Raw genomic sequence first — 49,746 nt, 5'->3', positions numbered from 1 at the left:
GGCGCAAGTCGAGAGCAGCCTTGCAACTTTGCTGCAGGACATTGCGGTTGCGACCTTCCGTGCCTGCCAGTGCCGGGACTACGCCCGCGTCGACCTCCGGATCGACCGCTCCGGTCAGCCCTTTGTCCTGGAGATCAACTCGATGCCGGGGCTGAGTATGTGCGGCACTTACGCCTTGGCCGCTATGACTGCCGGACATAGCTACTCGAGCTTGATCAATCGCATTCTCGATCTCGCTCACACGCGATCCTTCGGAATCGGCATCCCCTAGGCTGAGTCACCAGAGCCAGATATGAGTCCCCATAGGGCAAGGCCGAGATGGCTATGGCATCGGGATTTCCTGCCGCAGGCTTGGGCGGAGCATCACCGGTAGCCTGCGCTCGTGTAGGTTTGCCGAATGTTGTTGATGTCGTCTTAGGTGAAGAGGAGGACAGTTTCGCTTAATTCGGTTGCGATAGCCGTCGTAGGTGCTCAGTCCTCTCGAGCATCTCGGCAACGTATTTGAGAGTGGTCGATCGGCTCAACAACCGGACAGGCTTCGGGACAGTCTTGCCCGCTCGCTCCGCATCCATTCCCATGGCGCCTCTGCGATCGCCGGGTGCCTCGCGCGGGCGGCCAGCTCCGCGAGGATTATCGCGTGCGCACTGGCAAGATCATCAGGAAGCTGATCGGCTCATCGGCCATGACGAATATTCGCTCCTCCGTGCAACGACTTTGCTCATCCCGCCGAGTCGCGCTCCAGGTTATTTGCGGCATGCGCCAGTTGAGCGGGCGTGATCACCAGGGTGCCGTCGGCCACGTGGCCAAATAAAACGTCCATTTCGTAAAAAGGCAGGCCCACTGGCCGTCATGCCAGATCACCTTGATCAGCCCTCCCTGACGCCCGAGCAAGTGGCCGCTGTGCGGATCGCGCTTCAAGATCTTCTGCACCATCAATGCAAGGCCGGGGAAGCCCTTGAGCACATCCGTATAGCCAGTGGCAAGCCATCCGGCCGAGCGCCTCGCTATCGATGTCACCCTCGACCTGCAGCCGACGGGCGCCGCCAAGCTCGATCGTCACCGTGCTGCTCTTTTTGCGCCGTCGCGGTATCGGTGGTTGCTGCACAGGCGGCTGCGCCGCAGGCCGCTCCTCGACGACTTCCACTGCACGAGCAGTGGCACTGATGGCGCCGAGATCTGGCAAAGCTCTTTGCGCCACCGGAAAAGCTGGCTCCCATGAATGCCGGCCGATCGAGCGATCTCGGAAACTCTGGCCCCAGCTATCTGAAAACGCGATGGGACGGTCCAGAACATTATATTGGCTAACTCAATGCCAAGTGGCGCATAATCGCGCACCGAGTGGCCCTCTAGAATACATTGAGCGAAGCGAAGTGCAGATCAGAGACGTCCTGCTCGCGCCCGGAAATGGCGCGTTCTTCTATGACGACCAAGCCGCCATCGGCGCCGGAGCAATCCAAGACGGTTTCATCTATGTTGGCAGACCGATGACGACGGGGTTCACCTCCATTCGCGTTCCGGCATCTTCGCTCAGCGTGGGGCTTGTCCTCAGCGACGATACAGTTGTCTGGGGCGATATGATGAGCGTCCAATACTCTGGTGCGGGCGGGCGCGATCCGTTGTTTGAAGCCGCTCAAACCGCGGATTTGACGTCAGGCGTTGTGGCGCCCCGGCTGCTCGACGTCGATGCGTCTCGTTTCGTTGATGCCTGTGCAAAGGTTTTCGAGCCCTTTGAACATAAGCGGCTGCCTCTCGCGCTTGAGTATGGCGTCAGCCAGGCGCTGCTCCGCGCCGCGGCCCATCTCCACCACAGTACGATGGCAGAGGTAATATGTAATGAATTCGATCTGCCGCTGCCGACGTGCGCGGTCCCGATTTACTGCCAAAGCGGCGATGCTCGCGAAATCAACGTTGACAAGATGATTCTGAAGGGTGTGGATGTTCTCCCCCACGGCCTGATCAATTCACGGCAGAAATTCGGGGTGGGCGGCCAGACCTTCATGGAGCTTGTGAAGTGGGTTGCAAAGCGCACGCGCCAAATCGGCCGCCAGGGTTACGATCCGGTGCTGCATTTCGATGTGTACGGCTGGATAGGACTAGAAATTGGCTTGGACCCGCAACGGATCGCCGACTTTATCTGCGGGGTCGCCGATACCGTTCCGGGTGTCACGCTTAACGTTGAGTGCCCCGCGGATTTTGGTTCCACGCAAGCGCAAATTGATAACTACGCCCGGATAGTATCGATTCTGGATGACCGGGGATCCAGCGCTCGGATTGTCGTGGACGAGAGGTGCAACACGCTCGAGGATATTCGGCTCTTTGCCGAAGCGAGGGCCGCGCATCTTGTCCAGATCAAGACGCCCGATGTCGGTTCATTGGCTGACACGGCACATGCCGTGCTCCTGTGCAAGGAGAACAAGGTAGGCGCGTACGTTGGAGGAAGCTGTACCGAGACAGATCTCTCTGCCCAAGCTTCTGTCCACATATCGGTGGCGACCCAGGCAGACATGATGCTTGCGAAGCCTGGAATGGGTGTCGACGAGGCATTCTCAATAGTTGGGAACGAACAAAATCGGTTGCTGGCTATGCTGAACCGTCGTCGAATTCAAAACGAAAACGTTGGATGAAAACACGGTGTCGCATGCAGAAGTCTCTTGAGGGGATCACCGTCGTTGCCGTGGAGCAGGCGGTTGCTGCGCCTTACGCTTCGTCTCGCCTTGCTGATGCCGGCGCCCGGGTGATCAAGATCGAGAGGCCCGAAGGGGATTTTGCCAGAAATTACGACAAGTTGGTGCGGGGTCAGAGCGCTTACTTCGTCTGGCTCAACCGGGGTAAGGAGTCAGTCTGTCTGGACCTGAGATCTGAGGCGGATCGTGCCGTCCTGGATACGCTCATTGCCGGTGCCGACGTTTTGATCCAAAATCTAAAGCCGGGCAGTATCGAAAAATTGGGTTTCGGGTCTGCGGATCTGCGTCGACGTTTTCCGCGGCTGATCACCTGCGATATCTCTGGTTTCGGGGAGCAGGGGCCGTATTCCCACTTGAAGGCTTATGATCTCATCGTCCAGGCCGAAACTGGTCTGTGTGCGATCACCGGGACGCAACAGGGACCCGCCCGTGTGGGTGTGTCGGTTTGCGACATCTCGGCAGGCATGACAGCGCACAGTGCCATTCTTCAGGCGCTGTATCACCGCGAGGTCACCGGCGACGGGACCAGCATTCAGGTGTCACTGTTCGATGCCGTCGCCGACTGGATGAACGTGCCGGTTCTTCAAAACGAATACGGCGGCTATCACACGGTTCGCGCGGGCGTAAAACACCCGTCGCTCGCGCCGTATGGCGCCTATCGCTGTGCCGACGGCAAAGAGGTCATCTTTTCGGTTCAGAATGACCGTGAATGGGTGAATTTCTGCGAGAAGTTCCTGAAGCAGCCGGGGCTTATACGCACACCTGGTTTCGCCGATAATATGGAGCGCCTCGGTCACCGTGCGCAACTTGATGAGATCATCGAACAGCGGTTTTCCGAACTGTTATGCCACGAAGCAATGCAGGAGCTTGAGGCGGCCGGGTTGGCATATGGCCGACTGAACGAAGTCGCGGATGTTTCAAAGCACCCACACATTCGCAAGGTGCAGGTCGGAACACCCGAAGGAACCATCGAGGCGATAGCGCCGGCGGCGATCTTCAACTCTGAGCGCCCTTTGCTGCGCCCCGTTCCGGCTCTTGGAGCTCATACCGAGGCTGTCCGCGAGGAGGTTCTGGGACGTTTGCGCGAACGAGCTGCGTCAGCGTGAGCGCGCGCCTTGTCGGGAAGGGGGCGCGGTTGCGACCCACAGAGTGCATGCCTACTCCTAACCCTTTCCAGTCCCACGGCCGCCCAGCCAGCTCACTGACACAGCCCGCGCTAAAACCGGCACCAGAGGCGACTTCATGAAGGGCACCATTCCGGCCGTTGAAAGCCCGATGTCCATTCGCCGATGGAGATCTCTGCTCTTCGTTCCTTCTCATGTTCCGCGTTTTGTGGAGGCGGCTCATGAGCGCGGGGCAGATGGCATCATACTCGACCTAGAGGACTCCGTTCCCCAGGATCAAAAAGGTGAGTCACGGCGCCAGCTTGGTGCATCCGTGGCAAAGGTGGGCCGCAGGGGCGCTTCTGTTTTAGTTCGCGTGAATCGCGGTTTGCGAGCCTTGGCGGCCGATCTCGACGCAGCCGTGATGGCGGGCGTTGATGCACTTGTTCTTCCGAAAGTGGATTCGGCAGCGTGGGTAGCTGAGATCGCGAATGCGGTATCGGAACTCGAACGAGAAAGAAATCTTCCGTTGGGATGTATCCGGTTTCTTGCCCAAATCGAGACCCCAGGTGCCTTGCAAGAGCTATCGGCCATTGCCTCGTCACATCCCAGGATGGTCGCAATGGCCCTTGGCCCTGAAGACTTTAGTGCCGCTGTTGGCGGCGCCCCAGAACTTGATCTTCTCTTGACGCCAAACCTTTCTGTTCTTTTTGCCGCCCGTGCGGCGGGGTTGCTCCCGCTGGGCTTCATAGGAAGCATTGGCGCGTTCTCTGACACTCACAAACTTCGTGAGGCTGCGGAGCGTGCACGGCGGCTCGGCTTTGCCGGAGCTTTGGCGATCCATCCAAACCAGGTTGCCATATTCAATGACGCTTTTTCGCCAAGCCCACAGGAACTCGAATGGGCCCGTCGTGTCCTCGCGGCGGAGAAAGATGCGACGGCGCAGGGCATAGGCGCGTTCGCCCTGGACGGAAGGATGGTCGATCCACCGGTTATCCAAAGGGCCCGAGATATCATCGCCACGGATCCGGGCGCCGGGTTGGGCGTCTGAGGCCTCAGAGGTTGGTTACCAAACTGGAGCGACCCTACGGCTAGGAGTTATGCAACTCGGCACAATTATTGCTGTCGCGCCATCGCATTTCGAGATAGATTAAACTAATTGCAGTCCGCTCTCGGATGGGTACTCGTGGAAATCAGGCAGTTAAGATACTTCGTCGGTGTGGTCGAAGCAGGCAGTTTCACGAAGGCCGCTGGCTTCCTTAATGTTGCCCAGAGTGCGCTGAGCCTGCATGTGCGTCAACTGGAGGAAGCCTTCGGCACTCAACTGCTGATACGCGACAGGACCGGTGTGAGCGTGACGGCGTCAGGAGCCAAACTGCTCGAACGCGCTCGGGCGATTCTTAAAGAAATTCGACTTACCGAGGTGGAATTGACCAACACAGCTGCTTCCCCCGCCGGGGAGGTGACGATTGGCATTCCGTCTGGAGCTGCCCGCGTCCTGAGCGGCCCCCTGCTTGAGTCGGTGAGAAACGAACTGCCCAGGGTCTCCCTCAAGATGGTCGAGGGTATGACGGGACCGCTGGAGGAGTGGATGGCTGCTGGACGCTTCAATCTGGCGGTACTCTACCGCACTGCGGATAGCGTAGGCCGAATGACGGTGATAGCGCGCGAAAACCTTTGTCTGGTGGTACCGTCGGGTGAGCCGCCATTCGAAGATGCGATATCTCTGGCCGACCTGCATGCATTCCCCCTGGCGGTTCCCATGCGCAATAACAATGTCAGGCGTTCGGTGGCTGACGTCGTCGCACAGCACGGTTGCGCGCTGGACGTCAGGTTTGAAGTGGACTCGCTTTCAACGATCATCAACATGGTCGTAGAGGGGAAAGCGCATTCTATTCTCGCCGCGTCTGCGGTTCAGAAAGAAGCCTCTCAGGGTCTGGTCCGTACGGTCAAGATCGTGGATCCGGTGATTACCCGCTCCGTTGTGCTTGCTGTAAACCCGAAAGATGAGCGTTCCGCCGCCGTGTCCGCAGTCCGCACGCTCATTCCGAAGGTCGCTCGAGAATTGATTGAAATCCGGAGCTGGGCAGCGGTGGCGCCTGAGGCGACCTGACAAACTAACCTTTAAAGCTGGGCATGATCTTTTGCGGCCATTAGGACCAGCCCGATCTGGATTCCAGATGGATTTCGGCAATATTCGATATTTGACCCGCCGCGACCATCGCGATGAAACTGGCTCAAGCGAGTTCAGCAGTTTCGATATCGAAACTGCGCTCGTATGCAAGAATTCAGTCAAGTGGAGCCCGCGATGTCCGACGCCAAGAGTTACGAGCTCTTCATTAATGGCAAATGGCGAGCCGGTGGTAGCCGAGCCACTTTGCCGGTGATCAACCCGGCGACGGAGAAGGTATTTGCCTCAGTGGCCTCGGCTACGGTTTCAGACTTGGATGAAGCTCTTGCTTCGGCAGAACGCAGCCGCAAGGCGTGGTCCTCACGACCCGCCAAAGAGCGTGGCGAGATACTCGTCTCTGCCGCCAGCATTCTGGCAGAGAAAGCTGGCGCCGCAGCCAGGGACCTGTCGTCCGAACAGGGAAAGACGATTGCCGAAGCAACAGGAGAGTACGCGCGCGCAGTCGAAACGCTGGAATGGAATGGCCGGCATGCCGATGAGTTGTCGACCCCGATTCCGTTGGGTCCGAACAGGATGATCGTGCCGGAGGCCCTCGGTGTCGTCGCTGCCTTTACGCCGTGGAACTATCCAGCCGTTCTCATCGCCCGCAAGCTCGCCCCCGCGCTGGCGGCAGGCTGCCCGGTGATCCTCAAAGGGGCCGAAGAGACGCCAAGCGTGGCTGTCCATATCGTGGAATCTTTGCGTCAAGCAGGGATACCGGAAGGCGTGGTCAACCTGGTGTTCGGTGTTCCTGTGCATATATCACGGCATCTGCTCAGTTCGCCAATTGTCAAAGTCTTGACGTTCACGGGGTCGACCGCTGTTGGGAAACAGCTGGCCACACTGGCCGCGAATAATCTGCAGCGCTGCATCCTTGAGCTCGGTGGACATTCCCCGGTTATTGTGTGCGAAGATGCCGACCTGGCAACGGCGATACCGGCTATTTCGGAATACAAATTCGAGTGCGCGGGCCAGAGTTGTAATGCGCCCAGCAGGATTCTTGTCGCCCGATCCCGCTATGAGGAATTCCTGTTCCGGATGACGGAGGCGGTCCGAAAAATCAGGATCGGTCCACCGGATGACCCTGCAACGCAGATGGGTCCCATGGCAAACGCGCGGCGAATCGAGGCCATGCAACGCCTGACCAAAGATGCGGTAGAGGGCGGCGCCCAAATCGAGACCGGTGGCACCCCCCTTGACCGACCGGGGTTTTACTGGCCGCCAACCATCCTGACTGGCGTACCGAAGGAAGCGAGAGTGCTTCATGAAGAGCCGTTCGGACCAATTCTCAGCGTGGCTCCTTTCGATACGATCGAAGAGGCGATCGATGAAGCCAACGCCACGGAGTACGGTCTGGCCGCCTACTTGTTTACTGGCGCGGCCGATACGCAACAGAGGCTTGTGGGCGGTCTTTCTGCGGGCGCTGTTAGTGTGAATTACCTGAAAGGGGTTTCCGCTGATGCCCCTTATGGAGGAGTCAAGCAAAGCGGCTATGGATATGAAGGCGGCGAGCAGGGGGTGCGAAGCTTCCAGATTCTGAAAATGGTGAATGGCCTCGGGTCATTTGGATAAAATCCGGTGGGAAATAGAACACGGACCATCGCTGGCAAGGACATCACAAGAAGCGTCGCCGACGCTCTTCAGTACATCTCGTACTATCATCCTCCAGATTATATCCGGTCTCTTTCTCACGCATACACGCGAGAACAGAGCCCGTCGGCGAAGAATGCCATAGGTCAGATTCTGCTGAACTCCCGCATGGCGGCCTTTGGGCGGCGCCCGATTTGTCAGGACACCGGAGTTGTGGTTGTCTTCGCAAAGGTCGGCATGGATGCCCGCATTAAGTCAACGGCCAGTTTCGCTGATCTTGTGAATGAGGGCGTACGTCAAGCCTATCTCGATCCGGACAATCCCCTTCGGGCATCGATCGTTGCGGATCCCCTCGCCAGACGGGTCAACACCCGCGACAACACGCCGGCAGTTGTCCATGTCGACCTGGTGCAAGGTAACCAGATTGAGGTCACCATCGCCGCAAAAGGCGGCGGGTCGGAGAACAAGGCACGTTTTACCACCCTCAATCCCAGCGCCTCCGTTTCCGACTGGGTGGTCAATACCGTTTCGACCCTTGGCAGCGGGTGGTGTCCACCTGGACTGATCTCTGTCGGCATCGGTGGTAGCGCTGAAAAGGCGATGCTGCTGGCCAAGGAGGCCATGAACGAGCCCATCGATATGGCGGAACTGATCGCAAGGGGGGCGTCAAGCGCAGAGGAGGGGCTGCGGATTGAGCTTTATGAGCGGATCAACGCGCTTGGTATCGGCGCCCAAGGCCTTGGTGGTCTGACGACAGTCGTTGACGTCAAGGTTGCGACCTATCCTACTCATGCAGCGTCCAAGCCTGTGGCGCTCATCCCGCAATGCGCCGCCAACCGGCACCTGAAGTTTACTTTGGACGGCTCTGGACCCATCAGCCTCCAGCCGCCCGATTTGCGCGAATGGCCCGACATCGGAGCCGACGAATTGAACCCAGCCGGCGTCCGGCGGGTCAATTTAGATACGCTGACGAAGGAAGAGACGGCATCGTGGCGCTGCGGTGAAACGCTCCTGCTGTCTGGAAAGATGCTGACGGGCCGTGACGCTGCCCACAAGCGAATGGTCGAACTGATCGATGCCGGCAAGCCGCTTCCAGTCGATCTGCGGGGACGCGTGATCTACTACGTCGGTCCCGTCCGGGCAGCGAGAAATGAGATCGTTGGACCCGCCGGTCCAACAACCTCCAGCCGCTTGGACGATTTTACGGACAAGGTGCTCGCCGAAACCGGCCTTTTCGCGATGGTGGGCAAAGCGGAGAGGGGACCGGCGGCCATCGCCTCGATTGTAAGACACAAAACGCCATACCTTGCTGCAGTGGGTGGCGCTGCGTACCTGATCTCAAAATCGATTAAGGCGGCGCGGATCGTTGCCTTTGAAGACCTGGGCATGGAAGCCATCTATGAATTCGATGTGCAGGACATGCCTGTTATCATGGCCGTCGATGTTGAGGGAAACTCCATTCACAATTCCGGGCCTCTTGAGTGGCGTAAGCGTATGGCGGCCGACAGCATCGCACGCAACATTGGCGTTTGAGTCTTTCCGTTGGGCGATTTCGGCCAGACTCCAGCGTCAAATTGCCGTGAGACGAGCGGCATTTGCGGTGCCTTGCGCCTCCGCGAGCCGGACGAGCAAGGCCTTCAATTCACCCCAATAGCTGAATGTGCCACTGAATACTGCATTGAGTATGCCGTCCACGCGATCGAGGCTCGAATGCTGTCGCACGTCTATCAAGTACGGCAGCGGAGATTCAAGAAAATGGGGTATCTATTTATTAGGAGGTCTTCGCCGCCGCCGACTATTCTCTCCAGCGGCATCATTGCCCCGTTAGGCGTCGGGGCGATAGCCAAAGTACTTCTGCAGCTTTTCTCAGCGGATCGCTCTCCCTCAGCTGATTGTCGTACCCCATTCTGGCACATTTCGGACCGAGAACGGATGCGTTCCACTACTACATTCGGTCATTCAAGATGGATAGAATTGATCGGCGCACAAGGCGCTGTCATCGCTGCTTGAGAGCAACAGGTTATGAAGTCGAAACCCGACCCCGTGCAACTCGACAGTTGGGACGTCCGGATTCTCTCCGAGATTCAGGCAGACGGTCGGATTTCAAAAAGTGAGCTTGCAAAACGAGTTCATCTTTCGGCGTCGGCCTGTTCGGAGCGGCTCCGAGCACTCAAGGCCGCAGGGATTATTGAGGGATTCTATGCGCGACTGAGTCCTGCCCTCATTGGCGGCATGATCTTTGTGATGGTAGAAGTCGTGCTGGATCGCCATCGTCTTGAGGACCAACGACACTTCGAAACTGCAATCCAAGAGATCCCGGAAATCCTGGACTGCTGGGCAATTGGGGGGCGCGTCGATTATCTGATGCGGGTCGCATCTCCTTCTATGGCCGCCTATCAGGATTTCATGGAGGGACTGCTGCAGGCAGGCTTGGGCATTGATCAATACTATAGCCTTGTCGTCACGAAACCAGTGAAGTCCAATTCACCGATACCTTTGTCCGCACTGAGGCAACGGTGAAACCGAAAGTTTAAGTTTCAACGGCGTTTGGCGCGGATCCCGTAGATTCGTCGGCAAAAGGCGCCCATTCCGACGAAACTCAAGGGACATTTGCGGTATACTAATTGCTGGAAAAAGGTGGCCGAGCGCTATCCGCCAGTTGATGGCGAGGAAGGACGATGCGCTTGAGCAATCTGGAACCGATCATTCCAGGAGACGGATCGAAGCAGCCATCGGACGCACTTGCCCAGCACGGTTACGGCGAGAAGCCAAACCGGATCGTGCCTGGTTGAGGAGGCGTCCATATCTAAGATGCGAAGTGCCGAAAAATGCCTCTACCGCTACTTCAAGGGGGGAACTTTCGCCCTGGATTGGCGATCAGTGGCGATTGAGCTTAGTCGCGGTCAGCGCATCCGTGTAGGGGGCGAAATCTACAGCGAGGGTTTGGCAAGCCGACGGATAGCGGGAGTGCAAGCTGGCCCGCTCGGCCTTGACGACCAACCGGGCCCTCGACGCCTGCGGACATTCGGAGATCGCTCCATCGCGTTTTTACGTCCTAAGTTCGTTGCTGATCGAGATTAGGAGATCGTCTGTCCTGTTTGACATTGCTGGTCTCCGCAGCCTTCTAAGTGAGGAGCATGGCTGTGCCGGGGGCGCGTAGGTGGGTGACAAGGCCGGTCACTCCTGCCAGCCGACGTGGTCTTTGAGAAGGTGGAGGTTGCGCTACCCGGCTGGAGAGCATGGTGCCAGTTTTCACAAGACAAGGGTCGCTTAATCGAATGGGCGTCAAGTTCATAGATTGCGAACAGATCATGGGGGGATTTGAATAGTGCTACTGACCGAGGCAGAGCTGAAAAGAGTTGCGAATGCCAGTCGAGGACATAGAGCCGCATCGATCGTTCTAAAGGAAGAGACGGCCGCAGCTACAGCCAGATCGTCATTCGACGTTTTTCTGTCACATTCTTTCAAGGACGCAGAGATCATTCTCGGTGTGAAGCGAATTTTCGAGGAGCTTGGGTTCACTGCTTACGTAGATTGGGTCGAAGATTCACAACTGGACCGCACAAAGGTCTCCTCGGCCACCGCCGAGTTGCTGCGAACCCGTATGAGGCAGTCAAAGACGCTTATCTATGTGCATTCAAACAATTCTCCAGGATCCAGATGGATGCCTTGGGAGCTTGGCTTTTTCGATGGGTTTCGGACCGCGGTAGCGGTTCTGCCCGTGGCAAAAAATTCTTCGGAAACATTCTCCGGGCAAGAATTTTTGGGCCTATACCCTTACATTGATGGGACAGGACCTGCATTCCTGTTTATGAACAGAGGGACCGCGCCTCGCTCAAGAATAGGCTCTGTAAGCTCGACTGCTAACCTCACGTTTGCCAAATCCTGGCTTAAAGAATTTACCGCCACAAAATAGACTGGTGTGCTTCAAAAATGAAATATCCTGGACTCTATAATAGCGCCGACGTGGCATCCAACGAGCAGCAGGCGACGTTTCTGCGCCTGATCCGGGCAGAGTACGTTCTTCTTTTTTTAGCGTCGGTGCTCTCTTTGGACTTGTCGTCATCAAAAGCCTATTTCGGTGTCTATGCTGCGGTATTTCTTTGCTCAATGGGAGTCCTCATTTTCCGGTCGGTCACAAAGCCCGAGCAGGTCTGGTATCAGGCTCGAGCTCTGGCAGAGTCGGTGAAGACATTGACTTGGCGCTTCGCGATGCGAGCACAGCCGTTCGATGACGCGCGCGCGGCTGACGCCAGAGCTGATTTTCGAAAGCTCATGGAAGATATCCTTGATAGCAATCGTCACCTTGGTAGCGCGTTGAGCGGCACCGATTCAGCATCGCCCCAAACAACGGACGAGATGATGTCGATAAGGGACTCCCCGCGAAAAGAACGAAAAGACCTATATCTGCAGAGACGAATCTGCGACCAACGGAAGTGGTACGAGAAGAAGGCGCGCTCGAACAAGAGGTCCGCGAAAGTCTGGATGGGCCTTGGTATTTTTGCATACGCTCTGGGATTCTCGTTCATCGTAGTACGCATCGCTGACCCCGCGATGCCAGGCTGGCCGACCGAGCCGCTAATTGTCATCGCCGCCTCCCTTATCGGGTGGACCCAGATCAAGAAATTTAACGAATTGGCATCGGCTTACACGTTGACAGCTCACGAGATCGGCTTGACTGCCGACCTTATTACGGACGCCAACTCGGATGAGGCATTCTCCGCCGCGGTGAACGAAGCCGAACTGGCTTTCTCACGGGAGCACACCCAGTGGGTTGCTCGTCAAAACAACTAAGAGACAACAATGGCATACAGCGATCCGACCTATGTAATATTTGACGGCGATGAAGACGCTTGGGCATACCGCTTTATGAAAGGGTGGAACGCCAGCGAGAATGTGAGTTTTGAATTCGCGAACGCTCACGATCTGGACAATATGACGGGCCGAGCACAGGACGAAGATTATGTTAAACGCAATCTTCGCAACAGAATGAATGGATCGAGCCAGGTACTTGTCCTGATCGGTGAGAAGACGAAAAACCTTTTTCGCTTCGTGCGCTGGGAAATGGAATTGGCTCTTGATCTAGGTCTGCCGATAATCGCAGCAAACCTTAACGGCTCGCGGCAACAAGATGTGAGCTGTCCGCCTATCATCAGGGACAAATGTGTTGTGCACGTGCCGTTCAAGATGAAGGCCATCAAGCACGCGCTAGCCAATTGGCCGAGCGAATTTCATCGGCTTTCAAACGCTCAGCGTGGCGATGGCGCCAGGAGCTATGGCGAAAGCACCTATCGCGATCTCGGCTTATAATCGCCCACCTAAAAGCACTTAGCCGCCAAAACATCCTCGCCATCCGCTGGCGGCGACTAGCCTTAGCAACGACCGCCAGCCTGTTCCGAGCTTGCCGAGCGATGATAAGAAGACGTCCGATTTGCTGAGTTTGGCAGAAAGCTGCAGGTCATGTGCAACCTATTTGAGGAGCCCCGCTCGAAGCGTCGGATCGTCAGGCACGATCACGTCGCGCGAGGGCGCTGGTTTCGCGAGGAAAAGGAGCGGCTGTTCGACGTTGAGGCTTGATCCAGCGTTTCGAGACTGCACGAGCGGCGAGCATTGATGGAGGCAGCTTTTCAGGCCGCGCAATTCTGTCGGCTGCCCCCTCCTGCGAGCCGCAGCTCGGCTCGCCCTGCGCTGCAACCACGAATCTGCGATCGCAAGAAAGGCAACACGCTGACCGATAGAACTTGGCGGCGCTGGTCGGCTGCGAATCAAGATGTCGATGGCAAGGAGCTCTCGCCGCGCGTCTTTGCCGGGCCGAACCTTCTGGCTCTCGTCCAGCCGCTTGTTGATGGCCGAGATCGACGAGGCCGAGAACTCATGGCCGCACAGCTCTTCGGTGATCGCCTTGACCTTCCGGGTCGACACGCCCTGCACATACATCTCCGCAAGCGTCGCCACCAAGGCCCGCTCGGAACGCTGGTAACGCTCGAAAAGTTCGGTCGAGAAGCGGCCCGCCCGGTCCTGCGGAACCCGCAGCTCAAGCTTGCCGACCCGGGTGACAAGCGTGCGGCCATAGTAACCCGAGCGATAGCCGAGACGCTCCGGCGTGCGCTCGCTCTTCGAAGCACCCAGCGCCTCGTCCATCTCGGCCTCGAGCACCTCCTGCATCACCGCGCGGATCACCTCGTGCAATCCATCCGGATTCGAAAGCAGAATGTCTTTGACGGCAGCGCTGGCGGTCTTACTTTCTGTCTTGGTCATGGTGGCGTTCCTTCCAGGGAATCGGTGACGTTGAACATCACCAGCCTGCCATGACCGCCCTCTCTCAGCGAATTTGCAGAACCCTCAGCACACTACCCAATATCGCCCGCTAATCGGGCACTATGGTGGGCGCATGCGCGTCGTAAGCTGTTCGTGTTTGCAGGACGCGCCCCCGACCCTCGGCTAAGGCGAAGGTGACGCCTTAGTTTTCACGGCAATTCGGGCCGATCCCGCGAATTCCACGGCCAATAACCTGCATTCCCGAGAAACTCGAGGGACGTTTCCGGTATGCTATTTGCTAAACAGGTGGCTGGCCGAGTGCCCTCCGCCAATTTATCGCGAGGAGAGGGACATGCGCTTGAGCAATCTGGGAACCGAGCAACTCCGGGAGAAGGATAGAAGCTTCGTCTTCCATCCTTCTACGCATTTGGCCAAGCACAGCCGAGGCGAAACGCCAAATAGGATTATGGCCGGTGCGGAAGGCGTCTATATCTGGGACACCGAAGGCCGAAGGAGCCTCGACGGTTTCGGAGGACTCTACTGCGTCAACATGGGATATGGATGCACGGAGATCGCCGAGGCCATTGCCAGGCAAGCACACGAATTGCCGTTCGCGCACGTCTATGCCAGCCAAGGTACGGAGCCGGTCGCCCTGTTGGCAGAGGCCGTGGTCGAGTATTTCGGTCAGAACATGCGAAGGGTCTATTTCGGCCTCTCCGGTTCCGATGCCAACGAAACCAACATCAAGCTGGTCTGGTACTATAATAACATTCTTGGCCGGCCCGAAAAGAAAAAGATCATCTCGCGAAATCGCGGCTATCACGGGTCTGGATTGGTCACGGGTAGCCTAACTGGCCTTCCCTTCTTTCACAATTTCTTCGACCTGCCTCTGGATTTGGTGCGCCATACAACCACGCCGCACTATTACCGCCAGGCGCGTGTCGAGGAGAGCGAGGAAGCGTTCTCCCGGCGCTGTGCCGATGAGCTTGAAGCCTTGATCCTGGCCGAAGGACCGGAAACGGTTGCAGCTTTTATCGGAGAGCCGGTACTTGGGACAGGAGGTATTGTGCCGCCCCCCAAAGGGTACTGGACGTCCATTCAAGCGGTGCTCGACAAATACGATATCCTTCTAATCGCGGATGAAGTGGTCTGTGGCTTCGCGCGAACCGGCGAGAAGTTCGGTTCCCACCTGTATAACATGCGTCCGGATTTCGTGACCATCGCAAAGGGTTTGAGTTCCGCCTACCTCCCCATCTCCGGGTCAATCATTGGCGACCGTGTCTGGTCGGTTTTGGAACAAGGAACTGAGAAGCACGGCGCACTCGGCCACGGCTGGACATATTCGGGGCACACGCTTTGTGCCGCAGCCGCGCTCGCCAATATTCGACTGCTTAAAGAAAAAAATATTCTGGAGCATGTCCGCGATGTTGGACCGTATTGGCAAGACCGGATGAAGGCCGAGCTGGCGGGACATCCCATCGTTGGTGAAGTTCGCGGAGTGGGTATCCTGTCGGCCGTAGAGATGATGCGGGACCCAAAACAAAGGATACCATTCGAACCCGACCTTCAGGTCGGGGTGCGCACTGCAGCTGCTCTGTTTGAGAATGGTGTCATCGGACGGGCCATGCCGCATGGCGACATCCTCGGTTATGCCCCCCCCCTGATCATTACCCGAAAAGAGATCGACATCATTGTCGACGCGACGGTAAAGTCGGTCGATACCACCTATCGCGCGCTGAAGGCCGAGGGTGCCGTATGATTTTGCGATCGCGAAGGAGCGAGTCCGGAGGCAGGCATGTCCCTGCGCGCTACTGCGCCGAGCAGACCCAAAACTGTTGAATTCCAGATATCTGATCTTGAGCATGCTCCGGGCTATTTCAGTCACGATTTGTAACCGAATCAGATCTGCCGCCGCTGTCCTGTTGCCCAACGACCAGGACCTCTGTGCGGCGCGCCCTGCGGGTGTACCTCCCCGCCGGCAGGGCGCCCTTTTTGACCCACGTAATCAGTATCATTATGGCCCGTGCGGAATCGAGGGTCTGGTAAAGGTCATCTGCACGTTCCGATGCAGATTGAGCTTAGACGTGCCCTTTACATCATTGCAGCGGGCCACGGTCGCCGGTTCCAAAGTGCGGCAATGCCGATGATTATCTTCCTTCACATCACAAAGAGCAGAATAATCATTGCGGTGAATTTTATCACGTCAGGTATATAAAAGGACGATACTCACACGCCACCCCGTTCACAAGGAAAGGCATTTTAATATTGTTGAGACGATTTGCCTATCAAAGAAAAGAAAGCATCGCAACACTTCTTTGCGGATCACGGCGCCCCGGGTGGGGGATGAGCGGCTATCCGAATTGTTATGCTAATGCCGACCCAAATTCCTGCAAAAGCTGGGGTCAATGATGGCTTTTGGTCAGCGCAGGATGATTTCTCCTGGTTTGGTCGGTGCAGGGGCGGTCATGATTTAATGCATGGAGATTCTCTGATTGAGCTGTTGAGATCATGAGGCGTCTGCCAGACGCCCATCGGGTGAGCCCAGCATGATTGGGATGACCGACGAAGATCGAAAGTGTGGCAGCATTCTGGAGCCCGGTCAGCCCAGCGACGCCCGCGGATTCAATCACGTTTGTCGGGACATACACGACGCAGCCGGAAGGCGTGCAGAAAGAGGAAGAATCGAGCGCGACGATGACGAGGGACATGCCACTTGTTTTCGAGACATTCCTAGAAAGACTGTCACAGAGTGTCGATGAGGCAGATTTCCGGGATGCCATGGCTGAGGCGGCCGGACGACTTGACCTAATCTTCTTTGCCTACCTCTCCTTGCCAGCACGGCCTTCCGGCAAACCGAGGCTAATTTCAAACTATCCACCCCGCTGGACCAGACAGTATCTGGAAAATCAGTATGAGAAACTCGATCCTGTGGTCTTGCGTGCTCGAAATGGCGGCTGCCCGTTTCACTGGGGATCGAATTTCGGAGGCGATAAAATGTCGCCGGCTCAACAGCAGCTATTCGATGAGGCGGCTCAATTCAGCATCTGCTGCGGTTTGACGATCCCAATTGTCGATCTCCGCGGCCGCATCGCTGCGGTTACTTTTGCCGCCGATGAGCCTCGTCCAGTATTTCTTCGGGTCGCTGAGCGGTACGAACAAGCTCTTCAACTGATGGCGGCCTGCTTTCATCGTTGCGTTCGCCGCAAATTGCCGAGCGATCGAACAGTGGATGGGATTTCGCTGACATCCCGCGAATATGAGTGCCTGAGGTGGGCAGCGCGGGGTAATTCAGCCTGGGTGACCGGCCGCATCTTGGGTATCAAGCCACGCACGATCGCTTTTCATTTGGACAATGCCAAGAAGAAGCTAGGCGTGCGAACCCAAAATCAGGCTATAGCCCTTTTGGGGTCCGAAGGGTCCTCAATTCTCTGAGAAGCTTTCTGATCCCCTTGTGCTCGGGCCATTCGATCGCACGCCTTGTATCGAGCGTTGACTGGATGCCAAGATCTTCTGTTCCGCCGGCTCGGGCGATGCAGCCGTATTCTTCCAGTCCGCGCCGGTGCTCATAGTCTATGGGTGCTCGAGCGGGTGTTTCGTCGCTGACGAGCTAGTCGTGCGGTTATATAGTTTCCGAGGATGGCCCGCTTGCATACCTGCCTGCCGGTAATCTCTAAACCCTTAACTTAGGGCGATGGCTGTCGGTTATGCGGCTTGAAAGCGAAGAGGTGGACCCTTCGTCGAGCGCCGGCACGATATGGAGTGCTGCTCCGGGCTAATACCCATCCAGACAGAGCGGAACCTTCTATCACGTCAGACGCTCGGTTGCCAAACCCGATTTCCTGGGAACTTAATTGTGCTCGCCACTGGGGCCATTTTGCCGGGGCTGTAGTGCAGGTCCCGATCAGCCTGACCGTGGCTGCCACAGGAACTGCCTGCTTCTATGACCGAGCACTGCGAATTTGTCAGCTGGCGAACAATTCCTTGTAGCCGCTCGTCACCATCCAGTTCGCACGGTCGAGATGACTACGAAGCGCCTTCCTGGCGCGCTCCGGTTCAAGTGCCGGATCAATGCCGAGGATCAGTTGGGCCATTTCCTCTTCGGGCGCCTCATCGGCTGAGGCGTCCAGGAGCCTCATATAGATGGTAAAGTGCGCCCTGTCGTAGGAGGTAAGACGGTCAGACCAAGGGACTTCGTCGAGCAGTGTTGAGCTTTGAGTCCTATCTGTTCCCGGTGATCGATTCATGTCTGCCGCGAACCTCGCATGTTGATCGCTGGATGCAAGGCAGAATATCCCAAAATGGGATAATCCGAAACGGGGATTAGTCGCTGAGCCGGTCTCTACCTGACCGGTTCACCTAAATGCCCAAATCTCTTCGATCTCCCCGCCACCAGCGGTTTCTGGCCCAGTTGATCTCACTGCGCAATGTCAAAGGGCTGACGCAGGCGCAGGTGGCTGAGAAGCTTGGTCGTCCGCAATCTTTCGTGGCGAAATATGAGGGTGGCGAGCGGCGTCTCGATATCATTGAGTTTCTCGACGTAACTGCGGCCCTCGATGCTGATCCGTGTGAGATTCTGTTGAGCCTGCGCACGTAGTGGGCGCCCGCGCCCTCACCGCGCGTGCCGTGTGCCGGTGGATTGATCCCCGCTTTTCTTGGCTCTGGCGTCTCGACCATTCCGCTGCGCCTCCTAGCGCGTCGTTAGACTCTCGCAATTCTCTCTGTTTGTGCCTTTCCCAGCAGGTGGCGCCGTATCCTTCTAGGCCCGCCGCGGCGTCCCGCAACCCTTAGCCAGCTGTGAGCTTTCAGTAGGTCGTCCATCCGGTCCTCCGGATGCGGTGCGGCTCAGACGGCGCGCCCCTTCCTGTCATGACTCGCCGCCGCACCGCTTCCTGGGAAGCAGCCATTGGCGAGCGGAGGACAAAACGATGAGACCAGCGAAGCGCAGGGCCATCCGCGCCGACTGGAAGTCCTCGCGATCATCTTGGAGCGGCATTCGCGCTGTGGTGATGCGTCGATGCATGGTGGTTGCGCTACTTCGTTGCTTGAAGCGAAGCGACCGCACCGCCCATTTCGTCAATTGGCGAACAAATCCTTGTAGCCGCTCGTCACCACCCAGTTTGCACGGTCGAGATGACTGCGAAGAACGTTCCGTGCGCGCTCCGGTTCGCGTGCCGGATCAATGCCGAGGATCACATGGGCCATTTCCTCTTCAGTGGCGTTGTCGGCTGAGGCGTCCAGGAGCCTCATATAGGTTGTAAAGTGGTCCTTGTCGTAGGGCGTGATGCGGTCCGACCAGGGGACCTCGTCGGCGAACGGCGTGTTCGATCTGGGCTGCAACATCGCTAATTCTATCTCCGGCCGATGGACCCGCGAAGCCCTGTGCCTGCTAAATGTGGATTACATATTATAGTTGATAAACTCAAGCCGCCTGATCCGCTGGCTTGCGTGCATGGATATGCGCAAGTTGGTCGGACGGAATGTGCAGAGGATCAGGCAAAGGAAGCGCCTGACGCAGGAGCAGCTTGCGGAGATTTCCGGGTTCAGTCAGCAGTACATCAGCGGCTTGGAGAAAGGCCGAAGAAATCCGACAATTATCACGATCTATGAACTGGCATTGGCCCTCGGCGTCAGCCACATGGATCTGGTTCGGCCCGACAAACAGGCCTGATGCCCCCGCCCTCCAAGTAGCTGGCGGCCTGATGGCGCGCGCCGGGTGCTTGTGAGCCCACGCTTTTCTTAGGTCCCCCGGCAGCCCCTGCCATTTAGCTCGCCCTCGCGCGGGCGCACCCTATTGGACAGTCGGCCGCTGCGTTTTTGTCAGCTTTTCCTGGGACGTGGGGTGGTCGGCATTCCCTTTTAGGCCCGCCGCGGCCTGCCGCAACCTTCGCTCTCGCTTCAGGTCCTTCTCTTGGTTACGGTCCTTCGGATGCGGTCTGCCTCTTTCAGCGGGCCTAATCGCTTTCTGTCGCCCGCCCCACGGGGACAGGCACGCGAGACTAGTATGGAGCGTTGCGGTTAGCGCGCGAACAGCAAAGGAACCGAAAAAACAGGCAACTGTCGCAGCATGGCTGAACCAGCCATCGTGTCGGCATCTAGGAGTCGCGTGTTCGCCTTGCGCTGACACGAAGCTCAGACATAACGTCCGGGAGACGATGCTGGCAAATAGTCTGGCTGAAGCATTCCACCCACAATACCAAAGCCCGTCCCGATCCAAAGCGCTTCTAAGCCCTCCATCTCAGGCGCGAGGCCTGCTGGCCAGTGCACCTTCTTGGTCCGCCGGAAGAGAGCCCCGCCCTCTCGACAATCGGCTTCATGAGGTCTCGCCCTGCAGTGTCGACCGTAAAAAAGGGCGCGCGAGGCGCCCTTCATTTAAACCGGCAGTCGGGAAGCAGACTTCACTCTGATATTCAAAAGCGGTAGGTGACACCTGCGCCTATCAGCCAGGGATCGAGCTCCGCCTTCCCCGTCAGCTTCGCGCCGGCCACCGTGACGTCGAAGTCCGGCTTCAGGAAAAGCTTCTTCACGTCGAAGTTGAGGCCCCAGTGCTGGTCCACCATGTAGTCGAATCCGACCTGCAGCGCCGTGCCGAACGTGTTCTTCACCTTGAGAGCATCAGCGCTGCCAGTGTCCTGGTTGTAGAAGATCGTGTAGTTCACGCCTGCGCCGACATAAGGTTTGAACGCGCCGAGATCGGTAAAATGGTACTGCAACGTGAGCGTCGGCGGCAGCAGCCAAACTTTGCCGATGTTGCCCAACCCTCCGATCGTCCCTTGGCCCGCGATGTTGGCATAGGTGGTACCGAGTATGAGTTCGGCGGCGATGTTGTCGGTGAAGAAATACGAGATATCGAGTTCCGGCGTCACCGTGTCCGAATACGAAAGACCGGAGCCGGGAAGCGTATCAACGTAGCCCAGATCTTTCGTAACGACGCCCAACGCCCGCAGGCGGATCTGCCAAGGGATTGGCGCTTCGGTGACCGAGGCTCCCGTCTCCGCCAGGACGGTCTCTGCTTGCGCAGGCTCCGCGGCGACGGCCTGCTGTCCCACCATGATCAGGGCCACCGCCGCTGCTGTTGCCCGCGCTACGCCCATTCGCGTTCTCGCCATGAGATTCACTCCTTGATGTTCAGAAAGGATGCACTGCACTATTTCGTCTCCTGCTCGAATGAATTGTTGATGGACCTCAAATGCCCCACTTGCGTTGCAACGCGTTCCGCCGTCTCCGGAAGGTGATCGTTGAAGCCGATTGCGCTGCGGAGAAAATTGGTGCCTAGACTGATGAATGCGGCTTGCTCCCGATTGTCCTCGCCGCAGCCGTGCCCGCCTGCGCTGGCCTCGTAGAAGTAAGCGGGATAGCCAAGAGCCTGCAGTTTTGCGGCCATCTTGCGCGCATGGCCCGGATGGACGCGGTCGTCGCGTTTCGTGGTGGCGATCAGGATAGGCGGATAGGGCTGTCCCGGCGCTGCGGCGTGATAGGCGGAGATTTCCTTCAGGAAAGCCCAATCGTGAACCTTGTCCGGATCGCCATATTCGTCGATCCAGCTCGCGCCCGCCAAGAGCTTGGTGTAGCGACGCATGTCGATAAGCGGTGCTGTGCAGAACAGAGCCCCGAAATGCTCAGGATAGCGGGTCAGCATGTTTGCGATCAGCAGGCCGCCATTTGAGCCACCCTCGGCGGCAATCCGCCTCGGCAGGGTGATGCCCCTTCGCACGAGGTCGGCGGCAACGGCGGCGAAATCGTCATGGGCGAGACGCTTGCCCTCCCTGCGCCCGGCTTCGTGCCAGCGGGTGCCGAACTCGCCGCCGCCGCGGATGTTCGCCTCGACACACGTGCCGCCGCGCTCGAGCCACAGCTTGCCCAGCGGGGAGTTGTAGTAGGGCAGGAGTGATACGCCGAACCCGCCATAAGCGGAAAGGTGAATCGGAGCATCTCCGTTCCCGTTCGCCGGACCAACCTGCGTATAGGGGATCAGCTCATGATCGATAGAGACTGCCTCGTGGCGCGTGACCACCAGTCCGGATGCATCGAAATTCTCCGGGCTGCGCTTCAGGATTGCTGAAGCGCTGAGAGACGGCGCGGCATTGAGATCGAATAGCAAGAGCTGCGGCGGCGTGATCGGATCCTGAGCACAGACCAGGACCTCTCCATTGGCCTCGTGAACTGCCGCATCGAATGACCAGACGTGGACAGTCCCTTCGGCGGGCAGAGTGTCCAGGACTCGGCGCGTCCATTCCTGGTGGCCGGGAGTGAACATCTCGAAACGCGGTACGAGATTGATGAGGTAAGAGATAATGAGCTTCCCGTCATTCCAGAAGAATGACTGCAGGGAGCGCCTTTCCCCTGGTTGAAACAGGGTCTCAAATCGGCGTCCGCCGGCGAGGAAAGAGCAAAGCGAGATGACGATCAGCGCGTCGGCGGGATGGGTGGTGCCTCCCACCGTCCACGGCTTGCGCGGCCTTACCGCCAGCCAGTCGCCGAAGACCCGCCACGACGCGTCACGAGGAAGATCGATCTGCCTCCTCGGCCCGCTCCTGTCGCCGATCCAGCTGATTTCCTCGAAGAAGGCCGGCTTCTCGATGAACCAAAGGCGCTCGCTGCGGCCGGTGCGGTCCGAATGACCAGACACCTTGAGGCTCTCGAACCCGGCCTCGAAGATTACCGGTGTGGTGAGGGGATCCGCGTCACGCTTCCACAGTCGCACGGTGCGCGCATAGCCGGAGCGGGTGGCCATGCCATTACCAAGCGCACTGGAAAGCAGAAGCGTGTCAGGGTCCAGCCAACTAACGTAGCCTTTGGCCTCGGGGAGATTGAAACCGTCGGCGACAAAGCTCAGAGAGATCAGGTCGAATTCGCGATGCACGACCGCGTCGCTGCCGCCGCGCGACAGGCGCAGAACGGCTCTTTCCCGTCTCTCCGGCTCGATGGACGCGCCGTCCCAGATCCAATCCTCTCCGTCGCTAGCCGCGAGAGCATCCAGATCGAGCAGTAGCTCCCATTGGGGATCCGCCTTCATGTAGGCGGCAAGGGTGGTCCGGCGCCACAGTCCGCGTGGATTTCCGGCATCTCGCCAGTAATTGTGGAGGTACTGACCATGGCGCGCGATCAGGGGAAGGTTGTCGCGATTGTCGAAAATGGCTGTCAGAGCCGCGCGGTCGCGCTCGAACTGCGTTCCACCGAAGTGCTTTAGGGTCTTTGCCGACTGGCCGGCGGCCCAGGCAAGTGCCCGCTCGCCCTCTACATTTTCAAGCCAGAGATAGGGATCGTCGTCGGGAGCATCCAGCGTTGGACGGACATCAAATGCGTTCATGTCCGAACGACCTGAGGAATGAAAGTGGAATGGCTTCCGTTTGATCGGGAACGCTCAGTGTTGGTAGCGGCGCCCACATGTTCGAAAAGCGTGATCATTGATGAGTTCTTCCAGTCGGTGCGGCATCGCAGTGCTTTTGCGCATAGGACCGCAACCGACGTGCCAACTGGGAAAATCGTTTCGGAACAATGCGATCGCTCTGGAAGCGTTGTGTCACATGTCCGACATCGTCGAGAATCCGACAACGAGTGCTCCTCCTAATCCCGGGTCAACTCCGGCGCCAGTCGGTGACACCGTGCAGAATTCGAGCAGACGAGCGCCCCCAAGCTCGCGAAGCGCATTGAAATACGTGAGCACTGTCAGATACGGATCGGCGGCATCTTCCCCTTCTTGCGTCGGGCTGGAAGTCAATGCCTGCGCGCCTGCCAGCAGGGTCTGCATGCTCCGAAGAAAGAGGAGTTTAAGCCCGCGACCCTGACTCGCCACACCGACGTAGAGGCGGGCTGGCTCTCGTGCCGATGGCACAGTGCTGGCGAAGAAGCTGTCGGTACGGTGGATGCCGGGTGGCGGAAATACGGCCGTCTCCGAACGATCGAACAAGGCTGCGATCTGTTTCTCCGCCCTTCGGACGGTCGCGGTCGAGGCGACGATTTTTGGACGAATGAGTCCATGAAGACCCGGCCGCGACGACAGCAGGTCGATCGCTGTTTCGTAGAGTGCGGCCGCCGTTCCAAGCGGGCCAGAGATCAGGTGCAGTTCGTCCTGGATGACAAGATCCGGCGGATCGAGCCGATGCCCGTTTCCGAAGGGGCGACCTTCGCCTGGCTCAGACGCGCCGAAGAACCCCTTGTCCGGATCATGCCGATCTACGTGTCCAAAGAATGCGCCGCTCTTGCCAATCCATGGAAGGGAGGCAAATTTGTCCACCGTGGCGATGAGAAATGCGGGAAGACGGCGGTAAATTGGCTCGTCCACCACGAGCACCGGCAGGTGTCGATCCCGCGTGAAGTCGCATTCGGCGTTCTCGCATTTGAGCACTAGATTCTGCGGAGCTGTCCTGTTGGGCGTGAAGTGGAAGCTCTCTGGCTTGAAGGGCTCACCACACCAGGGACATGCCTTCAGTGGCACCGGGGTTTCGTCTTAGGTCTGCTCTGGTACCGCTTCAGCCAGGTCGTCGCGGCGTCCTTGCCGGAAGAATTTCGCGGCTGGATTGTTCGGTGAGGCTGCGCCGCCCACCCAGAGTCCAATCTCGATCGGCCATTCGCCAAGCGTCTTCCGGCCATTGTCATCATGGGTCCGCAGGAGTTCGAGCGCGCAGACGAGACCAGCGGCGTGAGCAGGCGTAACGTGTAGCGCATGATGACGCTGATGCCCGCACCCAGCACGCCAGATCCGCGGAGCCGCCTCGGCACAATCGCATAGGCGGCAAGTCCAAGATATGCTTCCGTCTTGCCGCCGCCGGTCGGAAAAAAAGCAGGTCGACGATCTCGCGCTCACCACTGTTTCGGTCGGTCACGCCAACGAGATTGAGGAGGACGAAGGCTAGCTGGAACGGCCGCCATGTTGGCGGGTCTACATCGCCCGGCAGCTTCTTCTGCCTCGCGCCGGCGGTTGGCCATCGCCATCGCCGTATTCATCAGGCCGAATGCTTCACGCGCCATCGTATCACGCTTAAGGAGATCTATCCCATCGCGAATCCTGCTGCCGGCGGTGTCAACATTTTCCAGAAGCGCCTGGCCCGTCTTTAGCCGTCTCGGCGCAAGCCCTGTCATCAGTCCTTCCTGACTCCGCCGCCACTCGGCGTAAAGTTCAGGCAGTGAATCCAAGGCTGCACTGACCGCTTCGGCTCCGGAAACGGCAGCCCGAGCGAGAGCCTCCATGCCGAACTCGACGCCATCGCTCCTTGCCGGGACGACACGTTCCACCTCCTGCTGCGGAAGGAAATCGGTCCAAACACGCGTCACGGGGAGCGGATCGTTCGTCGCGTCAAGCCGTTCTTGCCAGCCTGCAGATGTGTTGCGACCAACGGCATATTCGCGGACATCGCGATAATGGAGATCGCCCAGCCTAAGGTCGAAATCATCGGACTGGTAGGTGGACAGGTCGCTGCGCGGATAAAATCCATCCGCACATTCGAGCTCGATCCGGGTCTGGAACGCGTAGGCCACGTCCTTGTACGGAGCCTTTGTGCTCCGTCGACGGTTTACCAAGAAGACGGTGATGACGCGCAGACGCTCTTCAGCCCCCTCCGGAGTCTTTTGACGGAGCACACGGTGTCAACGGCGACTTCGATGCCGCCGCCCGGCCTCTGAGTCAGCGCTTTCCGGCAGCAGGATTCCGGACTGGTTCCGAGTGACGTCGAGGACGATCGCGGCTTCGCCGGGAACCCGAACCCAACGGAGGTTCTCGGGCTTTTCTGGCTTTGGCTTGCCCTTTCCCGACAGTTCGGGAATGAGGAGCGCATCGGGCAATGGGGGCTCCGTCTTATAGTTCCCCCATGTTGCGCGCAGCGTGACTTGACTCACCGTTTGCGGAAGAACCACCGTCAACCCTATCGACGACGGAAGAAACCTGTCCCGCGGTGGTTGGTCAGTCGAATCCTTCTCCTCGACCTCCCCCTCGACAGCGGAGTCCAGCATCTCACTGGCGAGAAGGTCGTCGGCGGTTTCTTCGATGGTTTCCTCGCCGTCAGGTATCACAGGCGCAACACCGTCGTAGGCGGGAACGATAAAGCCCCCGGCGTCCCAGCGATTGCTTCTCGGTCAAACTTCGCGTGCGAGATTCTGATCAAGGTCAGGATTCGGGCCGACTAGGTCGCGGCGGAGGATGTCGATCAGCTTGTTTCGTACCTCGAGCGAATTCGTCATGGTGTCGGTCTCTCAAGGTAAAGCTGCGCAGCGTCTGGTCGAGCCATTTTTGGGTATAGGCATCTTTAACAGGACCTTCGGACGATGGCCGATATCGGCGAGGAGCCGCTCCAACGAGACCAGTCTGTCGCGCAAGCCGAGGCGCAGCCCAACGCGAAGACTCGCCTTATCCGGACCGCAAAGGAGCCAAGCGTCGCTGCGCGTGATGGTGTGTCCAGAGCATCTGCTCTCCGGCGTCCAGAAAGCGCATATGGTCGTCACGCAATAGCGCGCTCGCGCGTTCAATGTCGCTGACCGGATGTACGGCTTTAAGTGTCTCTCTCAGAACATTAGCTTCGATCTGCTGTTCGGGCCGCCGCCTCTGGAGCCCTGTCTGGGTTTCGATCTCACACATCTCGACCGTCTCCACCGGGTACCCGCTCGTCAGCGCCTTCCATGCCGACACACGCCAGCACTCGATGATGACGTTGGTATCGACCAGCAACGAACTTCGGTGCCGCGGCATTCACCCGCCTACAACTCGTATGGCGCTTCCACGCTGTGAACTGCAAAGAGGTCCGCAAGATCGTCGATCGAGATGCCGAGCAGGTGCAATACGCGCCTCATCGCCACACGACCCTCATTGACAGCCTTGCCGATCACCTCGACGAACGTCGGGGAGAACAGCGGAAGCAGCGGCTCTTCGGCGGGCTTGCTACGGCCGTTGTTGCGAAGGCGATCTTCGGCGATACCCCTGCCAATATCCTTGTCGATCCAGTCAAGGCCGACCAGCCGCCAGCGCAATGCGGAAGCCGTGACCCTCAATTCATCTGCGACCGCGTTCAGCCGTACGATGAGTTCGTCGCCTGCCAATTCGGACCAATCGCCAACCTTGCCAAGCACAGTTGAAGGCATGAGGAGAGCCGAGGCGAAATTGTCGGCGAGTTGCTCGACCCGGCTACGTTTCTTGGGCACGACATCTTCGACATGATCCGGCGGCATCGCGTCCCAGGTGAGGATGTGGAAAAGCTCGTGAGCGAGGTCGAAATGGCGGCGACCCGCAACCTCGCGGCGATTGATCAACACGACATCCAGTTCCGGCAGGCGGCAGGCGGCGCCCGACACGCCTTCGATCGGATCAACCATCAGGACCAGCATTCCGAGATCCCGCTCCATGACCTCGGCGAGGCGAGCGGCAGGCACGTTTCCTAGCTTATATTCGCCGGCGAACCGGTCGCCCGCAGCCGATGCATCCTCGTAGCTGGATTCTTTTGAAAGACCGAGCGAGCACCTCAGCAGCGGAGCTTCCCTGCCCACTTGTGGCGCGAGCGTACGGAATGCCGCGATCACGCGGCCCGCGTCTTCTTCGTAACCCAGTAGGGCACGACCGATGACGCCGTTCTGACGCCAGGAGAACTTACCTTCGCCGACGAGCAGAAACGGATCGGTGAAAAAGTCCAGCGGAACGCGAAAGATTTCGACGGCGCGAACGAGTTCCTCGGCCGAAAGTCGCCGCTCGCCCGTCTCGATGGCGGAAATGGTCTGGCGGTCCTTGAAGCCGAACAGACGCGCGGCCTCCTCCTGCGAGAGGTTGCGCTGTCTGCGCAGCGCTTTCAAACGGATGCTGATGGTGGGAGTCGACATGTCGCACCTCCGCAATCGCTATAATCTTGCGAATTTTGAAATGCAAGGATATGTCGCGATTTGGACCAGCAAAGCCCCCGTGAGGATCGTGGCTGGCCGTTGATCGGAAACGAATCGGAGGCACCTTCAGGTAACGCACGATGAATTTCACCATTTCCCTTTCTGATGCAGCTCGTCACACTATTACGCTTGCCACACTGGAAGCCTATGTTCTCGGAGATGGTCGTCCGCGCCGAACAAAGCTGGAAACGCTGGGGTATCTTTGGGGCTTCAGTCGCGAGGACTCGAAAGGAACGACCCATTTCCATGTCGATCTTATGAGTCTCAGCATTTCAGCCGAGCGATCACGGAACAGCGTGAAGCCCAACAATCAGGCTGTCCGCCTGAAGAGCGAACTGATGGATCGATGGGCACCACACTTGACGCTCATCGGTGATTTCCACAGTCATCCCTATGAAAATCTTGCCGAGGTACGGGACAGTAGTGGATTCGAGTTTTCGGATGCTGACGAAGCAGCATTTCTAGACGACGACTTCCTGTGGGAGCGGGCTAACAGCCAGCCAATCATGCTGGCAATGACAATCTGCAAGCTGGCGCGGGTCCATGAAAAGCATGCCGCTGAGACCATACGCTCGAACATTGCGCATTTCGACGTGGGTGAATTTCGGTTCTGGTTGAATGCCGCTGTTGGATTCCTAGACGCCTCCGGGTCCAGACGCTGCACTGGGAATCGGCCTTCAAACGTGGAACTCAGAATTGATTCTCGCTTCTACAATTTCTCGAGAGACAGGCTCGTCGTTGCTACCGTGCATTGATTTCCTCGCCTTCTCCTATGGGACCTTAAGTTTCGTGCGGAAAAAACGATTATCAAGAACTCGCCGACGTAAGTCCGGAAATTGGCACGCTACAGGGAGGCCTTACGGTTGGAATGATAATGACACTAGAGCTCATCTTATGACTTGCGAGTCGGTTTCCGATGTAACTACGCGAAATATCAATTCGTCACAGCTATGTCCCTGTGGTTCATGACGGCGGTTTCGGGGGACTATTCTTTTGCAGAACGCTTCTTCGACGCGACACCGCCGAGTGGAAAAATCTCTGAGCGTGTTTCCGCTCCAGAAGAGACGTTGGTTGGAGCCGACGCAAGCATTCTAGACTTCATCCGAGACGCCGACCAAAGGCCGTGTCGGCTAGTTGTTTCCTGACGCCAGACCGAAGGTCTCGTCAGCATTTCAGACATGCAGAAATTGCCAGTGCGAGCAGCGTCCATGGCGGATGCGATAAGGAGACGCTTCGAAACGCCGGGCCGCTGGCTGGAGAAGCTTAGCGCCGAAAGAAGAAAGAAGATTTCTCAAGTGATCGCCGATGCGAAGAGTGATGATGGATTTGTGGACGAGATCCTATTCACTCAGTTCTGCGACAAATCTGATGTTGTTCGAAAAGGAATAGAGCTCCCCCGGAGCGCGACATCGGCCGCCGACGTGTTCCGGCGAGCTGAGAAACTTAGAAATGCTGTTGCGCATGGAAATGACTGTGCCTGGCTCCTTCCGCCGCGAAAAATATCGCAGTGTTGGTCACAGATATGATGATTTTCAAAAGGGAGATTGATGGATAGAAGGCTTGCTCTGCACAGTTGCCTTTTTGGTGCGTTGGGAGACTGTCGACAGCGCGGCCCTTGCGTGTTGGATAAAGCCGCAAACCGGTTGCAAGAAATTCCGTTCGGATCGACGAAAATGACGGTGGCCGCCATCCCATGCACCTGCATCATGCCATTCAAGGCCGAGGCTCTGGTCGAGGTCACCTCATTGAGGATGACGGCGGCCTGAATTGCCTGGATCAAGCAGCCAACCGTGGTACGCGACACCTCATTTATTGAATTGAGGGTGGGTCCGGTGTTCCGGCATTGAAGTCCTGATATCAATTGTGCGACAGGCTGCCTCATCGAACCGCTGGCGGAGGCAAGCGTGGGCTGCAGTACCAGATCACAGGCATGCCGCCAGCGAGGCCCTCCCATGTGCTTAATGGCCATGCCGCCAAGATCGAATTCGCTACCGGCATGAAACCTTGGTGTGGTGGAGGTGTTGAGAGGCACCTGCGCCAGGCTGGCGAACGGTTAGTAGCGGGCAAAACCCGTAGCTCAGCTCATAGCCCGCCTAAACAAAGGCGGGCATCGTACAAGGCCGCAGTCCTTCGGACTTAGGTCCAAAAGAGCGGCCCAGGTGATTTCGCAAGCCGGGCGGGGTTTGCGCCGTTCGCATCAAGAGCTGTCCGCCCGGCCAGTTCTGTCCCTCACATAAGCTGGCGGTCAGCCGCAAACGGTATACCAGCTGTCGAATCGGCCATTGTTTGGAACCGCACACAGAGCGCCGTAACAAACCTTCTCACCCTTGAAGTAGGCCAGGAACTGCAGCAAATGGGATATTTCGCGCTGTTCATCTTCGTCCCGGATAAGCTCCGGACCGCCCTGCGACTTCAGTGCCAGTTCGATCAACTCGATCGCCCGATCTTTGTTGCCGCTCTCGTGATAGTAGAGGGCTGCCAAACGATAGGGCAGGAGCTTACGTTTGTCGCTTTCCGGGGGATTCAGTGCCAGGATGTGTTCGGACAGCTGTTTTCCCATCGCCAAGCGCTCAGCAGACGGAAAGTGCGAATGGTCATAGTTCGGAAAGAAGAGCTCGTCTAACGCCGCAACCATCCAATTCTCGGAGTTTCTGTTGATCGCGTCGCGAACGAATTGGCGCATGACGGGCAAGCCGACCTGCATGTCCTTCATTTTGTGAAGCAACAGATTCACATGAGAACGGCGGAAACCGAGGTTGTCCGGCATCAAGGCGATGCCTTCTTCGATCGCCGAGAGCGCCGTCCTCCAATTCTTTTTCTCCACCGCCGCCCGATATCTGTCATTGATCGGCTTCTTCAGCGCTTGTTCGCGCGCTATGGGTTCGCCTTCAGCGATCCGCTCCGCATCGGCGGATTTTGCTTTATCGCTGGTGCGCCAGCTGCCGTTAAGCACCTTCGGCAAGACCTCATCGAGTTCCGTCGGTGCACCAATAAAGGCGATGCAGCCGTCTCGGTCGACCACGAAACTGGTGGGAATCCAGAAAGAAAAGCTGGGCTCCATCCAAAGCTTGTCCATTTCGCCTGTCGAGTCGAATGCGATCCGATAGTTCAGATTCGGGAACTTTTCCGTCAACCAAGCGTCCAACGTGCTTCGGGCCTCATCGGCCGTTGGAGCGCGTTCACTAGCCGCGACTCCTACGATCTCAACGCCGCTTTCCCTGTATTTCTCCTGCAGCTGCATCAGATGGGGCATCCCGTCCACACACGAACCGCACCAAGTTGCCCAAAATTCGACGATGTACACTTTGCCAGGCTCGAAGCTGGTGAGGGGCTCGCCACGCAGCCAGGTTTCCGCTTGAATCGAAGGAGCCGGGGACTCGATCTGCAACACCACGTTGTTCTCCAAAGCCGTTGTCAAAGGTTGTGAGATTTTCTGCACGAGCTTATTTCCCTCTCAGAGACGGCACACGGTTCAGGGGAGAGAACATCCTCGTCTGCTCCATTGCATACCGTCCTGCTGCAAGCGTTGCAAGGTCCATGCCAGCGGGCTCAGCGCGCAAGTGCATGAATATGCTTTGAAAAACCTCCGTAGTGCCCGGATGGCGGTTGGATTGAACCTGACAAATTTCTGCCTTTGTCAGGTTTTGAACGCGCATTGCCCGTGTTTCGCGCCGCCAGAAAAGCGTGGCCCATCCGCACGATCCTGAAGCCCAAACCGTCGAACCCGTGCGACACCGCCGCAATCATGTCGCGCCATGCATCGATGCCAAGCGCCTCGGCGTTGAGCTCGCAGCACGCCAGAGACATCATCGACGAGACGTTCAAGCTCTACCCGGGAACGGGAAAACGGCCCGAGGTTTGGCCTTGGTCGGGACGGCCGAACGGCAATATCGCCGAGAGGGAAAGACGCAGAAGAAGATCATCACACCCGGCGAGCCGAAAGTGTCGGCAAGCCATCGCAGAAGGCAGCAAACATGCAGGCCCAGACGTATCGCTGGGCGATCTGAGGGAGTGGCATACGTCGCGCGCCTGGTGCAGAAATTGCTCGCATCATGCCGAAGTAAGGTCGGCCGCGCTAATCCGCCGGTATGGCAAAGGCGCGCTATTCAGCACGGTCGAGGGCACTTGGTTGCCCGGGAATTGAACCGGCTCATCACTGGTCAGTGACAATGCCAGCGAGTTCATCTCGAACGCCATCCTCTCCTGCGCGGATCAGAACCGGTCGAATGGCATTCCATGCGCATGGCAAGCATCGCTATCGCCTGTGGCGCGCCGACTGCAACACCGCGCGGCCGCACTCCCAAATCGCCTGGCAGACATCGGCCGAGTTCGCCACCACCTTCAACCCGCGACGGTCGCTCGCGCTGCGCTATGCGAAAGGTTCCGCGCCAGCGCCCGTCGCTTCACCCGCCCAGCAGCGCACAACCCACGCCGGAAACGAACCCAAAACTGGAGAAACTCGGGGCGACGTCATTTAGATTCCACCCATGCAGAGGTACTTCATTCCGAGGTAGTCTTCGAGCCCGTGGCGGGAACCCTCCCGCCCGATGCCGGACTGCTTCAAGCCGCCAAAGGGCGCCGCTTCCGAAGACATACGCCCGTATTGATGCCAATCATGCCATCCAATGCCTCGGCCACGCGCCAGACACGCCTCAGGTTCGAGGCATGGAAATAGGCGGCGAGCCCGTAATCGTGTCGTTTGCCTCACAGATGACCTGATCCGCATCGTGGAAGCGGATGATCGGCGCCAACGGCCCGAAAGTCTCCTCTTGCGCAACCGCCATGATGCTGGAGATCTCGGTGAAGACTGTGGGTTTGAAAAAGGTGCCATCCTTGCCGATATGTTCGGCCGCGCATCGAATTATCCCACCTTTGGCAACGGCATCTGCGATGTGGGACTCGATCTTGGCCAAAGCATGCATGTCGATGAGTGGTCCGACGTCCACTCCCGGAGCGAAGCCGTCGCCAACCGATAAGTGCCGGACTTTCTCCACGAACTTCTCGACGAACTCATCGTGAACGCTCGATTGGACGTAAAGCCGGTTCGATGAAACGCGCAAGTCTGGCCGGCATTGCGGAACTTCGCCTGGATCGCGCCGTCAACCGCAGCGTCAATATCCGCGTCATCGAAGACGATGAAGGGCGCATTGCCGCCGAGCTCGAGGCTGACCTTCTTGATCTGGTCCGAGCGCTGGCGCATGAGCAGTCGGCCAACCGCGGTGGAGCCTGTAAAGCTGATCTTTCGGACCTTGGCATTGGAGCAGAGTTCGCGGCCCCACGCGACCACCTTCGGTCGCATAGACCCAGGTTGACGACGACGTCAGGAAAAGCCGGCTTGCTGCGCGAGGGCAAACATTGCACCTAGCCGTGCCACGCCACGATCAGATCGAGCGCGGCTTCGTTGCGTGCGGGTTCTGTGGTCAGTGGAGGGCGGAGGAAAAAGCGCTCGGCGTGCTCGCCCTCGCGATACCGCTGGTTCGCGCCGGCAAGCGCCCATGTCGCGTCGGCAGCGCCCTGGGCGCTGCCGTATTGTTCTATGAGGCGGTTCGCGATTGCCTCGCGCATCGTCTCGCCGATGGATGCCGCGTGTTCGCTGCGCAGGCGGAAAGCTTCGAGGAAGCGCTGGCGCATCGAGGAGACGTCGATCCGGAATTCTCCCATTCCATCATCGACAACCGCTTGAGCGACTGATGGGTGGTCGGGAGCTGCGTTCTGAATGATTTCCAGCAAGCGCAAGCGCGTGCGCTGTATTCGTCGCCCGCTCAGGAACAGGCGGCCATCCCGGGTCGGGCCGAGAAGCACAGCGCTCGCCGCCGAGAGGTAAGCGTTGGGATACAGGTATTTGGCGATGGCGTGCTTGAGTATCATGGCCTCGATATCCTCCCCGGCATCGAGATAGATGCCGCGCATTAACTGGACGAGCTTGCCCGTTTCAGCCTGATAGTGGCTGCGGGTTTTATCGATGTTTTCACAACGAGGTGAAGGGCCATTTCTAAAGTTCCCTGAGATACGGGAAAGCTAGCATAATCATCATATTCAAGAGTTTCTAACTTTCCCGTATTTGGTATACGCAAAAGTTAGAATACTTTCTCGGAACGACGGCATTCTTCGGGGCGGGAAATCGAATCACGGGAGAGAACCTGGTCTGCGAGGGCGCGCAGGCAGTCTCAAGGCGTTCATTCTGCCACACCATAATCGGATCAGCCACACGTAGTTCGGCGAGTCCTTCAGCTATTGTAGAGCGTGGGATTATTCGCTGTCACGGGCCAACGCCCGGCCGAAAGCAGCTTCTTCGCCGCCGCCCTGCCTGGTCGAGGATCACCTGCTCGATGAGGGCCGGGCGGCGCTGGATGTAGTCCATGCCGAGTTTGTCGAGCTGCAACCCGACAAGCGTGGCGGAAATCGACCTGGAGGAACCCAGATTGTCGATAGCATAGGCGCCGATCAGATACTTCTTGCTCGCTTCGAGTTCGGCCGCTGTTGGGCCTGTGTCCACCAGCTCGTTGATTGGTTGTGTTATCAGGTCGAGCGTCTCGGCCGCCCTGTCGGCGCGCGTCGACGTCGTCACGACAAGCATGTTGGAATGCTGGTAGCCTTCCAAGCTGGACGAGACACCGTAGGCAAGGCCGCGCTTTTCGCGCACTTCCTGGAACAGACGTGAGGTAAATCGTGAGCCTCCGACTATATCGTTCATCAGCTGTCCCGCGTAGAATTCCGGGTCGTTGCGTCCAATGGCGGGAAAGGCCAGCTGGAGCGAAGTCTGGTGGAGGGCGTATGCGACCTGCGTCCGCTCGGCGCTTCGGGGTGACATCAGGTACGGGGGCGAGCGCCTGTTTCTGAGGCAAATCGCCGAACAGCTGGTCGAGCCTTGCTCTCAGGGCTTTGGCATCTATGTCGCCTACGACCGCCACATGCAGCCCGTCGCGGGCGAAAGCGGCTTTGTGGAAGGCGCTTAGATCGGAGGGCGTTACGCTGGTCAGGCTCCCTTGGGCGGTCTCGAATACGCCGTAGATTCCGCGCCGCCAGGCCAGCTCGGCGATCGCGTGAGGTTCGCGCTCATTGGCAATGATTTCGGAGAGAAGCTGGGCGCGTATGCGGTCGAAAAGTGCTGGTATAGCCGGCTGCGAGTCCCGCCGCCGAGGATGTCGGCCAGTAGTCGAGCGCCTCGGCCTCGCACCAGGGACCGCCCATCGAATGACTCATGCGAGGCGTCTCAAGGCTGTCCGCGATCCAGCGCCAGATCTCCGCCTCGCCCGAGGCGCGCAGAGCTGGCCGGTTGTGCAGGAGCCGTAGGCAATATTCGCCTTCCTTGTTCGGACGTGTAACGCTTGCGTCTCCCGTCGCATTCTACCTGGCTTTCCGAACGTAGCCGTGATGCGAACTCTTGCTGCATATAAAGTCGAATCAGGGGGATTGAGTCATACGATACGGAGTCTTGACTTTGGCAGTCGCTCTGCGACATTACCTATATAAAGGTCGAAAGATGGTGATATGGATCATGCATAGGTCACGGAGACCCGAATGACGGCAGCGCATAAACGCACCTATTCGCGCTACGCGATGGAAGCGCTTGGCCTTTTCGGTAAGACCATCCGGCTGGGCCGGATGCAGCACCGATTAACCGCACAGGAGTTAGCCGAGAGAATCGGTGTTTCACGCAGCACCCTGCAGCGCATCGAGAAGGGCGATCCCAAAGTCGAAATCGGACTGATGTTCGAAGCTGCTGCCATTGTCGGTGTGAAGCTGTTCGATGCCGACGGCAATGGCATCACAGCCCTCACAGGCCGCATTGACGATCGCATCGCGCTGCTGCCGAAGCACGTCTACAAGGCCGGCAAGCAGATCGTCGATGAGTTCTAAGGTCCCCAAGTACGACGAAGCCTATGTCTGGGTCTGGCTGCCGGGCGAGACCGCGCCGGTTGTCGCCGGGCGGCTATATGCCCATGACGGACTCGTCAGCTTCAACTATGGCAGGAGCTTTCGTGAACTGGGCAGCGCGATCCCGCTTTATCTCCCGGAACTGCCCCTGAAGGCAGGCGAATTGCCTTTGCTTCCTGGCCTAACCATGCCGGGATGCATCCGCGATGCTGCCCCCGATGCCTGGGGACGACGGGTTATCCTAAACCGCAAATTCGGTGTGAAGGGCGATGAAATCGCGCGGCTCGATATTTCAGAACTGACGTTCCTGCTGGAATCAGGCTCGGACCGCATCGGCGCGCTCGATTTTCAGTTTTCGCCCACGAATTACGAGCCGCGCGCACTGGCCAATGCCACTCTCGAAGAGCTTGTCCAATCGGCGGAGCGGGTAGAGAAAGGTATTCCGCTCACCCCCGAATTAGATCAGGCGCTGCATCACGGCAGCTCGATCGGCGGCGCAAGGCCAAAGGCGCTGATCGAGGATGACGCCGTCAAGCATGTCGCGAAATTTTCCTCGTCTGCCGACCTTTACAGCGTCGTCAAAGGAGAATTCATAGCCATGCGGCTTGCCGCCTTGTGCGGCATCAGAGCGGCATCCGTCTCGCTCGTTCGCGCCGCAGGCAACGACGTGTTGCTCGTCGAGCGATTCGACCGGATCAAGGTCACGGGCGGCTGGCAACGCAAATCCATGGTCTCAGCGCTGACGATGCTCGCGCTCGATGAGATGATGGCGCGTTACGCCAGCTACCAGGATTTGGCGGAGATCATTCGCCACCGATTCACCGCGCCGTCGGAAACTCTGCGCGAGTTATTCAGCCGCATTGTCTTCAACATACTTTGCGGCAACACCGACGATCATGCCCGCAACCATGCGGCATTCTGGGATGGGGCTAAGCTCACCCTCACGCCTGCGTACGATATTTGTCCGCAGGCCCGCAGTGGCCAGGAGGCCAGCCAGGCCATGCTCATCAGCGGCAATAACCGCATGAGCCGGATAGCGTCCTGCCTTGAAGCCGCGCATCACTTCCTGCTCAGCGCGCCGGAAGCTCTTGCGATTGTTGAAGGCCAGCTCCGATGCATTGCGGAGAATTGGCCGCGTGTTAGCGAGGAAGCTACGCTATCCGGCACAGATCGCAATCTGTTCTGGGGCCGACAGTTCCTCAATCCCTACGCTTTTACGGCGCTGGAAGGAAGCGCCGACGTTCTCCGCGCTCTGGCTGACGAACTACGCAACAGTGTTCACGCCTGATCCGGCGCTGGATTTCGGACAAGCTCGGCAAGCGTAAGACGCCCACAATATGGACAACCCTTGCCGTGCCAGGACGAAGATTGAACAAACGGCTCTTCAACAGTGACAACGTGCACTGCGGAGAGATGTGGAGCTGACATCGCAAAAGCCCAAGACGCGCGACTTCCCGCGATACAACTCCACATAACTGAGCGTCTACAAGCGGTGCAGCCAGCCAAACATCCAGCCATCAAAGCGATGATCGTCTGATCTTTTGCCGATGACATCACGTCGGGGAAGACTTGTTCGAGCGCTTGCCGCTTCATATCGATACCGGCCTGGGCGTAGCGCATCGTTAGTTCAGCCCGAGTGGCCTGGCCATCGACTGATGGTGGCGATGTCAACACCCGCCTTGACGAGGTGGATGGCCGTCGTGTCCCGCAAAGGGCGATGATGGATGCTTTTTTCCGCCAGGGTGGTTCCTTCGCCCGCAGCCATGTGTGCGCAGCAAGTATCGAACACCGAACCGGGTGAGCAGTGTGGGGCGGTCGTTGCTTTGCTCGGCGGGACAGGGCGATACCAGACGAAGGTCACAATCGAAGAGTCAGGATCCCTGAACTCGTGCATCCGTATTGAACATCAGCGAAAACAGAGCGTAATCCCGCTGTCCAGAAGGCGTGCGGCGGTCGATACGCGCCAGGACGCTCTTGATTTCCGGGCTCATCGAGATATTCGACAGGTGCCACCCACGCGCTCTCTTGAAGGGAAGTGTCACCACCAGTTGCAGCGTATCCTAATATTCGGGGTGCTCCGAAATCAGGAACCGCGCAAAGGCATGCATCGCCGCCAGCCTTGCATTGCGGGTCGCAACTGCCACGCTCGACCTCAAGTGATGTGAGAAAGCTGCCCATCCTGTCGGTATTGATGTCGGAGACCGCTTCTTTCAAGAATATCTTCCCGCTCTCCCGCGGCATGAGCCCGTGGCATGCTTCGGCCCAATGCTGTGGATTGATGTTTCTTCATGCCACAACCTCGCTGACGAGACCGCCGAAAGGCCCTTCAAAGCGGTCGGTGGCGATCTCTCGCAGCTTTGGAAGGTAGTGCATTGATTTTTCGTGGAATGGGGACCCTGTTTAAAGGGTGATTTTCGTCCAAACGGGACCCTTTAACGATGGGGTCATCAAGATGCCTCCGGCTTCATCGGAGGCATTTGTGTTTTGGATGTTGGTTTTAGAGACGATTGCAAAGATACGTCGGCTGTCGCTGGTCCAGGGGAAGTCGATCAAGGCGATCTGCCGTGAGCTGAAGATCTCGCGCAAGGTGGTGCGCAAGGTCCTGCGTTCTGAGCAGACGGAGTTCCGCTACGAGCGCAAGCACCAGCCCTCCCCGCATGGGAGCCTGGCGTGAGACGCGGGACCGGCTGCTGTCGGCGAATGCGGCCAAGCCGCAGCGGGAGCGGCTGCCGGTCGCTTCGACGGCTTCCATTGCATTCCCCCGTCGGTGTCGAAGACCTGCACGGTGCGCTTCGACAACAACAAATACTCGGTGCTGTCGAGTGCCGTCGGTCGGCCCGTCGAGATCCATGCTTATGTCGATCGGATCGCATCCGCCAGAGGATGGCGTGGTCGTGGGAGAACACGTTCGCTCCTTTGGCCGCAACGAGGTCGTCTACGATCCCTGGCACACGGCGCGCGCCGTTCCTTAGCTGGGTCCTGCGGTCGGCAATGGAGAAGGTGCGGCGCAGCTCAAGGCGGTTGATGACGTCGACCGGCAGATGGTGTTGATCCTCACCTGGGTGCTGACCGACGGATTGAGCGCGGTCGAGGCCGCCTGTCAGGAAGCCATCGAGCACGGTGCATCGTCGGCGCCGGTGATCCTCAACATCCTGGCCCGCAGCCGCGATCCGGCGCCGGGCACGATCCTTTCCATTCCCCAGGCGCTGAAGCTAGCTCACGAGCGGTCGCCGACTGCGCCCGCTATGACAGTCTCAGGAGGACAAACAGCCATGGAACGCACCGAGGTACTGGAACTGATGGGAGCGCTGAAGCTCTACGGAATGCGCAGAGCCTATGACGAGATCATGGGCGCGTCGCCATCAAGCGACGGCACGAGCCCAGGATTGTCGGTGATCTCTTGCAGGCCGAGATATCGGAGAAGCAGGCCCGCTCCATCAAATACCAGTTCGCTGTCGCCAAGTTGCCGCTGGCCAAGGACATCGACGACTTCGACTTCGCCGACACGCCGGTCACCCCCTGATGCGCGATCTCGCCCGGCGGCGCCTTCGTCGCCGATCAGCGCAACATCGTCCTGGTCGGCCGCCTTCACGGGTCACCCAACTCGCGCGGAAGGTCGACCGCATTGCGACGGGCGCGTGTCGACTTCCCAACAATGTCAGACAGGAGGCACAACGCTATCGGAGCGATCGCATTGCCCGAAACGATTTTCCCAGTTGGCACGACAATTGCGGTCCTATGCGCAAAAGCAAACTAGACCTGAGAGCCGCACCGCATGAATGTAGCCTCCCAATATCTGCCGCTTGTGGCGCATCACGAAGCCGGGCACGCGGTGGCCGCCATCGTTTTGCACCGTCAGGTGTTCGACGACGACCGTGAACTCCCTGCTTTCTCAAGTGTTAGTATTTACCCCGACGCCGGTGACGGAGAGTGCGGTGGTGTTGTCGAAGGCGCGGGTTTTTATTCAGCGCAAGGAGTCACCTCGAAGCGAAAGCCGATTTTCGAGGACGATATGGATCGATATTTGAAACGCGATTGTGCGATCCAAGAGATAGTTGCGTGTCTGGCAGGTCCTTTTGCAGAATCCGCATTCGAAGGCTATCTGGACCCGCGCGATATGGCGATGAATGCGTCCGATGGGAATGACGGGAGCAGCGACTACGCGGATGCCAAGCGAATCTATGGTGAGTTGCGGTTCCTGATGCCGCGCCGCCCCCGTTGGAGGCGGATCGAAGATCGCACGGCCCGGCTAGTACTCGATCACTGGTCAGCCATCGAAGCATTGGCCGCGCATTTGCTGGTCAAGCATGATCTCCAATTCGATGAGGCTCTGACGATTGTTGCGCCGCATCTTCCGCCCATGCCAGCAGCTACGCCGCCAGAGCGTCATCCGCAGCCTGCTTGATCAGCCATTCGATGTGATTTGACCACATCTGCAACACCTCGCGCCTCTCCTTGACGTTGCTAAAGAGATTGTAGATTTCGCCAATGTCTCAGGGACGACGCCTTGTGTTCACTATGTGCTCGATGACGTGTGGCAATACCTGCCGCCTGCCGAGATTTGTCGCGAGCGTCCTGCGCAGATCGTGAAGGGTCCCGTTCTCCAAAGCCACCCCGTCAACATTGACCTTGCCGTCTCGAGCCTTCTTGCCCTTCGCGTAGCCTGAGAAGTGGCTTTTTTTGTTGACCCTGGCAGGGAAAACAAACGTGTCATTAGTCTTCGGTGCCGACTGGGGGACCGACACCGCCAGTGTGGACAGCGGAATAAGCGTAGGCTCTTCGTTCTTCGTGCGGTCACCCGATAGTTCTCATGTTCCGGCTTCAAGGTTGAGTTCAGACCAATGCATCGCGGCAACTTCCGTACGCCTCTGTCCGGTCAGCATGAGCAGCTTGACGATGGAGCCGAACGAATAGCCGATATCGCCCGGTTCGGGCTCACAGCCCGTCCATATAGCCGCCAGTTCGGCATCGTTCACCACTCGCTTGCGCTTGACGATCGGGGCCGGATACCTAATTTTCCAAACCCTCGCGGGAAACCGCGATGAGCCGTTGCGGCGGTTTGCGATACCAGTTGAAAATGCCCGCATATACCAGAAGGCCGTGTTAGCCCTTTGCGGGTGACCCCCGGCGACGATCTTCTTGGTGATGTTAGCAATGTCGGTGTCGATCACATGGTGGATAGAGCGACTCCCGAGGGCAGGCACAAGATACCGGTTCAGGCTGGCCTCGACCAGTGCGGTGTTTTGAGGGTCGTTACTCGGCGGCCTGGAGGTGATCGCCATCGCCGTCCTCGGTATCGTCAGCGCTGATATGCGCCTGATCGGCAAGGAAGGCTGGCAGTTCCGATGGAGCTATGCTGGAATTTGGGCGACGAGGCTGATCAAGCGGCGCTCTGCGGCTTCGTTTCGATGACCTGGATTCCGTCCAGGAACCTGGCACCTGCGATGAGTTTCGGCAACTGATTTTGTCCTTTCAATCGTCGCCACTTCCTGGCCGCGGCCAACAGCTTGAAGACCATCAGCTGGGCGGTTTTCGAGGATAGCGAGCCCTTGGTGCGAACCGTGCGATAGCGAACGGTTGCAAAGACGCTTTCGATGGGATTGGACGTTCGCAGATGATCCCAGTGTTCGGCGGGGAAATCGTAGAGCGCCAGCGACGCATTCTGATCTTTCGTCAGGCAGTCGACCGCCTTGGCATACGCCTCGGCCTCCATCTCGATCGCATGCGCAAGCAATTTGCGCGCGCCGCTGCGAAGTACATCCGTCAGGGTATCATCGATTTCGTCGGGCTGACGAAGGCGAACAATGTGTTGATAGTCTCGTTCATGGCGTATCACTCTCCTTGAGAGGTACTGGCAGGCTTCATCACCCGCCTCGATACGCCGCTCTCCTCAAGCCGCCATCATCCAGTTTCCGCCATGGCTCCCCCTGATTGATCCGCTTCACCTGTGCAACTGCACAGGCTGCCCTAGCGGGGAGATTGGCCTCCAATGGCGAAAACTTGCCGCAGGAGACCCTCCGATGACCGTGCCTATGGCGCCGCCGCTACGACAACTTGCCGACAAGCAGCGTGCGATCCACTGCCGCGCTACTGCGCCTTCAAGGGACGTCTGGATCGCGACGCAGGAGCCGATGACCGTTACGGGATCAATTCCAGGTCGCGCTGGCCGTCGCTGTGCCAGTTCGACGGTCTGGTGGCAATTTGGGCACATCTTCTGTCGCCGACAGTGGCGATGGCTGACGCTTCAACGAAACGGGGTCTTCGACGTCTGCTGCCTTCGCCGATGCTTTGCGAAGTGGCATAATGTTTCGACGCACGCAGGCGCGGGCAGGGGATGTCAGTCATGAATCTCCTGACTGGCGCGGATCAGGCCGATTGGCGGGATGAAAGATCATACGACTACACCGCTGGCCTGACGCTGCGGGAGTGGGCTTGGGAGTTCTTACGCCGCAATCCAGCGTTCCAGCGCGATCTGACCGCTGCGCGCCAGCATTGCAAGACTTGGTCTCTCCAATCCTTTCTCGATATGGTCGCGTCGGCCGGCGACCTGTCACGCTGGGGTGTTCTGTTTCGCGGAGTCTTGTGGCCGCGCTTCGGTCGTATTCTGGTGTCCGCTCTGGTGCGTCCATGTGCTGCCGGTCATTGCGGAACGGTTGCCTGCCTCGTCGCCGACACCGCCGTTCGAACTCTCGGCATTGCCCTGTCGTGCAACCGTCCTGCTGGCGCCCGACAAGAGCCAGCATGTTCTTCTTCGCAATGCGGACCACGCGCTGCAGCTCGCCGTCTCGGGCGCGAATATCCTCCACCCTGTTTGCCTGCATACGCAAGCCATCTGGCCCGCGGTGCTTTTAAAGCATCGACTGAGGGGACTGGAGTGCCTCAATGCTCTCAGTCTAGGGCAACAGTTGCCCCCCCGCTTGTTTGCGCCGGAAAAGCGCGGCGTCCGTTTGTCCTTCGTTCTTCGTGCGCTCGACGGTTCGCTCGCCGGAGCACCTCATCGCGAGCTCGCCGAAGTTCTCATCGGTCAACGGCGCGTCCATGCCGACTGGGCGGATCCTCGCGATCATCTGCGCGACCGCATCCGTCGGGCCGTCTCGCGTGGCCGCGCGCTCATGAATGGTGGCTACAGAGATTTCCTAATTTGAAAAGCGACAGTCCGCGCTGTGCGTCGGTGGATGAACGTTCGCTCGCAGCTGTACCCGTCACCAACAGTTCGCCCGCCGACAGGACTGCATGGCGCCTTGCAAGGTGCGCTCTGGTCTAGCTTGTCGATGCCGCAATGAGATGGGCGAGGGTGCCAAGGCGGTGGTTCATTAGGGCCGGCCTCGACCTGGACGCACATCATTGGTCGGAAAGCGGCGTGCACCGCAATGTCGCCATAGCAGCCAAGATCCTTTGAGTCCGGACCTGCAGTCCTGTTGGACCGGCGGGTGCAACAATATGGAGGGATTTGAGGCCTCACACCGCTCCCTGGTCGACAGCTCGGTCAGACATAGCACCCACCGCTTGATTATGGAAATGGTGTGCCTGGAGTGCAGCGAGTAGCGGCTTGCTGCGCACTGTCCTAAGAACAGCAGTCATGACCCGTCTGGGGGTCTGCAACACGACGATTCAACCGCTTGGGCATTGTCGCATATCCCCACAATGTAGAATGCGCAACAGGGCAAAAGCTGATCCATCGGCGGTTTATCAATGCTTTTTGGCTTGGCACGGCACATGCAACGCAATCGGCAAAAGGCGCACGAACTGAGTGGCCCATCGGCCCTAGGAGCGCTGACTTATGCCCTCCCAAGGCATGTCCGGCCCGGCAGCGAGCTCAGTCTCCTGCCGGGCATCCGTGTTTCAGGTCAACGGCGTTTGGAACTTCCAATTAGGTGGCGGCATTGGCCGCAGGCCGCCCCCCGGTGGGGCGGAGAGACAGTGCAGCAGGTTTCAAATCCCGCCCATGCAAAGATATTTCATTTCCAGATAGTCCTCGAGGCCATGACGGGAACCCTCCCGCCCGATGCCGGATTGTTTGATCCCGCCAAACGGTGCCGCCTCCGAGGACATGCGTCCCGTGTTGATGCCAACCATGCCATATTCCAGAGCCTCTGCCACACGCCAGACCCGCTTCAGGTTTGAGGCATAGAAGTATGCGGCGAGGCCGTAGATCGTGTCATTGGCCTCGCGCACGACCTGATCCGCATCGTTGAAGCGAATGATCGGCGCGAGCGGCCCGAATGTCTCCTCTTGCGCGACTGCCATGACGCTGGAAATCTCGGTGAGGACCGTGGGTTCGAAAAACGTGCCATTCTTGCCGATACGTTGGCCCCCACATCGTATTGTGCCGCCTTTCGCAATGGCATCTGCGATGTGAGACTCGATCTTGGCCAGAGCATGCCTGTCGACGAGCGGTCCGATGTCTACTCCGGCACCGAATCCGTCGCCAACCGACAAGTGCCGGACTTTCTCCACGAATTTCTTGACGAACTCATCGTGAACGCTCGATTGGACGTAAATACGGTTCGCCGAAACGCAGGTCTGGCCGGCATTGCGAAACTTCGCCTGGATCGCACCGTCAACAGCAGCGTCGATGTCGGCATCATCGAAGATGATGAAAGGTGCGTTGCCGCCGAGCTCAAGGCTAACCTTCTTGATCTGGTCAGAGCACTGACGCATCAGCAGCCGCCCGACCTCGGTCGAACCGGTGAAGCTGATCTTGCGGATCTTGGAATTGGTGCAGAGTTCACGGCCGACGCGATCACCTTCGGACGCATAGATCAGGTTGACCACGCCATCGGGAAAGCCGGCCTGATGGGCAAGGGCGAACATTGCGCCAGCCACGAGCGGCGTCTGTTCAGCGGGCTTGAGCACGATCGTGCAGCCCGCAGCCAAGGCCGGCGAGATCTTGCGCGCCACCATGGAGGCCGGGAAATTCCATGGCGTGATCGTGCCAACAACGCCGATGGGCTGCTTGATCACTAGCATTCGGCGGTCTGTCGAGGGTGCCGAGATCGTCTCGCCATAGACGCGATTGGCCTCCTCGGCATACCATTGCAGATACGCCGCCGCATGCGATACCTCTGACACGGCTTCGGCAAGCGGCTTGCCCATTTCCGCGGTCAGAATCGCGGCGAGATCGCCTGCATGGTCGATGATCAGCTGATGCCATCGCCAAAGAACGTCGCTACGCTCTCGGGCAGTCAACGCGGCCCATCCCGACTGCGCAACATAGGCCTTGTCTACCGCAGCACGTGTCTCCTCCACGCCCATATCGGGAAGCTCTGCCAAAACTTCGCCGGTCGACGGATTGACGACCTCGAACGTCTTATTGCCAACCGGTCTGCCGAGTGCCGGCAGGCGGTCGATGGCTCCAAACAGGTGCGGGGATTTCAGACGGCGGATCATCGGCAGGCACAGGGGCAATACCGGATTCCTCCTCAACGCAGCGAACATCCAGGTCGACAGGCCGTCGGTGTGTATTCTGCACCAGCGGGTTCGTCCTAGGGCCTCGGCAAAGCAGTTGGTAGACCAAACATACGACAACAGTTCCGTTAGTTTGAGTGCCCGCGGTTCATCAGTTGATGGATTGAGCAGCCGGATGTTTGCTTCATCCACCCGCTGCCTGCTGGTGGCGTGCGAGTGTATTCTGCAAAAGGCGGCATGCATGCTGAGGAGCGCCTTTTCGGCGAGAGGCCCCTGGACCGCCAATGCCGCGCAAGGCCCGCGAAACGACTCCGCGGGTCTGCATGATCTGCTTGGCCCACCGGCCTCCATATTCGCTCTTCCCACGAGAAGCCCCAAGGAAGAAGGAAGGCGAGATGAGTTTCTTTACTCATCCTTGCCGCCCAGCGGCGGGCCGACCACCAAAATGGCGGGCTCGGCCGAAAGCAGCTTCTTGGCCGCCGCCTTGACCTGTTTGAGCGTCACCCGACCGATGCTGCGGGCGCGACGCTGGTTGTAGTCGACGTCGGCATTTTGAATCTGCAAATCCAGGAGCCGGTCTGCAATCGAGCTGGTCGAGCCCAGACGGTCAATGGCATAGGTGCCGATCAGGTGCTTCTTCGCCGCCTTGAGCTCGGCCCCGGTCGGTCCTTGCTGCGCCATCTGCTTTACCACCTCTCGCACGATGCTCAGCGTTTGGGCGGCGCAATCCGAGCGTGTCTCTGTCGTAACCAGAAGCTTGTCAAGGGTCAGTTCAGAGCTGACGTGATAGGCAAGGCCGCGTTTTTGGCGTACCTCCTCGTAAAGGCGGGAAGTCAAGTATGAGCCGCCAAGGATGTCGTTCATCAGCACGGCGGCGTAGAAATTCGGCGCGCTACGCTTCACGCCAGGCCAGGCCAACGTTAGCGAAGTCTGCGGCAGGTCGTAGTTCTCCTCCACCAGTTGACCGAGTTTCGGCGCGACATCGTAGACGGGGACGAGGGTTTGTTGCTCAGGCAAATCACCAAACAGCTGGTCAAGCCTTTCCCTCAACGTGTTCGCGTCAATGTCACCCACCACGGCAATATGGAGCCCGTCGCGAGCGAAAATGGCCTGGTGGAAGGCGAGGAGGTCGGACGGCGTGATGCCGGCGAGGCTCTCTTTTGTGCCTTCTCCCGGCCTTGAACAAGGATGCGCGCCGTAGATCGCGCGCAGCCATTTGCGCTGAGCGATTGCGCCAGGGTCTCGCTCGCTGCCGACGATGCCGGAGACAATCTCGGCGCGGACGCGATCGATCGGCCCCTGGTCGAAGCGCGGCGCGTTCAGCGCGAGCCGAAGCAGGCCGAACGCGGCGTCCTGCTTTTTGGAAAGCATGCACACCGATCCGTAGATGTCGTCGCTTTGCGCGTCCAAACTCATTTCGGCGCCGGCATCGTCGAGCTTCACCTGGAAGGCATCGCTGTCGTAATGGCCAGCGCCTTCGATGAACAGGCCGGCCATCAGTTTGGCCATCCCCTCCTTCCCGACCGGGTCCTGCGTGGTGCCGCCGTTGAAGGCAAAGCCGATGTTGACGATTTCCACTGTGTGGTCCTCCACCAGCCAGGCGATGATGCCCTTTTCGGACTTCACCTCCTGGATGTTCATCGCAGCATGGGGCTGAGCGCCGAGCGTCATCTCTTGATTCTCCGTCTTGGGCAAGAGATAGCCCGTGGTCGAACGGTCGAACGCGAGATAGCGGGCGGCAACTGCTTTGATTTGCGCGGCGGTAACCCTGCGGATGCGAGACGGCCGTTCCTCGACATCTTTCACGGTGCCGCCGGTGGCCAGCGTCGAGCCGTAGATGCAGGCGAGGTCGTCCTGGTCGTCTTCGGCAAAGATCATATCGCGCACAAAGCGCTCCTTGGCCTTGCCCAGTTCCTCGCTGCTGACACCATCCTTGGCAATGCGAGCGACTTCGGCAGCGGCCGCCGCTTCGAGATCGGCCAGCTTGGCATCGCCGCGCGGCGCGCCATAGATGGCGAACCTGGTGTCGTCGAGCATGGTGCCCTGGAAATAGGCGCAGGCGCTGGAAGCGATACCTTGCTGGACAGCGAGCGCCTGGTAAAGCCGGCTGCGGTTACCGCCGCCGAGGATTTCGGACAGCAGGTCGAGCGCTTCGGCCTCGCCCGGCTTGGCGGTATGGTAAGACGGCACCACCCACTGCGTCGAAAAACTGGGCACGCTGACGCGGGCGTCGGAGAGCGTGACGGTGCGCCTGGTGTTCTGCTCGGGCTCAACCGGCCGGATGCGCGGCGGCAGGTCGGGCCCGCGCGCCACCTTGCCATAGGTCTTCTCGGCCAGCACCTTCACCGTTTCCGGCTCGACATCGCCGGCCACGATCAGCACGGAGTTGTTGGGCCAGTAGTATTTTTCATAGAAGGCGGTGGCGTCGACGCGGTTCAGCTGCTCGATCTCCTGCATCCAGCCGATGATCGGGATGCGATAGGGCTGGTTCTGCCACAGCGTCGCGTCGATCTCCTCATGGAGCACGTCCTGCGGGTTGGTGTCGGTGCTTGAGCGGCGCTCCTCGATGACCACGTCGCGCTCGGTCTTGACGACATCGTCGGTGAGGATGAGGTTTCGCATTCGGTCGGCCTCGAAGCTCATCATCAGCTCGAGCGCCGACGGCGCCACTGTCTGATAGAAGGCGGTGTAGTCGGAGGAGGTGAAGGCGTTGTTGGAGCCGCCGATCTCGAACACTGCGCGGTCGAATTCGCCGCCCGCATGGTTGGTCGTCGCCTTGAACATCAGATGCTCGAAGAAATGGGCGATGCCGGATTTGCCCGGCGGCTCGTCGGCGCTGCCGATCTTGTACCACACCATGTGGGTGACGATCGGCGCCCGGTGGTTGGGAATGACGACCACCTCCATGCCGTTGTCGAGCACGAAATCCCTCGCCTTGCCGTCCTCCCATGCGACGGGGATCGGAGCCGGCCCCGCGCCGACCAACTCGGACGCAACGGACGTCCTGCGAAGCCCATGAGTGCGGGGCTTGCTTGGTAGTTCTGGTAGGGAGAGTGGGGTTATGGGCTGCGTTCCTGGCAAAGTGATCTGTTCCTCATTTTGAAGGATCTATGTCTCCCGAACGCCTATTGGGAGAAAGTGGATCGGCACGCGACGCCGAGCCACATGAGCCGTCAGCGTGTTGCTGGGCCTGACGCGAGCCTCATCTTTGGATGCGTCCGGGAAACTTTCGGCATGGTGAGGCCATGGGAAGTCTGCTCGTTATCCATTGGGTGTTTGCGGATACCTGAGCATGCCCCGTGCCAAGTAAGAAAGCCCCGATTCGCAAGGTTTGATCCAACCTTGATACTTGCGATATCCGACATTGTCGGGCATCCGACAGAAAGCGCCTTTCGCCGGCGCGCCGGCTATGACGCTCGCCTCCTCCGGCGTGACGACGATCCTTTGGCGGGCGCCGCGCACACCGATCTGCCCGCCTATCAGCACCGCGACATCGAAGGACAGCGCGATCGTGACTGGATGGGTCTTACGCAAACATGCAGCAGTGCCACCGCGATCAGGACTTCATCCGCCCCACAAAGACCCGAGCGCGAGGGACGACGTGTAAGGCAACATGTCATCCTCGATAATGATGCCGCGCATAAAGAGGTAAGGTCCCTCGTCGTACCGGCGAGCCCCTTCGCTGGGTCTCGCGAGGGTCTGGTTTGCGAACGTCGACCGACAGCATCACGGCATGGGCGGCCCCATCGGTAGGCAAGCATTGACCGTGCCATCAGCGTTGAGGCAGCGCAGAGCCCAATTTCCCGGTGCCAGCCGGTACGTTGGAGCTTCAACTGTGGCCAGCCAAGCGGGCCGAGGCCGTGAAACTCCTGATACCCTGGACCGTCCGGATTGCAACGCACGACGCCTTGGTCTCGCGCCAACGTCCATTGACGCTCAGCGAAGCATCATGCGGACGAGCTGGGAAAGCTTGGCCGGGCCGGCGCCTTCCCAGGCGCACGGGACGCGCGACGACCCATGTGGACCTTGGATTTCACTACGCACTTACGCTGCTTTGGCCTTGTCAGCAGCCTGAGCATAAAGCGTGCTCAGCTTTCAGGGCGAGCCTCTTTCATGTTGATAGCATCTGTCGTCATTCAGGATCGCCCCATTTTCGCATGCCGCTTGCAGCTTTCAGACTGTTGTCAGCCAGGGCCGCCATAAAGGGTCTCGTTTAACGCATTCGGGAGGCTTCATGACTCGACCACATTAATTTCGGGCGGTTCGCCGGCGCTCCGAATGGCACTTAACACCAGATCCTCTCCAAACCCGTGATGATCCAAGAGGAAAACGAAAAATCCCTAAATCAGAAAAAAGCACCGATACGGTCGGCTCCAGGCTGATGAAATTGCGGTCTCACTGGCCACGCACGATACTTGCGATGGCGATGGCCATTGCAAAGGCCGGTCAAGCACCCAAGACGCTGACAAGCACGCCTCCGACCAAAGCTCGATCGTTGGCAGCCTTTCTAGCCGTATACTTGGGGCATTTTGGGCCGGCGATCCGGACGCCGATTAAAACCTGCCGGTCGTCTAAATGGAATGGTTGGTCCGGGTCCTTACTGGACCTGCGCCAACCCGATCGGGCCGGCGCACAGGGGCACCCAGACAATTGGACACGTCGCCTTTGCGCGGCGGCTTGCACTTTCTCGGATGGCCTCTTTTCTCCCCGGGCGAAATCGAGCGAGCGGTGAGGCGGAGCCTTCGATTTTGCCGATCATGTCGTGTCGCTTCGATCGAACTGCTCAGACGATGATAGC

At 58.7% G+C, this 49,746-nt stretch carries 36 protein-coding genes and 10 pseudogenes; 24 read left to right on the top strand and 22 right to left on the bottom strand.

Annotated features, from left to right (window positions below; all coding sequences use genetic code 11):
* Positions 1 to 271: pseudogene (locus EN862_RS20055) on the top strand (hypothetical protein); the annotation flags it as partial.
* A gap of 506 nt (positions 272 to 777) precedes the next feature.
* Here EN862_RS20055 and tnpB read toward each other — a convergent pair.
* The gene (gene tnpB, locus EN862_RS20050; RefSeq protein WP_126097350.1) at positions 778 to 1,017 is read right to left on the bottom strand and encodes an IS66 family insertion sequence element accessory protein TnpB; all 240 of its coding nucleotides are present in this window, start codon (positions 1,015 to 1,017) and stop codon (positions 778 to 780) included.
* 353 nt (positions 1,018 to 1,370) lie between these two features.
* Here tnpB and EN862_RS20040 point away from each other — a divergent pair, with 353 nt between their 5' ends.
* From EN862_RS20040 to EN862_RS20000, 9 genes are all read left to right on the top strand, one after another.
* Positions 1,371 to 2,624: a methylaspartate ammonia-lyase gene (locus EN862_RS20040; RefSeq protein ID WP_126097352.1), complete on the top strand. Its 1,254-nt coding sequence runs from the start codon at positions 1,371 to 1,373 to the stop codon at positions 2,622 to 2,624.
* 14 nt (positions 2,625 to 2,638) lie between these two features.
* Positions 2,639 to 3,790 carry a CaiB/BaiF CoA-transferase family protein gene (locus tag EN862_RS20035; RefSeq protein ID WP_167498460.1) on the top strand — a complete coding sequence of 384 codons (1,152 nt, stop codon included), beginning with the start codon at positions 2,639 to 2,641 and terminating at the stop codon, positions 3,788 to 3,790.
* Positions 3,791 to 3,926: 136 nt separating this feature from the next.
* A complete protein-coding gene (locus EN862_RS20030) occupies positions 3,927 to 4,838 on the top strand; it encodes a CoA ester lyase (protein ID WP_126097354.1) in 912 nt (303 codons plus the stop codon).
* Positions 4,839 to 4,973: 135 nt separating this feature from the next.
* Positions 4,974 to 5,900: a LysR family transcriptional regulator gene (locus EN862_RS20025; protein WP_126097355.1), complete on the top strand. Its 927-nt coding sequence runs from the start codon at positions 4,974 to 4,976 to the stop codon at positions 5,898 to 5,900.
* Positions 5,901 to 6,095: 195 nt separating this feature from the next.
* On the top strand, positions 6,096 to 7,529 hold the full coding sequence (locus EN862_RS20020; protein ID WP_126097356.1) for an NAD-dependent succinate-semialdehyde dehydrogenase: 1,434 nt from the start codon (positions 6,096 to 6,098) through the stop codon (positions 7,527 to 7,529).
* 6 nt (positions 7,530 to 7,535) lie between these two features.
* Entirely contained in the window at positions 7,536 to 9,080 is a 1,545-nt protein-coding gene (locus EN862_RS20015) for a fumarate hydratase (protein ID WP_126097357.1), read from the top strand.
* 489 nt (positions 9,081 to 9,569) lie between these two features.
* The gene (locus EN862_RS20010; RefSeq protein WP_095488146.1) at positions 9,570 to 10,067 is read left to right on the top strand and encodes an Lrp/AsnC family transcriptional regulator; all 498 of its coding nucleotides are present in this window, start codon (positions 9,570 to 9,572) and stop codon (positions 10,065 to 10,067) included.
* A 1,413-nt stretch (positions 10,068 to 11,480) separates the two neighbouring features.
* Positions 11,481 to 12,341, top strand: coding sequence for a DUF4231 domain-containing protein (locus EN862_RS20005; RefSeq protein ID WP_095488148.1), 861 nt, complete (start codon positions 11,481 to 11,483; stop codon positions 12,339 to 12,341).
* A gap of 9 nt (positions 12,342 to 12,350) precedes the next feature.
* Positions 12,351 to 12,857, top strand: a complete 507-nt coding sequence (locus EN862_RS20000) for a TIR domain-containing protein (protein ID WP_126097358.1) — start codon at positions 12,351 to 12,353, stop codon at positions 12,855 to 12,857.
* A 513-nt stretch (positions 12,858 to 13,370) separates the two neighbouring features.
* On the opposite strand, the pseudogene EN862_RS19995 reads toward EN862_RS20000, so the two are convergent.
* Positions 13,371 to 13,805: pseudogene (locus EN862_RS19995) on the bottom strand (transposase); the annotation flags it as partial.
* Between the two features lie 352 nt (positions 13,806 to 14,157).
* On the opposite strand from EN862_RS19995, the gene EN862_RS19990 reads away from it, so the two are divergent.
* Together EN862_RS19990 and EN862_RS19985 are read left to right on the top strand one after the other, a co-directional pair.
* A complete protein-coding gene (locus tag EN862_RS19990; protein WP_063169303.1) occupies positions 14,158 to 15,564 on the top strand; it encodes an aminotransferase in 1,407 nt (468 codons plus the stop codon).
* A 935-nt stretch (positions 15,565 to 16,499) separates the two neighbouring features.
* Positions 16,500 to 17,237, top strand: a complete 738-nt coding sequence (locus EN862_RS19985; RefSeq protein WP_126102498.1) for a LuxR family transcriptional regulator — start codon at positions 16,500 to 16,502, stop codon at positions 17,235 to 17,237.
* Between the two features lie 530 nt (positions 17,238 to 17,767).
* Here EN862_RS19985 and EN862_RS19980 read toward each other — a convergent pair.
* The gene (locus EN862_RS19980; protein WP_126097359.1) at positions 17,768 to 18,049 is read right to left on the bottom strand and encodes a DUF2285 domain-containing protein; all 282 of its coding nucleotides are present in this window, start codon (positions 18,047 to 18,049) and stop codon (positions 17,768 to 17,770) included.
* 116 nt (positions 18,050 to 18,165) lie between these two features.
* On the opposite strand from EN862_RS19980, the gene EN862_RS19975 reads away from it, so the two are divergent.
* On the top strand, positions 18,166 to 18,399 hold the full coding sequence (locus tag EN862_RS19975) for a helix-turn-helix transcriptional regulator (RefSeq protein ID WP_126097360.1): 234 nt from the start codon (positions 18,166 to 18,168) through the stop codon (positions 18,397 to 18,399).
* Positions 18,400 to 18,878: 479 nt separating this feature from the next.
* On the opposite strand, the gene EN862_RS19970 is transcribed toward EN862_RS19975, so the two are convergent.
* Positions 18,879 to 19,145, bottom strand: a complete 267-nt coding sequence (locus EN862_RS19970; RefSeq protein WP_126097361.1) for a DUF2285 domain-containing protein — start codon at positions 19,143 to 19,145, stop codon at positions 18,879 to 18,881.
* 109 nt (positions 19,146 to 19,254) lie between these two features.
* Here EN862_RS19970 and EN862_RS19965 point away from each other — a divergent pair, with 109 nt between their 5' ends.
* Complete coding sequence (locus EN862_RS19965; RefSeq protein ID WP_029354714.1) at positions 19,255 to 19,473, top strand: helix-turn-helix transcriptional regulator; 219 nt, start codon at positions 19,255 to 19,257, stop codon at positions 19,471 to 19,473.
* 739 nt (positions 19,474 to 20,212) lie between these two features.
* Here the strand turns inward: EN862_RS19965 and EN862_RS19960 are convergent.
* The 7 genes from EN862_RS19960 to EN862_RS19930 form a co-directional block, all read right to left on the bottom strand.
* Positions 20,213 to 20,911 (bottom strand): OmpW family protein, encoded by a 699-nt coding sequence (locus EN862_RS19960; RefSeq protein WP_126097362.1) that lies wholly within the window; start codon positions 20,909 to 20,911, stop codon positions 20,213 to 20,215.
* A gap of 38 nt (positions 20,912 to 20,949) precedes the next feature.
* Entirely contained in the window at positions 20,950 to 23,112 is a 2,163-nt protein-coding gene (locus tag EN862_RS19955) for a prolyl oligopeptidase family serine peptidase (RefSeq protein ID WP_126097363.1), read from the bottom strand.
* 213 nt (positions 23,113 to 23,325) lie between these two features.
* On the bottom strand, positions 23,326 to 24,240 hold the full coding sequence (locus EN862_RS19950) for a hypothetical protein (RefSeq protein ID WP_126097364.1): 915 nt from the start codon (positions 24,238 to 24,240) through the stop codon (positions 23,326 to 23,328).
* Positions 24,241 to 24,605: 365 nt separating this feature from the next.
* On the bottom strand, positions 24,606 to 25,382 hold the full coding sequence (locus EN862_RS19945; RefSeq protein ID WP_126097365.1) for a hypothetical protein: 777 nt from the start codon (positions 25,380 to 25,382) through the stop codon (positions 24,606 to 24,608).
* Between the two features lie 6 nt (positions 25,383 to 25,388).
* The gene (locus EN862_RS19940; protein ID WP_126097366.1) at positions 25,389 to 25,811 is read right to left on the bottom strand and encodes a hypothetical protein; all 423 of its coding nucleotides are present in this window, start codon (positions 25,809 to 25,811) and stop codon (positions 25,389 to 25,391) included.
* A gap of 334 nt (positions 25,812 to 26,145) precedes the next feature.
* The gene (locus EN862_RS19935) at positions 26,146 to 26,463 is read right to left on the bottom strand and encodes a hypothetical protein (RefSeq protein ID WP_126097367.1); all 318 of its coding nucleotides are present in this window, start codon (positions 26,461 to 26,463) and stop codon (positions 26,146 to 26,148) included.
* A 29-nt stretch (positions 26,464 to 26,492) separates the two neighbouring features.
* Positions 26,493 to 27,602, bottom strand: coding sequence for an XRE family transcriptional regulator (locus EN862_RS19930; protein WP_126097368.1), 1,110 nt, complete (start codon positions 27,600 to 27,602; stop codon positions 26,493 to 26,495).
* A 140-nt stretch (positions 27,603 to 27,742) separates the two neighbouring features.
* On the opposite strand from EN862_RS19930, the gene EN862_RS19925 reads away from it, so the two are divergent.
* Both EN862_RS19925 and EN862_RS36910 read left to right on the top strand, forming a co-directional pair.
* Positions 27,743 to 28,417, top strand: coding sequence for a hypothetical protein (locus EN862_RS19925; protein WP_126097369.1), 675 nt, complete (start codon positions 27,743 to 27,745; stop codon positions 28,415 to 28,417).
* Positions 28,418 to 28,870: 453 nt separating this feature from the next.
* Positions 28,871 to 29,188 carry a hypothetical protein gene (locus EN862_RS36910; RefSeq protein ID WP_245458613.1) on the top strand — a complete coding sequence of 106 codons (318 nt, stop codon included), beginning with the start codon at positions 28,871 to 28,873 and terminating at the stop codon, positions 29,186 to 29,188.
* Positions 29,189 to 29,907: 719 nt separating this feature from the next.
* Here the strand turns inward: EN862_RS36910 and EN862_RS19915 are convergent.
* A complete protein-coding gene (locus EN862_RS19915) occupies positions 29,908 to 31,101 on the bottom strand; it encodes a TlpA disulfide reductase family protein (protein WP_245458614.1) in 1,194 nt (397 codons plus the stop codon).
* A 110-nt stretch (positions 31,102 to 31,211) separates the two neighbouring features.
* Positions 31,212 to 31,487 (bottom strand): hypothetical protein, encoded by a 276-nt coding sequence (locus EN862_RS19910; protein ID WP_126097371.1) that lies wholly within the window; start codon positions 31,485 to 31,487, stop codon positions 31,212 to 31,214.
* 331 nt (positions 31,488 to 31,818) lie between these two features.
* Here EN862_RS19910 and EN862_RS19900 point away from each other — a divergent pair.
* A pseudogene (locus EN862_RS19900) lies at positions 31,819 to 32,140 on the top strand (hypothetical protein); the annotation flags it as partial.
* Here EN862_RS19900 and EN862_RS19895 read toward each other — a convergent pair.
* From EN862_RS19895 to EN862_RS37535, 4 genes and pseudogenes are all read right to left on the bottom strand, one after another.
* Positions 32,137 to 33,036 (bottom strand): annotated as a pseudogene (locus EN862_RS19895) (aldehyde dehydrogenase family protein); the annotation flags it as partial. The pseudogenes EN862_RS19900 and EN862_RS19895 overlap by 4 nt on opposite strands.
* Positions 33,027 to 33,652 (bottom strand): annotated as a pseudogene (locus EN862_RS19890) (type II toxin-antitoxin system HipA family toxin); the annotation flags it as partial. The pseudogenes EN862_RS19890 and EN862_RS19895, both read right to left, overlap by 10 nt.
* Positions 33,653 to 33,921: 269 nt before the next feature.
* Positions 33,922 to 34,473: an insulinase family protein gene (locus EN862_RS37540; RefSeq protein WP_335930839.1), complete on the bottom strand. Its 552-nt coding sequence runs from the start codon at positions 34,471 to 34,473 to the stop codon at positions 33,922 to 33,924.
* Between the two features lie 49 nt (positions 34,474 to 34,522).
* Positions 34,523 to 34,579 (bottom strand): annotated as a pseudogene (locus EN862_RS37535) (hypothetical protein); the annotation flags it as partial.
* Between the two features lie 604 nt (positions 34,580 to 35,183).
* Here EN862_RS37535 and EN862_RS19880 point away from each other — a divergent pair.
* The 6 genes and pseudogenes from EN862_RS19880 to EN862_RS19860 all read left to right on the top strand — a co-directional run bounded on the left by EN862_RS19880 (position 35,184) and on the right by EN862_RS19860 (position 39,945).
* The gene (locus tag EN862_RS19880; protein ID WP_167498459.1) at positions 35,184 to 35,522 is read left to right on the top strand and encodes a helix-turn-helix transcriptional regulator; all 339 of its coding nucleotides are present in this window, start codon (positions 35,184 to 35,186) and stop codon (positions 35,520 to 35,522) included.
* Complete coding sequence (locus EN862_RS19875) at positions 35,512 to 36,828, top strand: HipA domain-containing protein (protein ID WP_126063913.1); 1,317 nt, start codon at positions 35,512 to 35,514, stop codon at positions 36,826 to 36,828. Before EN862_RS19880 ends, EN862_RS19875 begins: the two co-directional genes overlap by 11 nt.
* Positions 36,829 to 38,019: 1,191 nt before the next feature.
* On the top strand, positions 38,020 to 38,214 hold the full coding sequence (locus EN862_RS36905; protein ID WP_245519645.1) for a hypothetical protein: 195 nt from the start codon (positions 38,020 to 38,022) through the stop codon (positions 38,212 to 38,214).
* Positions 38,215 to 38,268: 54 nt separating this feature from the next.
* Positions 38,269 to 38,802: pseudogene (locus EN862_RS36900) on the top strand (IS21 family transposase); the annotation flags it as partial.
* Positions 38,803 to 38,812: 10 nt separating this feature from the next.
* Positions 38,813 to 39,123 (top strand): annotated as a pseudogene (locus EN862_RS36895) (ATP-binding protein); the annotation flags it as partial.
* A gap of 192 nt (positions 39,124 to 39,315) precedes the next feature.
* Positions 39,316 to 39,945: a hypothetical protein gene (locus tag EN862_RS19860; RefSeq protein ID WP_126097373.1), complete on the top strand. Its 630-nt coding sequence runs from the start codon at positions 39,316 to 39,318 to the stop codon at positions 39,943 to 39,945.
* 403 nt (positions 39,946 to 40,348) lie between these two features.
* Here EN862_RS19860 and EN862_RS19855 read toward each other — a convergent pair whose 3' ends face one another.
* Complete coding sequence (locus EN862_RS19855) at positions 40,349 to 40,822, bottom strand: hypothetical protein (protein ID WP_126097374.1); 474 nt, start codon at positions 40,820 to 40,822, stop codon at positions 40,349 to 40,351.
* A gap of 98 nt (positions 40,823 to 40,920) precedes the next feature.
* Positions 40,921 to 41,376: a transposase gene (locus EN862_RS19850; RefSeq protein WP_281015810.1), complete on the bottom strand. Its 456-nt coding sequence runs from the start codon at positions 41,374 to 41,376 to the stop codon at positions 40,921 to 40,923.
* 793 nt (positions 41,377 to 42,169) lie between these two features.
* On the opposite strand from EN862_RS19850, the gene EN862_RS19845 reads away from it, so the two are divergent.
* Positions 42,170 to 42,685 (top strand): DUF2285 domain-containing protein, encoded by a 516-nt coding sequence (locus EN862_RS19845; protein WP_245329899.1) that lies wholly within the window; start codon positions 42,170 to 42,172, stop codon positions 42,683 to 42,685.
* A gap of 787 nt (positions 42,686 to 43,472) precedes the next feature.
* Here EN862_RS19845 and EN862_RS19840 read toward each other — a convergent pair.
* The 3 genes and pseudogenes from EN862_RS19840 to EN862_RS19830 all read right to left on the bottom strand — a co-directional run.
* Positions 43,473 to 44,948, bottom strand: coding sequence for an NAD-dependent succinate-semialdehyde dehydrogenase (locus EN862_RS19840; RefSeq protein WP_126102500.1), 1,476 nt, complete (start codon positions 44,946 to 44,948; stop codon positions 43,473 to 43,475).
* 405 nt (positions 44,949 to 45,353) lie between these two features.
* Positions 45,354 to 46,079, bottom strand: a pseudogene (locus EN862_RS37530) (pitrilysin family protein); the annotation flags it as partial.
* 549 nt (positions 46,080 to 46,628) lie between these two features.
* Positions 46,629 to 47,933: pseudogene (locus tag EN862_RS19830) on the bottom strand (pitrilysin family protein); the annotation flags it as partial.
* Positions 47,934 to 49,746 lie beyond the last annotated feature (1,813 nt).

Origin of the sequence: Mesorhizobium sp. M2E.F.Ca.ET.219.01.1.1 (assembly GCF_004016445.2) — a bacterium.
GTDB lineage: Bacteria > Pseudomonadota > Alphaproteobacteria > Rhizobiales > Rhizobiaceae > Mesorhizobium.
The sequence above is the reverse complement of the archived record's forward strand: the minus strand, read 5'-3'. Positions and strand labels throughout refer to the sequence as shown.

What these genes read in the sequence shown, in the direction of transcription:
- EN862_RS20035 (WP_167498460.1), top strand. Translation starts at nt 2,639, where the DNA reads ATGCAGAAGTCTCTTGAGGGGATCACCGTCGTTGCCGTGGAGCAGGCG.
- EN862_RS20030 (WP_126097354.1), top strand. Translation starts at nt 3,927, where the DNA reads ATGAAGGGCACCATTCCGGCCGTTGAAAGCCCGATGTCCATTCGCCGA.
- EN862_RS20020 (WP_126097356.1), top strand. Translation starts at nt 6,096, where the DNA reads ATGTCCGACGCCAAGAGTTACGAGCTCTTCATTAATGGCAAATGGCGA.
- EN862_RS20010 (WP_095488146.1), top strand. Translation starts at nt 9,570, where the DNA reads ATGAAGTCGAAACCCGACCCCGTGCAACTCGACAGTTGGGACGTCCGG.
- EN862_RS20005 (WP_095488148.1), top strand. Translation starts at nt 11,481, where the DNA reads ATGAAATATCCTGGACTCTATAATAGCGCCGACGTGGCATCCAACGAG.
- EN862_RS20000 (WP_126097358.1), top strand. Translation starts at nt 12,351, where the DNA reads ATGGCATACAGCGATCCGACCTATGTAATATTTGACGGCGATGAAGAC.
- EN862_RS19990 (WP_063169303.1), top strand. Translation starts at nt 14,158, where the DNA reads ATGCGCTTGAGCAATCTGGGAACCGAGCAACTCCGGGAGAAGGATAGA.
- EN862_RS19985 (WP_126102498.1), top strand. Translation starts at nt 16,500, where the DNA reads ATGACGAGGGACATGCCACTTGTTTTCGAGACATTCCTAGAAAGACTG.
- EN862_RS19980 (WP_126097359.1), bottom strand. Translation starts at nt 18,049, where the DNA reads ATGAATCGATCACCGGGAACAGATAGGACTCAAAGCTCAACACTGCTC.
- EN862_RS19975 (WP_126097360.1), top strand. Translation starts at nt 18,166, where the DNA reads ATGCCCAAATCTCTTCGATCTCCCCGCCACCAGCGGTTTCTGGCCCAG.
- EN862_RS19970 (WP_126097361.1), bottom strand. Translation starts at nt 19,145, where the DNA reads ATGTTGCAGCCCAGATCGAACACGCCGTTCGCCGACGAGGTCCCCTGG.
- EN862_RS19965 (WP_029354714.1), top strand. Translation starts at nt 19,255, where the DNA reads ATGGATATGCGCAAGTTGGTCGGACGGAATGTGCAGAGGATCAGGCAA.
- EN862_RS19960 (WP_126097362.1), bottom strand. Translation starts at nt 20,911, where the DNA reads ATGGCGAGAACGCGAATGGGCGTAGCGCGGGCAACAGCAGCGGCGGTG.
- EN862_RS19955 (WP_126097363.1), bottom strand. Translation starts at nt 23,112, where the DNA reads ATGAACGCATTTGATGTCCGTCCAACGCTGGATGCTCCCGACGACGAT.
- EN862_RS19930 (WP_126097368.1), bottom strand. Translation starts at nt 27,602, where the DNA reads ATGTCGACTCCCACCATCAGCATCCGTTTGAAAGCGCTGCGCAGACAG.
- EN862_RS19925 (WP_126097369.1), top strand. Translation starts at nt 27,743, where the DNA reads ATGAATTTCACCATTTCCCTTTCTGATGCAGCTCGTCACACTATTACG.
- EN862_RS36910 (WP_245458613.1), top strand. Translation starts at nt 28,871, where the DNA reads ATGGCGGATGCGATAAGGAGACGCTTCGAAACGCCGGGCCGCTGGCTG.
- EN862_RS37540 (WP_335930839.1), bottom strand. Translation starts at nt 34,473, where the DNA reads ATGTCACCCCGAAGCGCCGAGCGGACGCAGGTCGCATACGCCCTCCAC.
- EN862_RS19880 (WP_167498459.1), top strand. Translation starts at nt 35,184, where the DNA reads ATGACGGCAGCGCATAAACGCACCTATTCGCGCTACGCGATGGAAGCG.
- EN862_RS19875 (WP_126063913.1), top strand. Translation starts at nt 35,512, where the DNA reads ATGAGTTCTAAGGTCCCCAAGTACGACGAAGCCTATGTCTGGGTCTGG.
- EN862_RS19860 (WP_126097373.1), top strand. Translation starts at nt 39,316, where the DNA reads ATGAATGTAGCCTCCCAATATCTGCCGCTTGTGGCGCATCACGAAGCC.
- EN862_RS19855 (WP_126097374.1), bottom strand. Translation starts at nt 40,822, where the DNA reads ATGGCGATCACCTCCAGGCCGCCGAGTAACGACCCTCAAAACACCGCA.